We start from the raw sequence: 52,861 nt of genomic DNA on the forward strand, positions 1-52,861 counted from the left end.
AAGCCCCCCAGAACCCCCTGCACCACGAGCGCACCCACCTGAGCCGATCCCGCGCAGCCCTCCGCGCGATGCGCGAAGACGTCGAGAACCTCGACATCAAGGACGTCACCGCGAACTGGGTGAACGCCGCCGTCCTCCAGCGCCAGATCGACGACCGCATCAAGGCCCTAGCGGACCTCTCCCACACCCCCCTCTTCTTCGGCCGCCTCAATTACCTGCACGCCCCCGGCGCAGACCTGGCCGAAGGGGCCGAGGGGGAGCAGTTCTACATCGGACGCCGGCACGTCCACGACGCCGACGGCGACCCGATGGTCATCGACTGGCGCGCCCCCGTCTCGCAGCCGTTCTACCGCGCCTCGAAGAAGGACCCGATGGACATCGGGCTGCGCCGCCGCTTCGGCTACACGGGCGGCGACCTGACGGCATACGAGGACGAGCACCTCACCGACCCCACCGAGGCCGCCACCACGAGCAAGCTGCTCCAGGCGGAGATCGAGCGCCCCCGTGTCGGCCCCATGCGCGACATCGTCGCCACCATCCAGCCCGAGCAGGACGAGATCGTCAGGTCCGGCCTGGGCGGCAGCGTGTGCGTGCAGGGCGGTCCCGGCACGGGAAAGACCGCCGTCGGCCTGCACCGGGTCGCGTACCTGCTCTACGCCCACCGGGACCGCCTCGCTCGCACCGGCACCCTGGTCATCGGCCCGAACAAGTCGTTCCTGCACTACATCGAGCAAGTCCTGCCCGCACTGGGCGAGTTGGAGGTGAAGCAGGCGACGGTCGACGACCTGGTGACGACGGGCGTCGAGGTGCGCGGCACCGACCAGGCCGAGTCGGCCACCGTCAAGGGCGACGCCCGCATGGCGGAGGTGCTCCGCAAGGCCGTCTGGTCACACGTCACCATCCCCACCGAGCCCCTCGTGGTCGTGCGCGGTTCGCGCCGCTGGCGGGTCCCGGCGTACGAACTCGCCGAGATCGTAGAGGAGTTGAGAGACCGGGACATCCGCTACGGTGCCGCCCGTGAGGCCCTGCCGCAGCGGATCGCGCACACGGTTCTGGTCCGGATGGAGCAGGCGGGCGAGGCCCCCGACGACCGCGTACAGGACGCGGTGGCCCGCAACACGGCGGTGAAGGCGGCCGTGAAGGAGATCTGGCCCCCGGTCGACCCCGCGAAGCTGGTCCTGCGGCTCCTCAACGACCCCGATTTCCTGGCGGCGCACGCCGAAGGCGTCCTCACGGCCGACGAGCAGAAGACGATCACCTCCCCCAAGCCCGCGCGCAGCGTGAAGTCGGCGAAGTGGACGGCGGCGGACGCGGTCCTCATCGACGAGGCGAACGACCTGGTCGCCCGCACCCACTCGCTCGGCCACGTCGTACTCGACGAGGCGCAGGACCTCTCCCCCATGCAGTACCGCGCGGTGGGCCGCCGCTGCACGACCGGTTCGGCGACGGTGCTCGGGGACCTCGCGCAGGGCACCACACCCTGGGCGACGGCGAGTTGGGAAGAGGCGCTGCGTCACCTCGGCAAGGGCGAGGCGGTGATCGAGGAGCTGACGGCGGGCTTCCGCGTGCCGCGCGAGGTCATCGCGTACGCCTCGAAACTGCTCCCGTCGATCTCCCCCGGCCTGGCGGCGGTGGAGTCGGTACGTGAGACGCCGGGCTCGCTGGACGTACGAGAGGTGCGTGAGGCGGGGGGCCTGGACGCGGACGTGGTGGCGGCCTGCGTGGAGTCCCTGTCCCACGAGGGCTCGATCGGCCTGATCGCCGCCGATGCCCGAATTCCCGTACTTGCGACGGCACTTGAAGCGGCGGACCTCCCCTGCCTGGCCCCGGGCGAGGAGACGACGGCCGAGTCCCGCCTGACCCTGGTCCCGGCCTCACTGGCGAAGGGCCTGGAGTACGACTACGTGGTCCTGGACGAGCCGGCCGCGGTGGTGGACGGTGAGCCAGACGAGCGCACGGGCCTGCGCCGCCTGTACGTGGCCCTGACCCGAGCGGTCTCGGGCCTGACCGTCGTCCACGCGGCCCCGCTGCCGCGGCAACTGGCCGGGTGACGCGGGGCACCCGGATCAGGCGGGCGGGCCTTCCAGCACACTGGGCTGCGAGGCGAACTCGGTCTCGGGGCTGAAGCGTTCCTCCAGGCCGTCGGCGAGGGCCCGCAGCGCGGCGCCGCCGTCGCCGTGGAACGAGGAGCCGTGCATCACGGCCAGCGTCGCCGGCTCCAGGTCGGCCAGGGAGCGGAGCGTCTGCGCGGCGGCGGTGAGGCAGGAGGTCTGCCGGAAGGCGGCCTCCGCGTTCAGAGCCTGGTCGGTCAGGTCGTCGCCGGTGACGGCGGGGCCGTTGCCGACCTGGGTGAGGAGGTCGCCGCAGAACAGCGTGCGGGTGGTCTCCTCGAAGAGCACCCGCGCCTCCCAATTGTGCGGCACATGAGGTGTGTTGAGATGGCGCAGCCGTCGGCGTACCTGCTTGCCGCCGAGGTCGAGCGTCTCGCCGTGTGCCATCGGCCGGGGCGGGCGGTCGGCGAGGTCGTTGAGCGAGACGAGGCAGCCGAGCAGCCCGTGGGCGACCTGGGCGTGCGGGGCCGCCGCGAGGAATTCATTCATCGCCCCGCATTCATCCGACTCGACGTGCCCGAAAGTGATCCACCGCAGGGACTCCACGGGCACGACCCGCGCGACCGCCTCCGAAACGAGCGGAAAGAGCTGTCGCATACCCGTATGGAAGAGCAGCGGCTCCTCGGCGTCCACCAGGAACTGGTTGAACGTGAACCCGGTCGGCGGAGCCACCTCGGGAATGAACGTGGAGATCCGGTAGATGCCGTCGGCGATCTCGTCCAAACGCGTCTCCATGCCTTCAACGGTATGCGGCCCGCCACAACCCGGCGACCGGTACCGCCCACCCAGGGGCCAAGTGGCACCGGGTGCCCCACAGCGGGGGCGACCGACAGCACGGGGGGGCGACGCACAGGGGCGAGGGGAACTGCGCGACCTCCCGGCGCCCGCGCCCGCCGTCTCCCTGCGCACCCGGCTCGCGCCGCTCACCAACCGCGACGTCCTCGGCGCGACCGGCGGCGACCAATCCCGCCTCACCCTGCTCCTGTCCCTCAACTCCACCGCGCTCTACCTGGGCATAGTGGCAGCGGGCGTCACGGGCGGCGCGGCCATAGCGACGCTGGGCGACAGATGACTCCCCTTCGCCTCAACTGCCTTGACCCTGCTGTCACTTGGGGTTGCGTACGCAACGACCCGCGAGCGTCAGCCCGGCCCGCCAGCGAAGGCGACGAAGTCGCCCCAGGCTGTGGGAGAGAGGGTGAGCTGAGGGCCGGACTTGTTCTTGGAGTCGCGGATGTGGATGGCGGCGGGGCAGGTGGCCACCTCCACGCAGTCGTCGCCTTCGGCACTGCTGTAGCTGAACTTGCTCCAGCATTCGGCTACCTCGACGCAGTCGTCGCCCGAGCTGCCGCTGTACGTGGCTTTCCGCCAGGAGTGGGCGACCTCGACGCAGCTGTCGCCAGATCCGCTGCTGTACGTCGACTTCCGCCAGTCGAGGGCGACTTCGACACAGGAGTCGCCCTCAGCACTGCTGTAACTGCTCTTGAACCAGGCGAGTTCGAATGTGCTCATAAGGCTCCTCGCATTCGCTCCAACAGGCCCCGCGACTCCTCGGGCGTGAGGGCCTGCGAGCGCAGTGTCGCATACCGCTGGCTAAGCAGCGCGACCTCTTTCGGGTCAGAGATCAACCGTCCGTTCTGCTGCCCTTCGGAGTAGGCGAGGTGTCGCCCCTCGGGGGTGATCAACAACTGCAAGGCGCCATCGAGGCACGCATGACTTGTGCAGCGAAGCGGCATGATCTGAAGATCGACGTTGCGCAGATTCGTGGCGTCCAGGATGTGGTCGAGCAGTTCCCGCGTCACCTCGGTTCCGCCGATGCGTCGCTCCAGCACGGCCTCATCAATGATGAAGCTGTACGAGGTGTTCGGGCGCTCACGCAGGAGCTTCTGGCGCTCCACCCGTGCCGCGAGGCGCTCAGCCATTTGCTCATCCGACAGGGGCGGAATCCGGTTCTCGAAGAGGGCCTGCACATACCTCTCGGTCTGGAGCAGCCCCGGCACCATCCGGCACTCGTACGTATCGAGGCTGATGGCCTCCCGCTCGAACCGGGCCCACTTGCGGAACCAAGACGCCAGGCCCGGCTCCCTGCTCAGATAGCGGGCCGCCTTCTTCAGCGCCCCCGTGTTGCCCGTGGCCGCCTCCGTGCCCTCGATGAAATCGGGGTAGGCCATGCGACGCCCCAACTCGACCGACGCGACCGTGTGTTTGGAGTAGCCGACCAGCGCCGCGAGGTCCTCGCGGCTGAGGCCGGCGTGTTCGCGCAGGGCCTGGACGACCGCGCCGAACGTCCGCAGACTGTCGGAGGAGTCGGGTTCCCCATCGTGTGCTTCGTGGTCCCATGCCATCGGCGGCCACCTCCCGGTGAACGGATCGCCCCGCGTTCGCAACTCACCCAGAGTTACGGCACAGGGCGCGTACCGTCTACAGCACGTGCGCGTACGCTCGCTGAGCGTACGCAGCGGATGCCTGGTCGCGGGAGTTCCACCCCCGCCACGGTGGTCGCATGCACCTCGAAACCGAAGCAAGAGCCCGTCAACTTCCGGCTACCGTGCGTGTGTTCAGAAGGCGGTTCGCGTCGACGCGGCGGGCGGCTGTTCTGGCGCGGAGGCTGGCGCAGGGGCAGCTGGACGCGTGGGGCGTCCCGCACGGCAGCGAGGCCTCCGACACGGCGGCACTGATCGTGGCGGAGCTGGCCGCGAACGCGGTGCTGCACGCATACGTGTCCGGACGCGGCTTCGAGCTGGGGCTGCTGCTGTGCGAGGACGGCGTACTGCGCATCGAGGTGACCGACACCCGCGCGGACAAGGCGCTGCCGGTGGTGGCCGTCGGCGCGCCCGCCGACTCCGAGTCGGGGCGCGGCCTGCTCGTCGTCCAGGGGTTCGCCGACCACTGGGGCACGACGGAAGGCCCACCCCCGCTGAAGACGGTGTGGGCCCAACTGGCAATCAGTGAAGGTGATTTCGCGCGAGCGCCTTGGTGAGGAGCGCCTCGATGTCCGGGGTGTCCGGGTGTCCGGGTGTCCGAGTGTCCGGGTGTTCGCGAGCGGGATCCTGACGCAGCCGGAGCTCGCCACGACGACGGCGACGACGGGCCCTTCGACCCCGGGCATCCGGGCCACGCCGGCACCCGCCTGGACACCGCCCCACACGAGGAACAGCCCCACCGGTGCGGGACCGGCCATCGAAAGCCGAGGACGAGCGCCTGTGAGGCGCGAACGGGGGTGCAGGGGGCGGAGCCCCCACCCGCCAGGTCAGGCTGAATCGCCGAGAGCCGCCGTGCTTCAGCCCACAGCCGCTCGAACTCCTCCGCGGAGATCTCGGCTGCCTGAGGCTGGTCCTGCCAGCCGTCCATGGAGCCTTCGGCGAGAACGCCGAACTGCCGTTCATAGCGGAACATCGCCGCGAGACCGTCATGATCACGCAAGTGCAGGACCTCTTCCAGAGAAGCCGCCGTCACTGGCCGCGAGCCCTGGCCCCGGACCTCGACCTGTCGCACTGCCCAGCCTTCGTCATCGGCCTCGAAGTACAACCACAGATCTTCGCCCTCGTAGTAGGTCCGGAACCAGGTCGTCATGCCGCAATCCTGATCCACGACCTTGACCAAAGAGATAAGGCCCCCGCAGGTGGCCTTGGGCGGAGCCCCCGAAAGGGGTGCAGGGGACGGAGTCCACGCGGGGGGTCTGGGGCGGAGCCCCAGGGCTTGGGCTCTCAACCCTGCGCAACGGGCGGGTGGGTGGGCGGACCCCCCGGGGTCTGGGGCGGAGCCCCAGGCATGCTGCAGAGCCCGGAGTGCAATCCGCCCCGCCGCTAGGGTGGCCGCATGAGCACACCGCCCCGCTTCGACCGCGGCCACACCGACGACCTGATGACCTTCCTCGCGGCGAGCCCGTCGCAGTACCACGCCGTGGCCAACGCGGCCGCACGCCTGGAGAAGGCCGGGTTCCGGCAGGTCCAGGAGACGGACGCCTGGGACGGCACGCACGGCGGGAAGTACGTGCTGCGCGGCGGCGCCATCGTGGCCTGGTACGTCCCCGAGGACGCCCAGCCCCACACCCCGTACCGGATCGTCGGCGCCCACACCGACTCCCCGAACCTGCGCGTGAAGCCGCAGCCCGACTCGGGGGCGTACGGCTGGCGGCAGGTCGCCGTCGAGATCTACGGCGGGACGCTGCTCAACACCTGGCTCGACCGCGACCTCGGCATCGCGGGCCGCCTCACCCTGCGGGACGGCAGCCACCGCCTGGTCAACGTGGACCGCCCGCTCCTGCGCGTACCGCAGCTGGCCGTGCACCTGGACCGCTCGGTGAACACCGACGGGCTCAAGCTCGACCGGCAGCGCCACCTCCAGCCGATCTGGGGCCTCGGCGACGACGTACAGGAAGGCGATCTGATCCGCTTCCTGGAGCAGGAGGCCGAGCTCGACGAGGGCGAGGTGGCCGGCTGGGACCTGATGCTGCACTCCGTCGAGGCGCCCGCCTACCTGGGCCGCGACCGGGAGCTGGTGGCCGGGCCCCGCATGGACAACCTGCTCTCCGTGCACGCCGGGGCGGCCGCCCTTGCCGCGGTGTCCGCCTCCGAGGACCTCCCCTTCATCCCGGTGCTCGCCGCCTTCGACCACGAGGAGGACGGCTCGCAGGCCGACACCGGCGCGGACGGCCCGCTGCTCGGCAACGTCATGGAGCGCTCGGTGTTCGCGCGTGGAGGTACGTACGAGGACCGCGCCCGCGCCTTCGCCGGAACGGTCTGCCTGTCCTCCGACACCGGCCACGCCGTGCACCCCAACTACGCCGAGCGGCACGACCCCACGCACCACCCGCGCGCCAACGGCGGCCCCATCCTCAAGGTCAACGTGAACGCCCGGTACGCCACCGACGGCGCGGGACGTGCCGTGTTCGCGGCGGCCTGCGAGCGCGCCGGGGTGCCGTGGCAGACCTTCGTCTCCAACAACGCGATGCCCTGCGGCACCACGATCGGCCCGATCACCGCGGCCCGGCACGGCATCCAGACCGTCGACATCGGCGTGGCCATCCTGTCGATGCACAGCGCCCGCGAACTGTGCGGCGCCGACGACCCGCACCTGCTCGCCGGCGCCCTGGCCGCGTTCCTGGCGGCCTGAACCACCGCACCGCGCAAGGGGGTTGGCCGTCCGGGACGCGGGTACCCGGACGGTCCACCACCTTCACGGAGGCGAGATCCATGGGCTTGGGCAGCTGCATCATCCTCATCGCGGTGGGGGCCATCCTCACGTTCGCGACGGACTGGCACGCCAAGGGTGTGAACCTCGACGTCGTGGGCCTGATCCTGATGTCCGTCGGCATCATCGGCGTGGCCGTCTTCACCAGCGTGCTGCGCAGGCGGCGCGTCGTGCCGGGCGCCACCCTGGTCGAGGAGGACCACGACCGCCTGACCTGACCCGCACCCCTGGCACCGGCTGTGTCGACCGCCTCACGTGACCCGCGCCACCTGTGCCCCGGGACGTGAACCCGACCCCTTCCACCCCGCGTATCCTCGACTGTCCGGGCCCTGACCAGGCCCGGAGGAATCCGGGAACGGGGAGCAAGGGGGTACCGCCACCGTGGAGTTCCGCGTCCTGGGAACGGTGGCCGTGGCCAGCGAGGACGGCGCGTTCCTCGCGCTCGGCCCCGCCAAGCGCCGCAGCCTGCTAGCCATGCTCCTGCTCCAGCCCAACACCGCCGTACCCGTGGAACGCCTCACCGAGGCCCTGTGGGACGAAGAACCGCCCCTGCACTCCCGCACCGTCCTGCAGGGCCACGTCTCACGGCTGCGCGCCCTGCTCGCCGAGCACGGCGCCGAGGCGTACGGCATCGAACTGGCCACACAGGGACCCGCGTACGTCCTCCGGCTCCCCGAGACCCTCATCGACGCGCACCGCTTCGAAGAGCTCGTCACGCTCGCCCGCGGCCAGCGCCGCCCCGGCGACGCGGTGCTCATGCTGCGCGAGGCGCTCGCCCTGTGGCAGGGCCCCGCCCTCACCGGCACCGTCACCAGCCCGCCCCTGCAAGCCGCGTCCCACACCCTCGAAGAGCTCAGGCTCGCCTCGGTGGAAGCCCTCGCCGAGGCGTACGGGGAACTCGGCGAGCACGGCCGGGCCGCCGCCGTGCTCCGCACCGAAGCCGTCGCCCACCCCCTGCGCGAGCCCCTCTCGGCCGCGCTGATGCTCGCCCTGAGCCGCTCGGGCCGCCAGTCCGACGCCCTCGAATGGTTCCACCGCACCCGCCGCCTGCTCGCCGACGAACTCGGCGTGGACCCGGGCCCCGCACTCTGTGAGGCACACGCCGAGATCCTGCGCACCGGCACCCCCGTCACCCCGCCCGCGCCGGCCGCCGCCGAACCCGAACTGACCGTCTCCATACCGGAGTTGCTGCCGCGCAGACCCCGCGGTTTCAGCGGGCGGCAGGCCGAGCTCACCGCGCTCGGCCTGGCCACCGCCGGACAGTACGGCGCCATCGCGCTGGTCACCGGCGGCGCCGGCGTCGGCAAGACCGCGCTCGCCGTGCACTGGGCGCACGAGCGCCAGAGCGACTTCCCCGACGGCCGCCTCTTCGCCGACCTGTGCGGCTACAGCGACACCCCGGCCCGCCAAGTCACCGTCGTCCTGCGGGAGTTCCTGCTCGCCCTCGGCGTGCCCGTGCAGCGCATACCCGAGACCGAGGCCGGCATGGGGGCGCTCTACCGCTCGCTCACCGCCGACCGCCGGATGCTGGTCGTGCTCGACAACGCCCGCGACTCCGAGCAGGTCCGCCCGCTGCTGCCCGGCGGCGACCACTGCGTCACCCTGGTCACCAGCCGCGACCGGCTCGGCGGCCTCGTCGCCTCCGACGCCGCCCGCCCGGTCCGCCTGGACGAGCTGCCCGCCGCCGACTGCACCGCGCTGCTCGCCGCCGTCCTCGGCGAGGACCGGGTCGCCGCCGAACCCGAAGCCGCCGCCCGTCTCGCCGCGCTCTGCGACGGCCTCCCGCTCGCCCTGCGCGTCACCGCCGCCCGCCTCGCCGCCCGCCCCCAGTGGACGCTCGGCGCCCTCGCCAGTGAACTCGCCGACGAACAGCGCCGGTTGGGCCTCCTTCGCGTCGAGGACACCGGGGTCGCCGCCGCCCTGCGCCTGACCGTGCAGCAGCTGCCCGAGCAAGCCCGCCGGATGTTCCGCGCGCTCGGCCTGCACACCGGCTCCGAACTCGACCGCTACACCGCGGCCGCGCTGGCCGGCTGCACCCCCGACCAGGCCGCCGCCGCCCTCGACCGGCTCGCCGCCGCCCACCTCGTCGTCGAATCCGGCCCGCACGGGTCCGACCCGCGCACCCGGCCGGACTCGTACACCCTCCACGACCTGGTACGCCTCTACGCCCGCGCGCTCGCCCCCGAGGCGGACCCCGACGGCCTCGCCCGCCTCCTGGACCACTATCTGCACACCGGCCTCGTCGCGACCGCCACCGCCGAGCCCGGCAGCCAGCCCTGCTTCACACCGCCGCCCGGGGCCCGGCGGCCCGCCGCGGTGCGCGAGTTCGAGGACCGCCAAGCCGCGCTCGCCTGGTACGAGGCCGAACGGGCCACCCTGCGCGGGGCGGTCGCCGCCGCCGTCGCCGCCGGGATGCACGACCGCGCCTGGCGGCTCGTACTGCTCCAGTGGCCGCTCATCCTGTGGCGGGTCCGCGACGGCTGGGTGCCACTGCTCGAACAGGCCCTGGAATCGGCCGAGTTGGAGCAGGAACTCGACGCGCAGTCCCGCACCCGCGCGCTGCTCGGCTGGGTCCTGCACGAGGAGGGCCGCTACGACGAGGCCCTCGCCCACCTGGAGAAGGCCCCCGACCTCGCCCGCCAGGCGGGCGACGTCACCAGCGAGGCCATCGCCCGCATCAACCTCGCCCTCATCCTCGTCAAGTACGGCGAGGTCGACCGGGCCGGCGACCTGCTCGGGCACGCCCTCACCCTGGCCGGACGGGCCCGCGACCGCTCCACCGAGATGCTCGCCCACCAGCACCTGGCCCGCCACTTCCTGACCGCTGGCGCCTACGACCTCGCGAGGGAGCACTCCCTGCGCGGCCTCGAACTCGGCCCCTCGCCCGAGGCGATCCCGCGCCGGGTGCTGCTGCGCACCAGCTACGGCGAGGCGCTGGCCGGCCTCGGCCGCACCGAGGAAGCCCGCCGCCAGCTCACCGACGCGGCCCGCGAGGCCGACGACCACGGCTACGAGGAGGGCGCGGCGGCGGCCCGCGCCAACTTGGCGAACCTGGAGGGACTGCCGCCCGCGTAGCCTTGGCCGGCTCGACTCGACTCGACTCGCAACGACGCGCCGCCTCGTGCCGAACGTCTTGCCTTCACGGGCGCGTTAGCCGAACGATAGGAACGCCCACGAGGCTGGTGCGGCACATGGGCTCGGCGCACATACGCACTTGATGGTGGTGCGGCACATGGGCCCAGCACACATACGCCGCACGCGGCACATGTACTTGACCGCTTGATTGCTTGATCGCTTGATTCGGAGTAGGGGACGCGATGCGCAGGGCCCGGGGCAGGGGGGCGGCCATAGTCGGCCTCGCCGTGCTGCTCGGCGCGCTCACCGCCTGCACGGACCGCGTGCCCGCCGCCGCTCCGGGCACCGGTACGACAACGGTGTCGCACAGCTCCGGCGCGCCCCGCTCCGGCGCCGCGCAGCAGACTCCGCCCGACCCGTCCGCCCCCGCGACCGGCCGAAGCACGGCCGCGCAGAGCCCGCAGCCCGGTGCCGGTCCCGCGACCCCGCCCGCCCCGTCCTCGGCCAGCCCGACGCCGTCCGTCCCCGGGACGGACACCCGCACGGGCCCGTTCGACGACGGCGGTGAGGACGCCCGTGTCTTCTGCTCGCCCAGCGCGCTGTCGCTCACGTTCCGCACCGGGGGCGACGTCCGTGGCGGGGCGGGCTCCCGTCCCGGCGCGGACGTGCGGACCGCCGGCGACGCGGTCCTGGTGGTCCGCAACACCTCCGGCCACACCTGCGTCCTGCACGGCGCCCCGACGCTGACCATCCTCGACGACAGCGGCCAAGGCTCCCCGCTCGTCTCGACCCCGGTCAAGCCGTTCGCGAAGCCCTTCGCCCTGCACCCCGGCGCGAACGGGGTCGCCAAGGTGCACTACACCCCGCTCCGCGGCTGCCCGGCCCGGGGCTCGACGGTGCGCGTGACGCTGCCCGGCTCCGACACCGTGAACACCGTGGCGGTCCTGGACACCCACGGCCGCCCGGCCGCACTGCCCCTGTGCGGCCCGGCCCCGCGCACCGGGCCGTTCAGGCCGGGCTTCGGCTAGGCCCGGCTTCGGCTAGGAGGCCCCGGCCGCGTCCATCCCGGCGAGCACCAGCGGCAGCCTGCTCGCGCCGCCCTCGGTGAGGCGTACGGGGACGCCCCAGTCCTGCTGGTGGACGTGGCAGGCCGGGTATTCGTTCGCAGGGTCGTCGTCGCACGAGGCCGCCATCGCCGACACGTGCAGCACTCCCTCGGCGACCTCCGGGTTCAGGCTGAGCTCGCGCGCGAGGTCGGTGCCGGTGCCCTCGCCCGCGAGCAGCAGCTCGGGCGGGGTCGAGGAGACGAGCAGCCGGGTGGAGGGACCGTACCGGGTGTCCAGCTTCTGCCCGGCGGGCGCCTGGAACACGACGTCCAACCGGAGCCTGCCCGGGGCGACTTCGGTCGCCGAACGCTGGGTGCGGTGCGCCACGGCCTCCACCCGTACGGCCTCCTCGGGCAGCCGCAGCCGGGTCAGCCGGTGCCGCGCCGACTCGACGACGACGATGTCGTCCCCGGCGAGCACCGCGTCGCTCGGCTCCCTCAAGTCCGTTGCCAGCGTGGTCACTTCACCGCTGGCCGGGTCGTAGCGGCGCAGCGCGTGGTTGTACGTGTCCGCGACGGCGACCGAGCCGTCCGGCAGCGCGGTGACCCCGAGCGGGTGCTGGAGCAGCGCCTGCGCGGCGTCCCCGTCCCGGTGCCCGAAGTCGAAGAGCCCGGTCCCGACGGCGGTGTGCACCACCCCGTCAGCGTCGACGTAGCGCAGCGCGGAGGTCTCCGAGTCGGCGACCCAGAGCCGGTCCTCGGTGGCCGCGAGGCCCGACGGCTGCGCGAACCAGGCCTCGGCGCCGGGCCCGTCGACCAGCCCCTCGTTGGTGGTCCCGGCCGCGACCTCGACGGTCTTCGTCTCGGGGTCGTACGTCCACAGCTGGTGCACGCCCGCCATGGCGATCCACACCTTGCCCCGCCACCAGGCGACGTCCCAGGGCGAGGACAGGTCCACTTCGAGCGCGGGCCCCGACGTCGGCTGCCCCTGCCACCACTGCTTCCCGGTCCCGGCGAGCAACTCGATCCCACCACTCACCGGGTCGAAGGAACGCAGCGCATGATGCACGGTGTCGGCGACGACAACCCTCCCGTCCGGGAGCAGCGCGAGGCCCTGGGGCTCCTTGAACTGTCCGTCCCCGCCGATCCGCCGCACGACGCTCTCCCCGTCCGGGCCGAGCTCGACCAACTGGTGGCGGGTGGTATCGGACACCAGGAAGTTCCCGCTGGGCAGCACGATCGCCTTGCCCGGGAAGCGCAGGTCGGTGGCGACCGGCTCCGGCGGCACGTACGGCCCGTCCCCGCGCCGCAGCGTCCCCTTCGCCCCGTGCTCGGCCTCCAGCTCCTCGACGAGCCGCTCGATGGCGTGAGCATGCCCCTCGCCGGCGTGCTGGGCGACGATGTACCCCTCGGGGTCGATCACGACGAGCGTGGGCCAGGCCCGCACCGCGTACTGCTTCCAGGTCGCGAGCTCGGGATCGTCGAGCACGGGGTGCTCCACCCCGTACCGCTCCACGGCGTCGACGACGGCCTGGTGCTCGGCCTCGTGCACGAACTTGGGCGAGTGCACGCCGACGATCACGACGGTGTCCCGGTGCTTCTCCTCCAGCTCGCGGAGCTCGTCGAGCACGTGGAGGCAGTTGATGCAGCAGAAGGTCCAGAAATCGAGAATCACTGTGCGCCCGCGCAGCTCGGCGAGGCTCAGTTCCTTCCCACCGGTGTTCAGCCAGCCGCCCTTGCCGATCAGCTCGGGGGCACGGACTCGGGCACGGCGGGGGGCGGGCGCGGGGGTGGGCGCCGGGGCGGCATCGTTCATGGTTCAAGCTTGCCATCCCGGTATGAACACCTTGTGTCGCCGTTCGGCGGGGCCCCCGCGCGGGCAGGGGTGTCCCCATGAAATACCTCGTGCGGGACAAGATCTTCGCCATCGGTGACGACTACTGGATCGAGACCGAGGACGGCCGCCAGGCGTTCCTCGCCGACGGCAAGGCGCTGCGGCTGCGCGACACCCTGGAGCTGAAGGACCCGTCGGGGCGGGTGCTGATCACGCTGCGGGAGAAGATGTTCAGCCTGCGGGACGCGATGACCATCGAGCGGGACGACCAGACCCTCGCGAAGGTCCGCCGCAAGCGCCTCTCGCTGCTGCGCAACCACTACCGGGTCAGCCTGGTCGAGGGCACCGAGCTCGACGTGACGGGCAGGATCCTGGACCGCGAGTTCACCGTCGAGTACGACGGTGAACTGCTGGCCCACGTGTCGCGCAAGTGGTTCCGGGTCCGCGAGACGTACGCGGTGAACGTCGTACGGGAGGACGCGGACGCGGCACTGCTGCTCGCGGTGGTGATCTGCGTGATCCGCATGGACGAGAAGGAGCGCGGTCACGAGGACTGAGCGGGCCCGTGGAGGCTCACCTCTTGGGCGTGTCCAGGCCCAGCACCCGGTCCTTCAGGGCCGGAAACGCCTCGCGGGTGTCGAAGACCTTCGCGGGGTCGAGATCCACGGTCAGGATCTCCTCGCCGGGGCCGGCCTCCGCGAGGACCTCGCCCCAGGGGTCCACCACGATGCTGTGGCCCGCCTGCTCGACCCCCGCATGCGTCCCCGCCGTGCCACAGGCCAGCACGTACGCCTGGTTCTCGACCGCTCGGGCGCGGGCGAGCAGCGTCCAGTGGGCGCGGCGGCGCTCGGGCCAGCCGGCCGGGATCACGAAGGCGTGGGCGCCCGCGTCGACGAGGCCCCGGAACAGTTCGGGGAAGCGGAGGTCGTAGCAGGTGGCCAGGCCCAGGGTGAGGTCGGGCAGCGGGACGGTGACCAGGTCCTCGCCCGCGCCCATCAGGACGGCCTCGCCCTTGTCGAAGCCGAAGCGGTGGATCTTCCGGTAGCTGTGCGCGAGTTCGCCGTCGGGCGAGAAGACGAGGGAGGTGTTGTAGAGCGCGCCGTCCTCGCCCCGCTCCGGAACGGACCCGGCGTGCAGCCAGATCCCGGCGTCCCGGGCCGCCTCGGACATCGCCTGGGCCGTGGTGCCGCGCAGCGTCTCCGCCTCGTCCGCGAAGAGTTCGTACGCGAACGCCCCGACCGTCCACAGCTCGGGGAGCACGACCAGATCGCTGCTCCTCAGCTCCCGGATCAGCGAACCCACCCGCTCGCGGCGGGAATTGACGGATTCATACGGGTTTACATCGATCTGAATGAGCGAGGCGCGCACGGTACCACCGTCCTGGCTTTCGAGCCGTCAGCACTATGGGAAACAGCCTACGATCGTCATACGAAAGCACTGCCGGGGTGCTGCCCGGCAGCGTACTGTGACTTTCCGGGGGAAACCCCCGGACCCCCCAAGCCACCAATCCTCCCACGCAGTCCCGCAGTCCAGCCCGCGTACAAAAGAACCGCCGAGGGGTCCCGTGACCGTCCATCCCAGCCTTCAGACCTACGCCGATGCCTGGACCCACTCCATCGAGGCGATATCGGAGCTGGTGCAACCGCTCGTCGAGGGCGAGTGGAACCGTGCGACGCCCTGCCCCAACTGGTCGGTGCGGGACATCGTGTCGCACGTCATCGGCATGGAGTGCGAGCAGCTGGGCGATCCGAGGCCGATCCACACCCTGCCGCGCGACATCTTCCACGTACAGACCGAGCTCGCTCGCTACATGGAGATGCAGGTCGATGTGCGCCGGCACCACACGGCGCCGGAGATGACCTCCGAGCTGGAGTACACGATCATTCGCCGGGCGCGTCAGCTGCGCAACGAGAACCGGGACCCCGAGACCAAGGTGCGCGCCCCGCTCGGCGCCGAGCAGACCCTGGAACTCGCGCTGCGGATGAGGGCGTTCGATGTGTGGGTGCACGAGCAGGATCTGCGCTGGGCCCTCAACAAGCCGGGAAACCTCGACTCTCCGGGCGCGTACGTGGCCCGTGACATCCTGCTGCACACACTGCCCCGGGTCGTCGCGAAGGACGCGGGCGCGCCGCCCAGCTCCGCCGTCGTCTTCGACATCCACGGGCCGGTGGAGTTCCTGCGCACGGTGCGGGTCGACGCGGACGGGCACGGCACGGTCGACGGCGCGCCCTCGCTGGGCCCGCTGGTCACCCTGGCCATGGACTGGGAGACCTTCGTACGCCTGGCGTGCGGCCGGGTCCGCCCGCACGCGGTCGTCGACCGGGTGAAGGCGGAGGGCGACCAGGCGCTGGCGGACGCGATCCTGCGGGCGTTCGCGGTCACCCCGTAAGCGATTACGGCGTTATGGGTCGCACCGCCGAGGCCCCGGCTACACCGGGACGTGCACGGCTTCCACTCTGCTCGCCACCAGGTGTTCCCGCTCGCGGCGCTGTGCCCGCACGCGCAGCCGCAGGATCTGGACCAGGCCAAGGGCCTCCAGGAAGAACACCGACGAGAACGCGATCCGGTAGTTGTCGCCGGTCGCATCAAGGAGCACGCCCACCGCGAGCAGCGTCGTCATGGAGGCGATGAAGCCGCCCATGTTGGTGATGCCGGACGCGGTGCCCTGGCGTTCCGGCGGGTTGGCGGGGCGCGAGAAGTCGAAGCCGATCATCGAGGCCGGCCCGCACGCGCCGAGCACCACGCACAGTGTGACGAGCAGCCACATCGGCGCGTGCGCCCCGGGATAGGCAATGGTGGCGGCCCACATGAGGGCGGTCACGCCTACGGTGCCGAGGGCCAGCGGCAGCCGGGCCGCGTGGTGGCGGGCGATGAGCTGGCCATACACCAGGCCCACGACCATGTTGGACAGCACCACAAGCGTCAGTAGTCCGCCCGCCGTGCCCCGGTCGAGGCCCTCCGACTCGACGAGGAACGGCATCCCCCACAGCAGCAGGAACACCATCGCGGGGAACTGCGTCGTGAAGTGCACCCACATCCCGAGCCGGGTGCCGGGCTCGCGCCACGACTCGGCGATCTGACGGCGCACGAACGCGGCCCCGGCGTGGTGCGCGGGCGGCGGCTCGTGGCCCTCGGGGTGGTCGCGCAGGAAGAGCAGCAGCAGGATCAGGACGGCGACCCCGGCGAGCGAGCTGCCCGCGAAGGTACCCGTCCAGCCGAAGCCGTGCAGGGCGCGTGCGATGACGAGGGTGGACACCAGGTTGCCGGCCATCCCGAACAGGGCGGCGACCTGCCCGATCATCGGCCCGTGCTTGGCGGGGAACCAGCGCGAGCCGAGCCGCAGCACGCTGATGAAGGTCATCGCGTCGCCGCAGCCGAGCAGCGCGCGGGAGCCGAGCGCGGTGGCGTACGAGGGCGACAGGGCGAAGCCGAGCTGCCCGACGGTGAACAGGACGGTCCCGAGCACCAACACCTTCTTGGTGCCGAGCCGGTCGACCATGAGGCCGACGGGTATCTGCATCCCCGCGTACACGAGCAGCTGGAGTATGGAGAAGGTGGAAAGCGCCGAGGCGTTGACGTGGAAGCGGTCGGCGGCGTCCAGGCCCGCGACCCCGAGCGAGGTGCGGAAGATGACGGCGACGAAGTAGACGCCGACGCCTATGCCCCACACGAACGCGGCCCTGCGCCCGCCCAGTGGCTGTGGCGCCGGCAGTGCTGACGAACTCATCGATCGTCCCCCCTGACCAGGACCTTGACCCAGCTGAGGTGCTGGCGCACACAGTGCGCGGCCCGCTCGCCGTCGCCGTCCCTGATGGCGTCGAGCATTTCCTCGTGCTCGGCGATGTTCTTGGCGATGCGGTCGGGCTGGGCGTGCATGACGGCCACCCCCATGCGCAGCTGGCGGTCCCGCATCTGGTCGTAGAGCCGGGCCAGGATCTCGTTCCCGGCGTTGCGCACGATCTCGGCGTGGAAGCAGCGGTCGCTGACGGCGACGGCGGCCAGGTCCCCGGCGGCGGCGTGCGCCTTCTGCTCGGCCAGGAGTTCCTGGAGGCGTACGACGAGGCGCTCCGGTGCGGGTACGGCTCTGCGCACCGCGAACTCCTCGACGAGCAGCCGGGTTTCGACCACGTCGGCGGTCTCCTGCGCGGAGACGGCGAGCACCAGGGCACCCTTCTTCGGGTAGAGCTTGAGCAGCCCTTCGACTTCGAGTTTGAGCAGGGCTTCGCGCACGGGCGTCCGCGAAACCCCGACCGCCTCGGCCAGTTCGCCCTCGGTGAGCAGCGTGCCGCCCTCGTAGCGGCGGTCGAGTACCGCCTGCTTCACGTGCATGTAGACGCGGTCGGCGGCGGGGGGCTGCTTGGTGGCGGGGGCCTGGGCGGGAGACATGCGCACAGGATAGATACAACAGGGGTGCATCAGAAAGTGGCGTCCGGATCGCGGGACGGGGCTCGGGCAAACCCGCACACCGGTGGCGATTTGCCCCATTTAGGGGCCTACTTGATGCCGGTCACCTTGCAGCCCTTGGGCAGCTTGGGGAAGTCCTGCACCTGGTACGGGGCACCGGGGCCGCCCTCGACTTTGGTCCTGAGCTGCGGGGCGGTGCCGTACGGCTTGAGGATCTCGGCGTGGATACCGGCCGAGGCGGGCAGCTCGGGGCGCTTGCGGTCGAGCGTGCCGAGGCTCGGGATCGGGTGGCCGGGGCCGTCCTTGAAGGTGACCGTCGGGCCACTGGGGCTCAGGGTCATGAGCGCGGAGGTGCCGGCACCGATGTCGGCCTCCAGGGAGGCGATGCAGGCCTTGGAAGCCGGGGCCCTGACCGGGGCGGAGGCGGCCGGAGCACGCGTCTGCGGGGTGGCGGCCGTCGAGGCCAACAGCGCTCCGGCGAGGGCGGCGGCCGTCGCGATCGCGGCGCCGAGCGGGGCACGGGCGTACATCGGCATGGACACTCCCCTCGGGAACCCCGTTCTGCGCGGCTCACAGGGCGGCACCCGGGTCACGGGGCGCCGACCGGGCCACAGCGTTGCACCCGCGGCCACGCGGCGCCACCTCGGGCCACAGCGTGACACCCGGGGCGCGGCGCCCTGACCGGGTCACGGCGCGGGCGGAGCACGCCGCCCATCCCCTCACTCTCCGCCCGGCCCACAGCCCTGTCCACCCGGGCCCGGCCCGGACGCACCTCGGCCCCCGGCGCGTACGGAGACGCGCCGGGGGCCGAGCGGGGTGGTCAGCCCCAGGTGATGAGCCGCTTCGGCTGTTCCAGGACCGCCGCCACATCGGCGAGGACCTTCGAGCCGAGCTCGCCGTCGACCAGGCGGTGGTCGAAGGAGAGCGCGAGCGTGGTGACCTGGCGCGGCTTGACCTTGCCCTTGTGGACCCACGGCTGGAGCTTGATCGCACCGACCGCGAGGATCGCGGACTCGCCCGGGTTCAGGATCGGGGTGCCGGTGTCCACGCCGAACACGCCGACGTTGGTGATGGTCACCGTGCCGCCCGACATCGCCGCGGGCGACGTCTTGCCCTCGCGCGCCGTCGACACCAACTCACCCAGCGACTCGGCCAGTTGCGGCAGGGTCTTGGCGTGGGCGTCCTTGATGTTCGGGACGATGAGACCGCGCGGGGTCGCCGCCGCGATGCCCAGGTTCACATAGTGCTTGAGGACGATCTCCTGGTTCGCCTCGTCCCAGGACGCGTTGACGTCCGGGTTGCGCTTGATCGCGACCAGGAGCGCCTTGGCGATCAGGAGCAGCGGGTTGACCCTCAAGCCCGCCATGTCCTTGTCGGACTTCAGCTGCTCGACCAGCTTCATCGTCCGCGTCACGTCGACCGTCACGAACTCCGTGACGTGCGGCGCGGTGAACGCCGAGCCGATCATGGCCTGGGCGGTCGCCTTGCGTACGCCCTTGACCGGGATTCGCGTCTCGCGGGCGTCGGAGGCCTGAACGACCGCCGCCGGAGCGGGAGTTGTTTCACGTGAAACAGGCGCGGTTTCGACGGCCGGTGCGGCCGCCGCGTGCACGTCCTCGCGGGTGACGATGCCGTCGGGGCCGGTCGGCACCACGGTGGCGAGGTCGATGCCGAGGTCCTTGGCCAGCTTGCGGACCGGGGGCTTGGCGAGCGGGCGGGCCGAGGCCGGAGCCTGGCCGTTGAGCTCGGTCTGCACGGCACGCAGGGCCTCGGCCGGGGCCTGCTCGGGAACCGAAATCCCCTTGCGCGGGCGGCGCTTGGTCGAGGCCTCGGACACCCCGTAGCCGACCAGGACGGGCTGGCGCCCCTTGGGCGCCTCCTCCTCGGCGGATTCTGCGGCCTCCGCGAGCGCGGCGGGCTCGGCGGCGGACGGCGCCTCGGCGAGCGGGGCGGGCCCGCTGCCCGGCGCCACGTCGACGGTGATGATGGCCGTGCCGACGTCGACCGTCACGCCCTCTTCGAAGTGCAGCTTCTGCACCACGCCGTCGTAGGGGATGGGGAGTTCGACGGCAGCCTTCGCGGTCTCGACCTCACACACCACCTGGCCGTCGGTGACGGTGTCGCCGGGCTGGACGTACCACTTGAGGATCTCCGCCTCGGTGAGCCCCTCGCCGACGTCCGGCATCTTGAACTCGCGGTAGCGGGCAGCGTTCTCAGTCATGGTCGTCACCTCAGTACGCCAGCGAGCGGTCGACGGCGTCGAGCACCCGGTCGAGACCCGGCAGGTACTCCTCCTCCAGGCGCGCCGGCGGGTACGGGGCGTGGTAGCCGCCGACCCGGAGCACCGGGGCCTCCAGGTGGTAGAAGCAGCGCTCGGTGATCCGAGCGGCGATCTCCGCTCCGGCGCCGTAGAAGACCGGCGCCTCGTGGACGACGACCAGGCGACGGGTCCGCTCGACCGAGGCCTGGACGGCGTCGAAGTCGATCGGGGACATCGAGCGCAGGTCCACGACCTCGATCGACTTGCCCTCTTCCTGAGCGGCGGCGGCAGCTTCGAGACAGACCTTCACCATCGGGCCGTAGGCGACCAGCGTGAGGTCCGAACCGGCACGCACCGTACGGGCCTTGTGCAGCGGAGCCGGGATGGCCTCGGTGTCGACCTCGCCCTTGTCCCAGTAGCGGCGCTTCGGCTCGAAGAAGATCACCGGGTCGTCGGACTGGATGGCCTGCTGCATCATCCAATACGCGTCCGATGCGTTCGAGGGGCTGACCACCTTCAGGCCCGCCACGTGCGCGAACAGCGCCTCGGGCGACTCGCTGTGGTGCTCGACCGCGCCGATTCCGCCGCCGTACGGGATGCGGACGACGACCGGCAGCTTGATCTTGCCGAGCGCGCGGGCGTGCATCTTCGCGAGCTGGGTGACGATCTGGTCGTACGCCGGGAAGACGAAACCGTCGAACTGGATCTCCACGACGGGCCGGTAGCCGCGCAGGGCCAGGCCGATCGCGGTGCCGACGATGCCGGACTCGGCCAGCGGGGTGTCGATCACCCGGTCCTCGCCGAAGTCCTTGAAGAGGCCATCGGTGACCCGGAAGACACCGCCGAGCTTGCCGACGTCCTCGCCCATGACCAGGACCTTGGGGTCGGTCTCCATCGCCTTGCGCAGCGATTCGTTGATCGCCTTGGCGATCGGCAACTTCTGTACGGTCATGGCTAGTTGCCCTCTCCGTCCGCGAACGATGCCTGGTAGGCGGCGAACTGGGCTCGCTCCTCGTCGACCAGCGCGTGGCCGTCGGCGTAGATGTTCTCGAAGATCGCCATGGGCTCGGGGTCGGGCATGGCACGGACCGCCTCGCGCACCCGCTTGCCCAGCGTCTCCGACTCGGTCTCCAGCTCCTCGAAGAATGCGGCGTCCGCGTGGCCCGCGCTCTCCAGGTAGGCGCGAAGGCGCAGGATCGGGTCCTTGGCCTCCCACGCCTCGCGCTCCTCGTCGGCCCGGTACTTCGTCGGGTCGTCGGAGGTGGTGTGCGCGCCCATCCGGTAGGTGAACGCCTCGACCAGGGTGGGCCCTTCGCCCCGGCGGGCCCGCTCCAGGGCGGACTTCGTCACGGCCAGGCAGGCCAGCACGTCGTTGCCGTCGACCCGCACGCCGGGGAAGCCGAAGCCCTGCGCGCGCTGGTAGAGCGGCACGCGCATCTGCTTCTCGGTGGGCTCGGAGATCGCCCACTGGTTGTTCTGGCAGAAGAACACGACCGGGGCGTTGTAGACGGCGGAGAAGGTGAAGGCCTCCGCCACGTCGCCCTGGCTGGAGGCGCCGTCACCGAAGTAGGCGACCACGGCGCTGTCCGCGCCGTCCTTGGTGATGCCCATCGCGTAACCGGTCGCGTGCAGCGTCTGCGAGCCGATGACGATCGTGTACAGGTGGAAATTGTTGCTGTTGGGGTCCCAGCCACCGTGGTTGACGCCACGGAACATGCCGAGGAGGTTCGTCGGGTCGACGCCCCGGCACCAGGCGACGCCGTGCTCGCGGTAGGTCGGGAAGACGTAGTCGTCGTCCCGCAGCGCGCGCCCGGAGCCGATCTGGGCGGCCTCCTGGCCGAGCAGCGAGGCCCACAGGCCCAGCTCGCCCTGGCGTTGCAGGGAAGTGGCCTCGGCGTCGAAACGCCGGGTCAGCACCATGTCGCGGTAGAGACCGCGCAGTTCCTCGGGACTCAGGTCGACGTCGTAATCAGGGTGCTCGACCCGCTCGCCCTCGGGCGTCAGCAGCTGTACGAGCTCGGGCTCGGCGGCCGTCTTCCTTGCGCCGGCACCGGCGGTGCGCTTGCTGCTGCGTCGCGGCTTGCGCGCGGCAGTGCTCTCCACGGTCACGTGCGTGCTCCTCCGTCTGTCCGGCTCCCGGGTTCGCCGGTGAGCCTGGGGGTCCCCCACGCTCGTCCAGAGCTTGGGGGAGGCTCGCCTGTCCGTCTCAAGTGCACGGGGTGTGTGCGCTCGGCCGGGGATCAGGCGTGACAGGTGCCCCGGCGAGCGCCCTGCCAAAGGCACGTTACCCAGTGCTGCGCATTACTGCGAAACCCCACTTGACCTGCGATTTTGCTTGGATTTCCAAGTAAATCGAGAAACTGGGGAACAGTCGCTGGTCACAGCCTTGCAGGCCGCCGGAACAACGGCACGTTATCCCGGTCACGCAGGTTCGGGAAGGGGTCACTTATGGCACTCTTCGGCGTGCTTCGGATGAATGTGTGAGACTGATTCCGTGCGCGAAACAGGCAAAATCACCGTATTCCTGCTCGATGACCACGAGGTGGTCCGTCGCGGCGTCCACGAAATGCTCTCCGTCGAGGAGGACATCGAAGTGGTCGGCGAGGCCGGCACCGCCGCTGACGCCCTCGTCAGGATTCCCGCCACCCGCCCCGATGTCGCCGTGCTCGACGTCCGGCTCCCGGACGGCAGCGGAGTCGAGGTCTGCCGCGAAATCCGTTCGCAGAACGAGGACATCAAATGCCTGATGCTCACCTCGTTCGCGGACGACGAGGCCCTCTTCGACGCGATCATGGCCGGGGCCTCCGGATACGTCCTCAAGGCGATCCGCGGCAGCGAACTCCTGACGGCCGTACGGGATGTGGCGGCCGGCAAGTCGCTGCTCGACCCGGTGGCCACCGCCCGCGTCCTGGAGCGGCTGCGCGACGGCGGCAAGAGCAAGGGCGACGACCGCCTGGCCAACCTCACCGAGCAGGAACGCAAGATCCTCGACCTGATCGGCGAGGGCCTCACCAACCGCGTGATCGGCGAGCGCCTGCACCTCGCGGAGAAGACGATCAAGAACTACGTCTCCTCGCTGCTTTCCAAGCTCGGCATGGAGCGCCGCTCCCAGGCCGCCGCGTACGTCGCCCGCATCCAGGCCGAGAAGAACCACTGAGCACCTCTCACCGACGGGGCCCGGGCCGGTCATTCGGGACCTAGGGCCCTGATGCGCGGGGCCGCGGGCTCTTTCACCGGCCGCCGCGGGCCGCAAAGGTGGGGGCATGTCCTTCGAGGAAGCCCGCGCCATCGAGCTGCTCGGCCGCGTTCCGTACGGCCGCGTCGCGACCAGCATGCGAGCCCTGCCGTTCGTGGCCCCGGCCCGCCACATCGTGGTCGACGGCTGCGTCCTGCTGCGCCTGCACGCGGGCCTCGGCTACCACCACGCCTGCCTGGGCAGCGTGGTCGCCTACGGCGCGGACAACCTCAGCTCGGGCGAGCTCGACGTGTGGTCGGTGCAGTTCACCGGGACCGCGGACCCCTTCGAGCCGACCGCCGAGGAGCTGAAGCTGTTCGGCGACGAACCCCGCGAGGTCGACGGAAAGCCCTTCGACGCCGTGTACATGCGCATCGCACCCCAGTTCGTGACCGTCCATTCGCTGGACTACTCCAAAGAGCGACAACTCAAGTACGCGGCGTGATCTAACATCTGAAGAGTGCCGCGCTCATCTGCAACTCCACCTGTGGGCGACCTCCTTCGCCGCTACGAGTCCCCCGGTGAGCCGCTCTCCTGCGAACGGGTCGCCCAGGGCCTGCTGAACCGCGGCTACCGGCTCGCCACCACTCGCGGCGACTACTTCCTCAAGCACCACCTGGACGGCGACCACGAAGCCATCGCCCGCCAGCACCGCGCCACCGAACGCCTCCAGGCCCTCGGCGTGCCCGTCGCCCCGCCCGTACCGGACGCCGACGGCGACACCGTCGCGGTGATCGGCGGCCACTGCTACGCCCTGCACCCCTGGGTCCACGGCCGCCACCGCGACGGAGCCCAGCTCTGCGCCGTGGAGTCCCGCCGGCTCGGGGCCCTGCTCGGGCTCGTGCACACCTGCCTGGCCCAGGTCATGGAGCCCGACGTGCCACAGGCCGAGCATCTCAGCGCCGACCCCGCGGACACCCTCGCGCTCATCGACGACCTGGTGGCGCGGGCCCGCAGGCACCGGCCCCGGGACGCCTTCGACGAACTCGCCGAACACCGGCTCCTGGAGCGGCGGGTGCTGCTCGGCCAGCACGCCCACCGCCGCCCCCCGGCCCCCGCCACCGGCGCCTGGGTGCACGGCGACTTCCACCCGCTGAACCTGCTGTACCGGGGCGAGGGCCGCTCGGCCGAGCCCGCCGCGATCGTCGACTGGGACCGGCTCGGTGTCCAGCCGCGCGCCGAGGAGGCGGTCCGGGCCGCCGCGATCTTCTTCGTACGCCCCTCGGGCGAGCTGGAACTGGCGAAGGTACGGGCGTACGCGCGAGCCTACCGGCGGGCCGCCGGGGCGGATGCCGAGGAACTGGCGGCCGCCGTGCACCGGGTGTGGTGGGAGCGGCTCAACGACTTCTGGATCCTGCGCTGGCGCTACCAGCTCCACGACCGAAGGGCCGACCCGCAGTTTCCTGCGGCGTCGGCCCTGGCGGTCTGGTGGACCCGCGAGTACGAGGCGGTGTGCGAGGCCTTCGCGGGGTGAGCTCGGCTCCGGTCAGGGGGTCGGCTTGGTGCCACCGGGGCCGCTGGAGGTGCCCGTGTTCCCGGAGCTGGTGCCGTGGGTGGTCCCCGTGTTCCCGGACGACGTCCCCGTGTTGCCACTGGACGTGCCGGTGTTCCCGGAGCTGGTGCCGTCGGTGGTCCCCGTGTTCCCGGACGACGTCCCCGTGTTGCCACTGGACGTGCCCGTGTTCCCGGAGCTGGTGCCCTCGTTCCCGGAACTGGTGCCCTGGTCGGTGCCCTGGCTCGTGCCGGACGAGGTGCCCTGGTCCGTGCCCGGCGAGGGGGAGGAGTGCGACTTGCTCGGCGTCGGCGAGGAGGAGCGCGAACGGTGCGTGGAGGGCGACTCCCCGTTGCCGTTCGAGCTGCTGCTGTACGACTGGCCCTGGCTGGTGCCCGGGGTGTCCGCCGTCGACGGGGTGTCCGACTGGGAGACCGACGGCGAGGTCTTCGGCGTCTCCGAGGTCGTGCCCCCGCCGCCGCCACCGCCGCCCGAACTGTTCGTGGCGTTCAGCGCGAAGGCGACGCCCGCCGCGATCGCGATGATCGCGAGCACCACGAACAGCACCATCTTGCCGCCGCGGCCGCCACCCTGCTTGTGGCCGCCGTGTCCGTAGCCGTCGTAACCGCCGTCGTCCGGGTTCATCGGCGGCAGGATCGGCCCGCCGAACTGCGAGGTGTCCCCGTGCACGGGGTGGCCCATGGCCGCCGTCGCGCCGGGGCTGCCCATCGCCGGGGTGTGGGCGCCCTCGTGCATCAGCTCGACCGGGCCGGTGTTCCAGGTGCCGGTGTGGCCGCCCTGCGCCTGGAGCATCTGCAGGCCGTACTGGACCAGGCCGCGCATCTCCTCGGCGGACTGGAAACGGTCGTCCGGGTCCTTGGCGAGAGAACGCATGACGAGGCCGTCGAGTTCCGGCGGCGCGACATGCGCCACCTGCGACGGCGGCACCGGCATGTCCTGGACGTGCTGGTAGACCACGCTCAGCGGCGTCTCGCCGACGAACGGGGGCCGCAGCGCGAGGAGTTCGTACAGCAGGCAGCCGGTCGCGTACAGGTCGGAGCGGTGGTCGACGGCCTTGCCGAGCGCCTGCTCGGGCGAGAGGTACTGCGGGGTGCCCATGACCATGCCGGTCTGGGTCATCGTCGACTGGGCGCCGTGCAGCGCCCGCGCGATGCCGAAGTCCATGACCTTGACCGCACCGGTGTCCGTGATGATCACGTTGGCGGGCTTGATGTCACGGTGCACGATGCCGTGCTGGTGCGAGTACGCGAGCGCTTCCAGGACCCCGGAGACGATGATCAGCGCCTGCTCCGGAGGCGGCGCGTCCGCGTCCACCAGGAGGTCACGGATGGTGCGGCCCTCGACCAGCTCCATCACGATGTACGGGACGGTCTGGCCGCCCACGAAGTCCTCACCGGAGTCGTACACCGCCACCACCGCGTGGTGGTTGAGTCCGGCCACCGACTGTGCCTCACGCGTGAAGCGCGCCTTGGACACCGGGTCCTCGGCGAGATCGGCGCGGAGCAGCTTCACGGCGACGGTGCGGCCCAGGCGCACGTCCTCGGCGGCGAACACCTCCGCCATGCCGCCGCGCCCCAGCCGGTGGGTGAGGCGATAGCGGCCGTCGCCGACGAGTCCGCCGACCCACGACTCGTGGTCCTGCGCATCGGCCATCCCGGCGCCGTTTCCGTCGGGTTCGGGTGCCATCAGTCCTCGCCGTCGTATCTGGCCGCGTCCGCGGTCTTCCTTACGGTCTTCCGTCGTGCTCTTCCGCTGGTTGTGCAGTAGTGCACGCTACAGCGTCAACACGGGGCGCCGGTCCGGGATGGACCGGCCATCCAAACGGTTCCGTGTGTACCCATGCAAATCCCGTACGTTTTCGATGCCGGTCCTGTAACGCTTGCGAGACTCTTCCAGTGCGTACGGTCACGGAACGGGCACCCGGCTTGACGTGGGTGCCCCCTCGGGCAGACTTGGCCTGAAAAATCGAGGATCAGCACTGGCCACCGCGCCAAGGGGGATGCACAGTCATGAGCCAGGACGGCGCACACGGCCGCTATGCGGGCGGATCCATCGCGGGCGGGCGCTACCAGCTGCGCGACCTCCTCGGCGAGGGCGGCATGGCCTCGGTGTACCTCGCGTACGACTCGGCGCTGGACCGCCAGGTCGCCATCAAGACGCTGCACACCGAACTCGGCCGGGAACAGTCGTTCCGCGAGCGGTTCCGCCGTGAGGCCCAGGCCGTCGCCAAGCTGCAGCACACCAACATCGTCTCCGTCTTCGACACCGGCGAGGACACGCTGACATTCAGCGGCTCCGCCGCGGGCGGCGACGGCGTGATGCCGTACATCGTCATGGAGTACGTGGAGGGCGAGCCGCTCGGCTCGACTCTGCACCGCGACATCCAGCAGTACGGCGCGATGCCCGCCGACAAGGCACTCAAGGTGACCGCCGACGTGCTGGCCGCCCTTGAGGTCAGCCACGAGATGGGCCTGGTCCACCGGGACATCAAGCCGGGCAACGTCATGATGACCAAGCGCGGCGTCGTCAAGGTCATGGACTTCGGCATCGCCCGCGCCATGCAGTCCGGCGTCACGTCCATGACCCAGACCGGCATGGTCGTCGGCACCCCCCAGTACCTGTCGCCCGAGCAGGCCCTTGGCCGGGGCGTGGACGCCCGCTCCGACCTGTACTCGGTCGGCATCATGCTCTTCCAGCTGCTGACCGGGCGCATCCCCTTCGACGCGGACTCGCCGCTGGCGATCGCGTACGCACACGTCCAGGAGGAGCCGGTCGCGCCCTCCTCGGTCAACCGGTCGATCACCCCGGCCGTGGACGCGCTGGTCGCCCGCGCACTGAAGAAAAACCCGAACGAGCGCTTCCCGAGCGCCCAGGCCATGCACGACGAGATCCTGCGGATCGCCAACGCCGGCCAGATGGGCGCGGCCCCGGTCATCACCAGCGGCGCCCCGCCCGTCAGCGGCGCGGGCGTCGGCGCGACGGTCTTCCCGCCGCTCGACTCCCAGGCCGCACCCGGCCTCCAGGGCAACGTGCAGACGCCGTACCAGCCGGGCCCCTACGGTCCGCCCACCCCGGCGCCGACCCCGCAGCCCGCGTACGGCTACCCGCAGCAGGCCCCGCAGTCCGCCCCGATGGCGGCCCAGACACCGCCGCCGTACGCGATCTCCCCGCAGGCCACTCCGGCCGCCTCCGGCGGTTCGAAGCGGAACACCCCGGTGATCGTGGGCGCGATCGCGGTGGCGCTGCTCGCGATCGGCGGCCTGGTCACCGCGGTGATGATGAACAACAACAACGACTCGGGCGGCGGCGACGCCAAGGCCAGCAGCTCGTCGTCGGCCGCCGGGCACAAGGGCCCGGAGCGCGACCGCACGATGGACGCCGAGAAGTGCACCTCGCCGCAGACCTCCACGGTGGACCCGGGCAAGGTCCAGTCGCCGGACTTCACGTACAAGGACATCCTGTCGGTGAAGTCCTGTATCCAGGCCGCGGGCTGGAAGGTCAACACCGAGACCGTCGACAACGGCCAGTGGGGCCAGGACGTGGTGATCAGCCAGTTCCCCGCCGCCGGTGTGGACGTCGACAAGAAGAACGCGCAGTTCACGCTGCAGATCTCGTCGGGCAACGCGCCCGCGCAGTAGGCACGCACCGCTTGTGCGGACAAGGCCCGGCACCAGGGGTGCCGGGCCTTGTCGCATGCGGAGGAGGTGTCGGACGGCGCTGCCCCGTCCCATTCGGCGCACGCCCGTCCGCTCCCGGGATGCCGCACAACTCGCCCCGTGTGACGCTGATTCGGTCAGCCCAGGCGATCCTGCACGTCCGTACGGGAAGGGGCCCTCCCATGGCTCCAGGGATCCGGTCGTTCGCCGCGGCCGCATCGCTGACGGGGGCGCTGCTCCTGACGCCCCTGCCGGACACCCTCGCCGCCACCCCCTCACCCGGCCTGCCCCCGACGACGGTTGCCTCCGGCACGACGCGGGCCTCGCCCCGTACGGAGCCCTCGCCGGCCTCGCCCCGTGCCACCCCCTCGCCGACCCTCTCCGAGGAGCGGCGTCTTGCGGGCAGCCGGGCGGGCGAGGGCCGGATCCGGCCGGGCAGGGTGGAGCCGCCGCACGACCTCCTGCCGGACACCCTCGACGCGGCGGATCCGGACGAAGTGGCACCGGCTCAGGTCGGGGCGGCCCCGCAGACCCCACCGCAAGTTCCGCCCCCGGAGTCCCCGCAGGCCACGCCAAGACCCACCCTCACGGTCGGCGGCGTGCTTCCGCCGGCCCGGCGCCATCAGGCGCCGCAGGCCGTGTCCACCGGATCCGACCTGCGCGTCCACGTCCTCTCGCTGGGAGCGGGCCTGGCGCTGACCGGTCTGGGGATCGGATTCCTGGCACTGCGGCTCCGGCGACCGTGAAAGGGGTGGTGGGGAGCACGGCGCCGTTTCACGTGAAACCACGCTCATCCGGAGGGAATCGTCGCCCGGCGGGCGGTGGATCACCCCTTCCCGGGGGCACAACGTGATGTGAGGCACGTGTGCGAGAGAATGGGCGGCATGGAGATGCCGAGGAACGATAAGTCGCCGGACAGCCCCCACATCCTGGTCGTAGGCCAGGACGGTATGGCCATCGGCGGTGGAGACGACGAGTCCCGCGAGGTCCCGGTGACGGAGATGGTCGAACAGCCGGCAAAGGTCATGCGTATCGGCAGCATGATCAAGCAACTCCTTGAGGAAGTCCGCGCGGCTCCTCTCGACGAGGCGAGCCGAGTACGCCTGAAGGACATCCACGCCTCGTCCGTGAAGGAACTGGAAGACGGTCTGGCGCCGGAACTGGTCGAGGAACTGGAGCGGCTCTCCCTGCCGTTCACCGACGAGGCGATCCCCTCGGAGGCCGAACTCCGCATCGCGCAGGCCCAGTTGGTCGGCTGGCTCGAAGGTCTCTTCCACGGGATCCAGACGGCCCTGTTCGCCCAGCAAATGGCGGCCCGCGCCCAACTGGAGCAGATGCGCCGCGCGCTGCCGCCCGGTGTCTCGCACGACGACGATGACGACGACGGCCCGCACACGGGCGCCCGCTCGGGCCCCTACCTGTAACCGGGCCCATACCGGGCAAGCTGGCCCGTCGTACCGAGCAGTGAGAGGGGGCCCCTTCCCGGCGCCCCCTCTCCGCGTTCACCCCGGCCGTCAGGCCGTCAGCAGCACCTTGCCCACATGGGTGGAGGCTTCGATCACCCGATGCCCCTCGGCAGCGTCCGACAGCGGCAGCGTCCGGTCCACCACGGGCCGCACCCGGCCACCGGCGATCAGCGGCCACACGTGCTCCCGCACAGCCGCCACGATCGCCGCCTTCTCGGCGGCCGGCCGACCTCGCAGGGAGGTCGCGGTGACCGCGGCCCGCTTGGTGAGCAGCGCGCCCAGGTTCAGCTCGCCCTTGGCGCCGCCCTGGAGGCCGATTACCGCGAGCCGCCCGTTGACGGCGAGCGCCCGTACGTTCCGCTCCAGGTACTTGGCGCCCATGATGTCGAGGATGACGTCCGCGCCGACGCCGTCCGTGGCCTTCAACACCTCGTCCACGAAGTCCTGTTCGCGGTAGTCGATGAGGATGTCCGCGCCCAGCTCGGCGCAGCGCGCCAGCTTGTCGGGACCGCCCGCCGTGACCGCGACCTTGGCACCGATCGCCTTGCCGAGCTGGATCGCCATCGTGCCGATGCCGCTCGCCCCGCCGTGCACCAGGAGCGTCTCGCCGGGGCGCAGGTGGGAAACCATGAACACGTTGGACCAGACGGTGCAGACGACCTCGGGCAGCGCGGCCGCCGCGGCCAAGTCCACGCCGTCGGGCACGGGCAGCAGCTGCCCGATGGGCACGGCCACCTTCTCGGCGTAGCCGCCGCCGCTCAGCAGCGCGCACACCTCGTCGCCGACGCTCCACCCGGACACCCCGGGCCCGAGCGCGGCGATCCGCCCGGAGCACTCCAGGCCGGGGTACGGGGACGCCCCGGGCGGCGGGTTGTAGAAACCCTGGCGCTGGAGCACATCGGCACGGTTGACGGCGGCGGCGGCCACCTCGACGAGGACCTCGCCCTCGCTCGGCACGGGATCGGGGACCTCGGCCCAGACCAGCGCCTCGGGACCGCCCGGCTCAGGAATCGTGATCGCATACATGCGGCCGACGCTACTCCGGCTGACCCTCAACCTGCGCGCCACCGGCTCGTACGATCGTGATGAGCCGGTCGGTGAGCTGGAGCGGGCTCGCCTTCGCGTCGTCGTACGCAAGGAGCCGGTGGCCGCGCAGCACGCTCACCACCAGGTCCTCGGTCTCCCGCACCCCGCGGCCGACCTCGCTCTTCTTCACGGGCCGCTCCACCATGTCGAGCCCGCTGCCCTGCTGGATCAGGTCCTCCATCACGGCGCCCGCGCTGGGGCTGAGCACGGAGAGACCGAGCAGCCGCCCGGCCGCGCTGGCGCTGGTGATGACGGCGTCCGCGCCGGACTGGCGCAGCAGCGGCGCGTTCTCCTCCTCCCGTACCGCGGCGACGATCTTCGCGCCCCGGTTGAGCTGGCGGGCCGTCAGCGTGACCAGGACCGCGGTGTCGTCGCGCTGGGTGGCGATGACGACCTGGCGGGCCTTTTGCAGTTCGGCACGCAGCAGCACGTCACTGCGGGTGGCATCCCCGATGACGCCGACGAAGCCCTCCGCGTTGGCGGTCTCGATGACCTTCGCGCTCGGGTCGACGATCACGACCTGGTCCTTCTTCAGGCCCGTCGCGCACAAGGTCTGGATCGCCGACCGGCCCTTCGTCCCGAAGCCGATGACGACGGTGTGCTCTCGCAATTGAGCCTTCCAGCGGTTGAGCCGCCACTCTTCGCGGGTCCGTTCGGTGAGGACTTCGAGAGTGGTTCCGACGAGGATGATCAGGAACAGCACGCGCAGCGGCGTGACCAGCAGGATGTTGGTGAGCCGGGCGCTGTCGCTGTAGGGGACGATGTCGCCGTAGCCCGTCGTGGAGAGCGTGACGGTGGCGTAGTAGACGGCGTCGAGGAAGTCGACCCTGCCGTTGGCGTTGTCGTGATAGCCCTCGCGGTCGATCCAGACGATGAGGGTCGTCAGTATCAGCACGGCGAGCGCCATGAGGATCCGCTTGGCGACCTGGCGCATCGGCCGGTCGACGACCCGGCGGGGCAGCATGACCCGCCGGGTGATCAGGTGCTCGCCCGCCTGGCGTGCCATCGCGTCATGGCCCGGCAGTTTCACGTGAAACACCCTTCATCCAGGCGGGAGTTGTGGGCGTGGGCGCACCGTTTCACGTGAAACGCCCTTCAGGCGAGCAGGAGTTGACGTGGGAAGTAGCGCGGGAACCGAAGCCGCGGGACGCCATGAGGTGTCTCACGTGAAACACCCTTCTGCGGACCCCGCTTGAGCCCATGGCAGATCGAGGATCGCGACCTCCTGTCCCGCCCGCGCCCCGCCGGGCGGCACCACCGCGAGCCCGTCGGCGGCCGCGATCCCGCGGAGCATCGCCGGCCCGTTGTAGTGCAGCGGCACGACCCGTTCCGCGCGGTGCACCACGGGGACGAGCCTGGTGTCGTGCGGATGCCCCTGCACCTCGTTGCGCAAGGGTGCGGTGTACGTCACCGCCCTTGCCCGGTGCGCGAGTTCACGCAGCAGCGGCTCGGCCAGGGTGAGCAGTCCGGAGACCGCGGCGAGCGGATTGCCGGGCAGCCCGACCAGGTGCTTTCCCGCCCCGATCTGCGCCAGCAGCATGGGATGGCCGGGCCGCACGGCGACCCCGTCGACCAGGAGCTCGGCACCGGCCTTGTGCAGCACGGGATGGACGTGGTCGACGGGTCCGGAGGCTGTGCCGCCCGTCGTGATCACCAGATCGGCCGAAGAACCGGTGACGGCGGCGAGCAGTGCCCCCGCGTCGTCCTTCAGCCGCCGGGTCCCGATGACTTCGGCGCCGAGCGCGCGCAGCCAGAACCCGAGCATCGGGCCGAGCGCGTCCCGGATCAGCCCGTCGTGGGGGAGACCCTGGGTGAGCAGTTCGTCGCCGAGCACCAGGATCTCGACGCGGGGCCGGGGCACGGTGGTGAGCTCGTCGTATCCGGCGGCGGCGGCGAGGCCCAGCACGGCCGGGGTGACCAGCGCAGTGGCGGGCAGCAGCACGTCGCCCGAGCGGCATTCCTGCCCGCGCGGGCGGATGTCCTGGCCGTGCAGCACCACGCGGTCGGCCTGGAGCTGGGTGCGGGCCTCGTCGGTGCGGGCGTGCTCGCTGCGGATCACCGCGGTGGCACCGGCGGGGATGCGGGCCCCGGTGGCGATGCGTACGGCTTCGCCGTCAGCGAGGGCGCCGGGCGCGGCGTGTCCGGCGAGGACGCCGCCGTCCTGCACCGCCCACGGCCCGGGCCCGGCGACGACCCAGCCGTCCATGGCGGAGGTGTCGAAGGACGGCAGGTCGGTGAGCGCGGTGAGCGGCTCGGTGAGGATCTCCCCGAGGGCCTGCTCCAGCGGCACCCGGTGGGAGCGGGCCGGTGCGGCCCGGCCCGCCCGGGCTGCCACGTTTCGGGCATCGGCCCAGGCGGAGGCCCGGTGGCGCGGGGCCGGGCGGTCGCCGGACGCCTCCGCGCGGGCCTGGCCCGTCGGCCGGGCCTCTGCGGCCGGGCCCGGCGTCGGCCTGGCGTCGCGCAGCAGGGCGAGGGCCTCGTCGGATCCGTCGTCCGCCGCCGCGCTCCGGGCGGTCATCCGGCGTCGTTCTTCGGGCCGTCTCCGGCCTCGGTCTCGGCCGCCCAGCGGTTGGCGAGCGCGGCCGCCTTGCGGGCCGCCTCCACCACGTCCTTGCCCTCGCCCCCCGCCTTCGCGGCGGCGTAGCCGACCAGGAAGGTGGTGAGCGGGGCGGCGGGCCGGGCGACGCCGTGGGCGGCGTCCCTGGCGAGGTCCAGCAGGACGCCGGTGTCGACGTCCAGCTCGATGCCGAGTTCGTCCTTGACTGCGGTGATCCATTCGTCCAGCACGCCTCCATCGTCCCTGATCCGGGCCCGGGCGGCGGCGAGGTCCTCCCAGGTGTCGCAGTCGAAGGAGGCGAGCGGGTCCGCGGTGATGCGCGCGAGGTCGAGTTCGCGGGTGAGGAGCCGCAGCGGCAGCCCGGCGAGCGAGCCGTGCTCGGTGGCGAGCAGCGCGAGCCGGCGGCGCAGCGGCTCGGCGCGGTAGGCGGCGACCAGCGGCTGGTCGCGGCCGCCGGCGTCGGTGCAGAGCGCTCCTTCGCGGCCGGTGCGCCGCAGCTCGTCGAGGAGGGCGTCGACGGTCGGCGCGGCCAGGAACGGCAGATCGGCCGAGAGCACGAGCACGCTCTCGGCCGACGTGCGGCGCACCCCGGCGTCCAGAGCGGCCAGCGGTCCGCCGCCGGCCGGTTCCTCCCGGGTCCACAGCACGGGCCGCACGGTGGGCCGCCGCCCGCCCACCACCACGGTGGTCGCGGCACCCGCGCAGGCGGTGAGGACCCGGTCGAGCAGGGCCCGGCCGCCCACGCTGAGCCCGGGTTTGTCGGCGCCGCCCAGCCGCTTGGCGGCGCCTCCGGCGAGTACTACGGCGTCAAATCGTGCGGATGCTGCGGCGTCATACGCGGTCATCCCCTGAGTATGGGCCGCCGGACGATCACCGCTACCCCGGCGAACGTCCCGAGTTCGCGGGGCCGTTCGTCACAGCGTGCGCAGCAGCACCGCCGGGTGCTCCACGCAGTCCGCGACGTAGCGCAGGAAGCCGCCCGCGGTGCCGCCGTCGCACACCCGGTGGTCGAAGGTGAGGGACAGCTGGACCACTTGGCGCACCGCGAGCTCGCCCTCGTACACCCACGGCTTGGGGATGATGCGGCCCACGCCCAGCATCGCCGCCTCGGGGTGGTTGATGATCGGCGTGGAGCCGTCGACGCCGAACACCCCGTAGTTGTTGAGGGTGAAGGTGCCTCCGGTCAGCTGGGCCGGGGTCAGCGTGCCCGTGCGGGCCGCCTCGGTGAGGCGGGCGAGTTCGGCGCCCAGCGAGTCGACGTTGCGGGTGTGGGCGTCGCGGACGACCGGGACGACCAGGCCTCGCTCGGTCTGGGCCGCGAAGCCCAGGTGCACCTCGGGCAGCCGCACGATCTCGCGGGCCGCCAGGTCGACGGTCGAGTTGAGCTCGGGGAATCGGGCGAGGGCCGCCGTGCAGATGCGGGCGAGCAGCGCGAGGACGGACACCTTGGGGCCGCCCGCGGCGTTCATGGCGGCGCGGGCCGCCATCAGCTCCGTGGCGTCGGCGTCGACCCAGCAGGTGGCGTCGGGGATTTCGGTACGGCTGCGGCTGAGCTTGTCGGCGACCGCGCCCCGGATGCCCTTCAGCGCGATGCGCTCACCGGCCGGGGCGGAGGCCGGGGTCGCGGGCACGACGGGCGCGGGGGCCGGCGCCGACGTCTGCATCGCCGACTCCACATCGGCACGCAGGATCAGACCCTCGGGCCCGCTTCCCCGCAACTCCCGCAGATCGAGGCCGTGTTCACGGGCCAGCCTGCGCACCAGCGGCGAGATGACCGGCACGGGCCCGGCCGCCCTGACCGGGGCGGGGGGCGCGGCCGGCACGGCGGCCGGGGTCGTGGGCCGCACACGGGAGCGGCGTCGGGTGGTGGCCGCGGCCGTCCCGTAGCCGACCAGGACGTTGCCCGAGTACTCGGAGGACTCGGCCTCCTCAGTGGCGTCCTCCTCGTGCACGGGGCCGACCGCGACGGTCAACAGGGGCGCGCCGACCGGCAGTTCGGTGCCCTCCTCGCCGAAGCGGGCGGTGACCACACCTCCGTACGGACACGGCACCTCGACCATCGCCTTGGCCGTCTCCACCTCGACGACCGGCTGGTCCACGGCCACCACGTCGCCGACCGCGACGAGCCAGCGCACGATCTCCGCCTCGGTGAGCCCCTCACCGAGGTCGGGCAGCTTGAACTCAAGGACCTTCGGCATCAGTGCTCCGCCTCCCACTGCAGCCGCGCGACCGCGTCCAGGACCCGGTCCACACCCGGCAGATGGTGCTTCTCCAGCATCGGCGGCGGGTAGGGGATGTCGAAGCCGGCGACCCGCAGCACGGGCGCCTCCAGGTGATGGAAACAGCGCTCGGTGACGCGCGCGGCAATCTCGCCGCCGGGGCCGCCGAATCCGGCCGACTCGTGGACGACCACGGCCCGCCCGGTGCGGCGCACCGACGCGCACACCGTCTCGTCGTCGAACGGCACCAGGGAGCGCAGGTCGACGACTTCGAGGTCCCAGCCCTCCTCGCGGGCCGCCTCGGCCGCCTCCAGGCACACCGGCACGGACGGCCCGTACGTGATGAGCGTCGCGCTGCTCCCGGTCCGCCGCACGACGGCCTTGCCGATGGGTGCCACGGCCGCGGGGGCTTCGGGCGACCAGTCGGACTTCGACCAGTACAGCCGCTTGGGCTCCAGGAAGACGACCGGGTCGTCGGACGCGATGGCGGCCCTCAGCAGCCCGTACGCGTCCTCCACGGTGGCCGGGGTGACGACCTGGAGGCCGGGCGTCGCCATGTAGTAGGCCTCGCTGGAATCGCTGTGGTGCTCGACGCCGCCGATGCCGCCGCCGTAGGGCACGCGCACCACGATGGGCATCGCCATGGCGCCGCGGGTGCGGTTGCGCATCTTGGCGACATGGCTGATGAGCTGCTCGAACGCCGGGTAGGCGAAGGCGTCGAACTGCATCTCGACGACGGGGCGCAGCCCGTACATCGCCATGCCGACGGCCGTGCCGAGGATGCCGGCCTCGGCGAGCGGGGTATCGGTGCAGCGGTCCTCGCCGAACTCCTTGGCGAGCCCGTCGGTGACCCGGAACACGCCGCCCAGGGTGCCGACGTCCTCGCCGAGGACGTGGACGGTCGGGTCCTCGGCCATGGCGTCGCGCATCGCGCGCTGCAGGGCCTGCGCCATGGTGGCGGGCTTCTTGTCGGTGGCGGTCGCCATCAGCGGGCCTCGGCTTCCAGCTCGGCGCGCAACTGGGCCGCCTGCTCGCGCAGTTGGCCGTTCCGCTCGGCGTAGACCTCGGCGAACAGGTCCATGGGGTCCAGGGCCGGGTCGGCGTTCATCTGGTCGCGCAGCGCCGCGGCCATGGTCTCGGCGGCCTCGGCGGCGGCGCGTATGCCGTCCTCGTCGAGGAGGCCGCGGGCGGTCAGCTCGCCCTCCAGGAGCCGGATCGGATCGTGGTCGCGCCAGGCGTCGACCTCGGCGGAGCCCCGGTAGCGCGTCGCGTCGTCGGCGTTGGTGTGCGCCTCCATGCGGTACGTGACGGCCTCGATCAGGGTGGGTCCGCCGCCGCGCCGGGCCCTGGCGACGGCCTCGGACAGCACCTGGTGCACGGCGGGCGCGTCGTTGCCGTCGACCAGGCGGCCCGGCATTCCGTACCCGACGGCCTTGTGGGCGAGGGAGGGCGCGGCGGTCTGCTTCGCGAGCGGCACGGAGATCGCGAAGCCGTTGTTCTGGACGAGGAAGACCACCGGGGCCTGCCATACGGCCGCGAAGTTCAGCGCCTCGTGGAAGTCGCCCTCGCTGGTGCCGCCGTCGCCGACCAGGGCGAGCGCCACCACGTCGTCGCCCTTGAGACGGGCCGCGTGGGCGAGGCCCACCGCGTGCGGCAGCTGGGTGGCGAGGGGGGTGCACAGCGGCGCGATGCGGTGCTCGCGCGGGTCGTAGCCGGTGTGCCAGTCGCCGCGGAGCAGCGTAAGCGCCTGCACGGGGTCCAGGCCCCGGGCGACGGCGGCGAGGGTGTCGCGGTAGCTCGGGAACAGCCAGTCGCGCTCCTCCAGGGCGAGGGCGGCGGCGACCTCGCAGGCCTCCTGGCCGGTCGAGGAGGGGTACACGGCGAGGCGGCCCTGTTTGGTGAGGGCGGTGGCCTGCGCATTGAAGCGGCGGCCGCGCACCAGCTCGGCGTACAGCTTCAGCATCAGCGCGCGGTCGAGCTCGGCGCCGGTCCCCAGGACCCGGTGGGGCTCGGGGTCCGGGAGGAGCGGCGCGGGGTCGGTGCGCGGCCTCCAGGCGGGCGGAGGGGTCGGCCGATATGCGGCGGCACCGGGGAGCTCTTGGACCGTCATGCCAATGCACCTCCTTGTGGGGAGCGGACATCCGTGGGAAGGGCGTGAGTGTGACGCCCCTCACCTACCGATTGTTCGGTCGTGGACGCATTTTGGCTACAGCCACCTTCAGCCTGTGGACAAACGGTTCTCCACAGCCTGGGATGGGAACAGGTCGTCCACAACAGGAAGGCGGGGGGACATGGCAGCTGAACAAATGGCCACCGGCGAGATCCGGCCGGTGCCGCCGCGCCCGCTGGACGAGATCGACCACGACATCCTGCGGATCCTGCAGACGGACGGCCGGGCCTCGATACGCTCCGTGGCCGAGCGGGTGCACGTCTCGCGGGCCAACGCCTATGCGCGGATCAACCGACTCGTCGAGGACAGCGTGATCCAGGGCTTCACCGCGCGCGTGGACCACGAGAGGGCGGGCCAGGGCGCGGCCGCGTACATCACGCTCAAGATCGTGCAGAACTCGTGGCGCACGGTCCGCGCCCAGCTCAAGGAACTGCCCGGAGCCGCCCATATCGCCCTGGTCAGCGGGGACTTCGACGTCCTGCTCCTGGTGCACACGCCCGACAACAGGGCACTGCGCGAGCTGGTCCTGACCCGGATCCAGTCCATCCCGGAGGTCCTGTCGACACGCACCCTGCTGGTGTTCGAGGAGACGGACCTGGACCCCGCGTAGGGGCCTGGCCTGCGCGCAGTACTCACCGCTCAGGTGCAGTACTTCTTCAGGAAGGCGAGGACCGTCTCCCAGTTGTCGGGGGCGGCGAGCAGGGCCACTCCGTGCGAGGCCGATCCCTTGACGGGGACGAGCCGGTTCTCCGGGGCCTTGGTGCTCGCCGCGCTCAGCTCCCGCGCGGCCGTGGCGAACGTGCCGTCCTGGTCGCCGGCCATGTAGAGCACCGGCACGGTGAGGGTCTTGGCGGCGACCAGCGCGTCCATCGGGCCGTACGTCTCGGGGGCGGACAGCGCGACCACCGCGTCCGGCTTCAGCGGCATGTGGGCGGCCGCCTCCAGGGTCGCGGTGCCGCCCTTGGACGCGCCCATGAGGAGCAGCTTCCAGGCGCCCTCGCCGCGCAGCACGGCGGCCGCTCCCTCGATCTCGTCGGACGCGTCACCGGTCGTGTTGTTGACCGCGAGCACGCGGAAGCCCGCCTTGCCGAGCTCGACGGCCCTGTCCTTCCACTGGCAGACGTTCCCGTCCGACTGGTGGGCGAGAACGATCCCGGTATTGCCACTACCGGTCAGAAAGCCGCCAGTGGGCGATCCCGTCACGCTCTTGAAGACGATGGAGCCGGCCTTGGCCTGCTCGGGCGTCAGGCAGCCGAAGTCGTCCCCCTTGACGGGCGGCGCCGGTGCGGCGGGCTCGGCCTCCGCCTTCTTGACCGCGGCTCTCGCGTCCGGCGACTTGGCCGCCGCATCGTTTTTGCCGCCCTCACCGCTGCACCCGGCCAGCGTCAGGCCCACGAGCAGCACCGTGGCGCAGACGGACACAAAGGGCGCAGGAGTTCGCAAGGCAGCCATGACCGTGGATGTTGATCCGCTCCGGTGCCTCAGTCAACGGCCCCGGAGTTCAATGGCCGGTCCGCAACCCCTCGAAGGCCATCCTGACCACGGTGTCCGCCACCTGGTCGCCGTCCGCCTCTCCCTCGCGCTGCGGCCGGTACCACTCGACCAGCGAGTTGACCATGCCGAAGAGCAGCCGGGTCGCGAGGCGAATGTCCAGGTCGGCGCGGAGATCGCCGTCCGCGACGGCGGCCTTGAGGAGATCGGACACGCGCTGGTCGAACTCCCTGCGGCGCTCCATCGCCCAGCGTTCCGTCTTGGTGTTGCCGCGGACACGCAACAGCAGGGTGACGTAGGGAAGTTCGGCCATGAGGACTTCGACGGTACGTCGTGTGACGTACTCGACCCGCTCAATCGAGCGGCCGCGCAGCGCGCCCGGCTCGTCCAGGACGCCGAAGAGGCCGTCTATGGCGCGGCTCACCGCCCGGCGCAGGAGCTCCTCCTTGCCGGCGACGTGGTGGTAGATCGACGACTTGGAGATCCCGGCCGCCTTGGACAGGTGCTCCATCGAAGTGCCGTCGTAGCCACGCTCGTTGAAGACCCGCACCGCGACCGTGAGCAGCGTCTCGGGCGTGTAGGTGTCCCGCTTGGGGGTCGTCATGAGCCCGTCTCCTCGTCGCCCGCGTACGCCTGCCGGTAGAGCGCGAGCGAAGGGGCGTAGCGGCCGGTGGGGCAGCGCTCGTGCAGCGCCGAGAGCAGGTCGTACGCCCAGTCCTGGCCCAGGCGCCGGTTCCATTCGACGGGCCCCAGCGGGTAGTTGACGCCGAGCCGCATCGCGGTGTCGATGTCCTCGGGCGAAGCGACGCCCTTGGCGACGGCGTCGGCGGCGAAGTCGACGAGCATCGCGACGGTACGGGCGACGATCATGCCCGGCACGTCGCCGATGACGCTGACCTCCTTGCCGAGCTTCTGGAACAGGCCGACGGCCTCGGTGACGGCGCGCTCGGAGGTGTCCTCGCTCGCGGAGAGCGCGATGCGGGTGGCACCCCGGTAGTCGAGGGCGAGATCGAAGTAGACGACGTCCGCGAACTCGACGGACGTCTTGCCGTCGGCCAGGACGAGCTGTCCATCCCCCGGAAGCTCGATGTAGGGACCGCCCTCGTTGACGGTCTTCACGTCGATGCCGGCTTCCGTCATCATCGCGACGAGTTCGCGGGCCGGGCCCAGGTCACCGACCACGGTGACGGCCGCCGGGGCGTTCGCCGGGGGCGCCGTGTGCGGCTCGGGACGCCCGGCCTCCTTTGAAGGCGTGCCGGAGTCCTCGTACCCGAACCAGCCGCGTCCGCTCTTGCGGCCGTGCAGGCCGGACTCGACCAGGCGCCGCTGGGCCAGGGACGGCGTGAACTTGGGGCTCTGGAAGAAGGACTCCCAGACCGACCGCGTCACCGCCTCGTTCACGTCCTGCCCGATGAGGTCGGTCAGCTCGAAGGGGCCCATCCGGAACCCGCCGCACTCGCGCAGCACCGCGTCGATGGTGGCCGCGTCCGCGCCACGCTCTTCGTAGACGGCGAAGGCCTCGGCGTAGAAGGGGCGCGCGATGCGGTTGACGATGAAGCCGGGGGTGTCCGTGCAGCGCACCGGCGTCTTGCCCCAGGCCTTCGCCGTCTCGTACGCCCTGGCCGCGGCCGCCTCGTCGGTGGCGAAGCCGCTGACGACCTCGACCAGCGGGAGCAGCGGCGCCGGGTTGAAGAAGTGCAGGCCGACGAAGCGGCCGGGGTGGCGCAGCGCCCCCGCGATCGCGGTGACGGACAGCGAGGAGGTGTTGGTGGCGAGCAGGCAGTCCTCGCCGACCACGCCCTCCAGGGCGCCGAACAGTTCCTGTTTGACGGGGAGTTGTTCCAGGACGGCCTCGACGACGAGCGCGGCGTCGGCGAGCTCGTCGAGCCGCTCGGCCGGGTGCAGGCGGGCCAGCGCCCCGTCGCGCCCGGCGGCATCCAGGCGGCCCTTCTCGACCAGCCGGTCCAGTCGTCCGGCCAGGGCGTCGGCGGCCTCGCGCGCGCGGCCCGGTACGGCGTCGTAGAGCCGTACGCGGTGTCCGGCGACGAGGGCCACCTGGGCGATGCCCCGGCCCATGGTTCCGGTGCCGACGACGGCGACGGTACGGCTCGGCGCGATCGCTGAGGCGCTGGCGGTTTCGGTCATGAACGCGATCCTCCCCTACGGCTTGCCCACGGGCCCGGCGGGCCCCCTCCCGGGGGTGTCCGGCAGGGGGCCGTGGCGGGCGTGGCCGGTAGTTGTCCACAGGTTTCCCCGGACCCTCTTGTCCCGACCGATCGTTCGGTTACTCTAACGGTGTCCGGCTCTCCCTGCCCAGCTCGAAGACTCGACGAGGAGTTGCTCGCCATGCAGCTGACCGAGAAGCACAGGCCCACCTTGGACGGGGCCCTGGAGGCGATCCGCACGCGTGCGTACTGGTCGCCGCATCCGGAGCACCCCAAGGCCTACGGGGAGACGGGCGCCGAGGACGGCAAAGCCGCCTTCGACGCGCTCCTGAACCGTCGCTTCGACCTCGACCAGCCGGGCACCGACGACTGGACGGGCGCCGAAGTCTCGCCCTACGGCATCGAGTTGGGCGTCCAGTACCCCCACCCCGACCTCGATGTGCTGCTGCCCGCGATGCGGGCCGGGATGGCCGACTGGCGGGCCGCCGGGCCCGAGACGCGGGCTCTGGTCTGCATCGAGATCCTGGCCCGGATCGGCGCGCGTACCCACGAGTTCGCGCACGCGGTCATGCACACCAGCGGCCAGGCCTTCATGATGGCGTTCCAGGCGGGCGGGCCGCACGCCCAGGACCGCGGCCTGGAAGCCGTCGCGTACGCCTACCAGGAGCAGACCCGCACGCCGTCGGGCAGCGCCGCCTGGTCCAAGCCGCAGGGCAAGCGCGAGCCCCTGGAGCTCACCAAGACGTTCACCCCGGCCGGGCGCGGCATCGCCCTGCTGATCGGCTGCAACACCTTCCCGACGTGGAACGGCTACCCGGGCCTGTTCGCCTCGCTGGCCACCGGAAACCCGGTCCTGGTCAAGCCGCACCCGCGCGCGGTCCTGCCGCTGGCGATGACGGTGAAGATGGCGCGCGAGGTGCTCGCCGAGGCGGGCTTCGACCCCAACCTGGTGGCGCTCGCCGCCGAGCGGCCGGGCGAGGGCATCGCCAAGACCCTCGCGGTCCGCCCCGAAATCAAGATCATCGACTACACGGGCTCCTCCGCGTTCGGCGACTGGCTGGAGGCCAACGCCCGCCAGGCGCAGGTCTACACCGAGAAGGCCGGCGTCAACACGGTGGTCATCGACTCCACCGACAACTACAAGGGCATGCTCGCCAACCTGTCCTTCTCGCTGTCCCTGTACAGCGGCCAGATGTGCACCACCCCGCAGAACCTGCTGATCCCCCGCGACGGCATCAACACGGACGCGGGCAAGAAGTCGTACGACGAGGTCGTCGGCGACCTCGCGGGCGCGGTCGGCGGCCTGCTCGGCGACGACGCCCGGGCCAACGCGCTGCTCGGCGCCCTCGTCAACCCCGACGTGAAGACCCGTCTGGACGCGGCCCCCGGCCTCGGCGAAGTCGCCCTGCCCTCAAGGGAGGTGGCCAACCCCGAGTTCCCGGACGCGGTGGTCCGCACCCCGGTGATCGTCAAGCTGGACGGCGCGAAGCCGGACGCGGAGGCCGTCTACCTCTCGGAGTGCTTCGGCCCGGTCTCCTTCGCCGTCGCTGTCGACTCCACGGCGGACGCGGTCGAGCTGCTGCGCCGCACGGTCCGCGACAAGGGCGCGATGACGGTCGGCGCGTACACCACCTCGCCGGAGGTGGAGCGCTCGATCGAGGACGTCTGCCTGGACGAGTCGGCCCAGCTGTCGCTGAACCTGACGGGCGGGGTGTACGTCAACCAGACGGCCGCCTTCTCCGACTTCCACGGTTCGGGCGGCAACCCGGCGGCCAACGCGGCCCTGTGCGACGGGGCGTTCGTGGCCAACCGGTTCCGCGTGGTGGAGGTCCGCAGGCAGGCCTGAGCACAGGCCTCGCGGGAGCGGAGGTGCGTCAGTCGGGAATGGTGGCGTGCCTCTGCACCCAGGAGTGCATCGCGATGGCCGCCGCGGCTCCCGCGTTGATGGAGCGCGTGGAGCCGAACTGCGCGATGGAGCACACCATATGGGCGTGCTTACGGGCCTCTTCGGTAAGCCCTGGGCCCTCCTGGCCGAAGAGCAGCACACACCGGCGCGGCAGCTCGGTCCGCTCCAGCGGAACCGCGCCGGGCAGGTTGTCGATGCCGATGATCGGCACGCCCTCCGCGAGGGCCCACGCGGTCAGCGACTCGGTGTCCGGGTGGTGGCGGACGTGCTGGTAGCGGTCGGTGACCATCGCCCCGCGGCGGTTCCAGCGGCGCCGCCCGACGATGTGGATCTCCTTGGCCAGGAACGCGTTCGCGGTCCGCACCACGGATCCGATGTTGAAGTCGTGGCCCCAGTTCTCGACGGCCACGTGGAAGTCGTGCCGCCGGGTGTCGAGGTCGGCGACGATCGCCTCGCGTGTCCAGTACCGGTAGGCGTCGACGACATTGCGCCGGTCGCCGTGCGCGAGCAGCTCCGGGTCGTACCGCTCGCCCTCGGGCCAGGGCTGAGGGTGCGGGCCCACCCCGACCTCGGCCGGGCCGAAGCCTTCGTCGTACTGGATGGGGTCGCCGGCCGGGGCGTCCTCGGCCGGGGCCGGCTGTTCGGTGCTGCTCACCCCACGAGCGTACGTGGCCGCTCGGCCTGCTCCGCCCGCTCCCGGCGCTGCTCGGGAAGGCGCGCGCCCGGCCGCAGCCGGCCCGCGTACGCGCCCACCTTGCGCAGGAACGACGTCGGCAGGAACACGGAGTCCGCGGCGATCATCGCCAGCGAGAAGAACGGCAGCCCGAGCAGGACCGCGATCCCGGCGTGCTCCAGCATCATCGCCACGAGCAGCACGTTCTTGACCCGTCGATTGAACAGCGTGAACGGGAACGCCACTTGGACCATGACCGTTCCATAAGTGAGCAGCATCACGATCACCCCGCTCGTGCCCAGCAGGGAGGAGAGTTCGGGCCACGGCGAGAAGTAGTCCAGCTTCAGCGGGTAGAACAGCGCGGTCCCGTCCTGCCAGCGGCTGCCCTGGATCTTGTACCAGCCGGCGGTCGCGTAGACCAGACAGACCTCCGCCATGATCACGACCATGGCCGCGTTGTGGACCAGGTTGCCGAGGACGTCGAGCAGCGCCCGCGCGTCGGCGTCGGCGAACCTGCCCACCGCCCACCACAGCCCCTGCACGGCCCACATGCCCCAGAACACGACCCACAGCCACCACTCGCCGCCGCCGAAGACACCGGACCCGGACGTACGCCAGGTGCCGACGAGCAGCCCGAGGCCGCACACCGCCCACAGCACCGGGCCGACCCGGTCCTGGCGCACCCCGCGCGCGAGGCGCCGCGCATCCAGCGACCAGACCTGCGCGCACCGCGTGAAGACCAGATAGATCGCCATCAGGTGGATGACGTTGTCACCACCGTCCCCCATGAAGACGGAGCGATTCTGCAGAGAGAGCACACCGATCATGAAGACGACGGACATGGTGCGCGTGCGCCAGCCCAGCATCAGGAGCGCGCTGGACACGATGGCCAGCGCGTACACGATCTCGAACCAGACCGTGCTGTCGGTCCAGAGCAGCGCGGTGAACGCGTGGTTGCCGGACACCAGACGGTTGCCGAGGTCCCAGCTCCAGGGGCCGTCGGGGCCGTACAGCTCGCGGCGGTTGGGCAGTTCGCGCAGCAGGAAGAAGAGCCAGGTCGCGGAGAACCCGATCCGGACGACCGCGCTCTGGTACGGGCCGAGGGCCGCGGCCGAGACGAGGCGTACGGCGCGCGCGGCCCGGGTCTCGGCGGCGGCCTCGGCCGCGCCGGGGGCTTCGGGGGCCCTGGGGGCTTCGAGCCGGGCACCGGTCGAGGCCCCGGGGTGCCGGGCTTCCGCAGGGTCGGCGGTGGGGCTTTCCGCCGGGCGGGCGGTGGGGCCGTCGTGGTCGTACGTGCTCACCGCTTCGCCTCCGTGCGTGCGTCACCGGTGCCCTTGGGCAGGTCGGCCGGGGTCACCGTCCACCACGGCACCTCCCGGTAGGACGGCCGGGTGTCGGTCTTCTCGTCGCTCCACGAGGGGCCCTTGACCGATGTGGTCATGGACCTGACCTGGATCCGGTCGACCGTGCCGCCGTCGCGGTGCGCGCCGAGCCGGAGCATCACGATGCGGCGCAGGTACTGCTCGGAGAGCTCGCCGCGCAGGCCGTTCGGCTTGTTGTCGTCGGTGTGCGAACCGACGAAGAAGTCCCAGCCGCGGCGCAGTTCGTTCTGCTCGGTGTGGCTGGGCAGCGGGTTGTGCCGGATCGCGTCGCCGTCCTGGGCCGAGAAGTCGATCCAGTCGGTGGTCTTGATCGTGCCGCCCGGCATCTTGATCTCGGCGCGCGCCTGGACGTCGATGTTCTGCTGCAGCGGATTGGGCGCGAAGAGCTTCCAGTTCTGCTCGAACTCGGGATAGATCCAGTCGTCGACGGCCTTGCCGTACTCCTTGCTGACCGTGTTGGAGGGTGCGACATGCAGGAACACCATCCCGATCTGCACGCAGGCGATCACGCCGATGACCGCGAGCGCGAGGACGGCCACGACCTGGAACCGGAAGGGCAGCCCGGCGATCCCGCGGGAGGACGCGCCCGCACCGCCGGAGCCCATGGGGCCGGGGGCGTCGGCGCGGCCGGGTGCCTCAGCGGGGCCAGGGTCAGCGCGGCCAGGTGCCTCAGGGGGGCCGGAAACGGGGTCCGGGACGGTTACGAGATCCGGCTGGCTGGCGGAATTCCGGTCCGGATCGGCCGCCGCCCGCGTGGCGGAATCCCGGTCCGGATCCGCCGAAGAATCGAAAACGGCGTCATCACCCGGGCCGGAAGCAGCGCCGGTTTCCGGGGCCGTACCCCGTTCGGCCGAAGCTCCGGGACGGCTCGCGGCAGGGTCGCCGGACCCGGCCGAAGCGGCTCTGACCTGCCCAGATCCCGCTCCGTCGGCCTTGCCCCCGGCTCCGGTCTCGTCCTTGTACGAATCCATCCCGCCCCGATCGGCACCCACTGAGTTATCCACAGGGTTGACACCCTACGGGCCGTCGACTCACCATTGTAGTCATCGAACCGAACGATCGGTCGGTTGGTGGACAGCCGCACAGCAGCTCGGCAGGGGGCCGGAATGACCGGAGTGACCGCGACAGCCACGGCAGCCGCAGGGACGGACGCGTCGTACCTGGCGGTGTTCGACGCGGCCGTCGCCGCGGACGATCGAATCGAGCCACGCGACTGGATGCCCGAGGCGTACCGCTCCTCGCTGGTCCGCCAAATGGCCCAGCACGCCCATTCCGAGATCATCGGCATGCAGCCGGAGGCGAACTGGATCACCCGCGCCCCGTCCCTGCGCCGCAAGGCCATCCTGATGGCCAAGGTCCAGGACGAGGCCGGGCACGGCCTCTACCTCTACAGCGCGGCCGAAACGCTCGGCACCGGCCGCGACGAGCTCCTCGACAAGCTGCACTCGGGGCGCCAGAAGTACTCCTCGATCTTCAACTACCCCACCCTGACCTGGGCCGACGTCGGCGCGATCGGCTGGCTGGTGGACGGCGCGGCGATCACCAACCAGGTCCCCCTGTGCCGCTGCTCCTACGGCCCGTACGCCCGGGCGATGGTCCGCATCTGCAAGGAGGAGTCCTTCCACCAGCGGCAGGGCTACGAGCTGCTGCTCACCCTGTCGAAGGGGACGCCCGAGCAGCACGCGATGGCGCAGGACGCGGTGAACCGCTGGTGGTGGCCATCCCTGATGATGTTCGGCCCGCCCGACGACGAGTCGGCGCACTCCGCGCAGTCGATGACCTGGAAGATCAAGCGCCACTCCAACGACGAGCTGCGCCAGCGCTTCGTGGACATAGCGGTCGGCCAGGCCGAAGGCCTCGGCCTCACCCTGCCCGACCCCGAGCTGCGCTGGAACGAGGATCGCGGCCACCACGACTTCGGCGAGATCGACTGGACGGAGTTCTGGGAGGTCCTCAAGGGCAACGGCCCCTGCAACGAGCAGCGGATCACCCAGCGACGCCGGGCCCACGAAGAAGGCGCCTGGGTGCGGGACGCGGCCGCCGCCTACGCCACGAAGCAGCAGACGCAGCGCGCCCATGAGACCCAGCAGGAGACAACCGTCGCCGCGGCGCAGCACCCGAACGGAGAGGCAACGGCATGAGCACGCACGACTGGCCGCTCTGGGAGGTGTTCGTGCGCTCGCGCCGCGGACTGTCCCACACCCACGCGGGAAGCCTGCACGCGCCGGACGCCGAGATGGCGCTGCGCAACGCCCGCGACTTGTATACCCGCAGGTCGGAGGGCATCTCGATCTGGGTGGTGCCGTCCGCGGCGATCAGCGCCTCCTCGCCCGACGAGAAGGACTCCTTCTTCGACCCGGCCGCCGACAAGCCCTACCGCCACCCGACGTTCTACGAGATCCCGGAAGGGGTGAAGCACCTGTGACGGCCATCGTTTTGACGGACGCCGCCCTCGCCCTCGGCGACGACGCCCTGGTGCTTTCGCACCGGCTGGGGGAGTGGGCGGGCCACGCCCCCGTCCTCGAAGAGGAGGTCGCCCTGGCGAACATCGCTCTCGACCTGCTCGGCCAGGCCCGGGTGCTGCTCTCGCAGGTGGGCGACGAGGACGAGCTGGCCTACCTCCGCGAGGAGCGGGCCTTCCGCAACCTCCAGCTCGTCGAACAGCCCAATGGCGACTTCGCCCACACCATCGCCCGCCAGCTGTACTTCTCGACGTACCAGCACCTGCTGTACGGCGAACTGGCAGCAGGAGAAGGCGAGTTCACAGCCCTCGCAGCGAAGGCGGTCAAGGAGGTCGAGTACCACCGCGACCACGCCGAGCAGTGGACCCTGCGGCTCGGCGACGGCACCGAGGAGAGCCACCGGCGGATGCAGCGGGCCTGCGAGGCGCTGTGGCGCTTCACCGGCGAGATGTTCCAGCCGGCGCCGGGCCTCGACCTCGACTGGGCCGACCTCGAAACGCGTTGGACGGCCTCGGTGACCTCGGTCCTCGGCCGGGCCACCCTGACCGTCCCCGAAGGCCCCCGCACCGGCGCCTGGGCGGCGGGCGCGGGCCGGCAAGGACTGCACACCGAATCCTTCGGGCGGATGCTCGCCGAAATGCAGCACCTGCACCGCAGCCACCCGGGGGCGTCATGGTGACCGGCACCGCACCCACGCCCCTGGAGACCGAGCTGCGCCGCCTCGCCGGCTCCGTCCCCGACCCCGAGCTGCCCGTCCTCACCCTCGAAGAGCTCGGCGTGCTGCGCGATGTGCACGTCGAAGCGCCGGGCCGGGTACGCGTCGAGCTCACCCCCACCTACACCGGCTGCCCCGCCGTGGAAGCCATGTCCTCGGACATCGAGCGCGTCCTCCACGACCACGGAATACCGCACGTCTCGGTCGTACGGGTGCTGTCCCCCGCCTGGTCGACCGACGACATCAGCGCGGAAGGCCGCCGCAAACTCGCCGAGTTCGGCATAGCTCCGCCGCGCCCGCACACCGCCGAGGGGCCGGTCGCGCTCACCCTGTCGGTGCGCTGCCCGCACTGCGGATCCACCGACACCGAGCTGCTCAGCCGCTTCTCCTCCACCGCGTGCAAGGCGCTGCGCCGCTGCGTGTCGTGCCGTGAACCGTTCGACCACTTCAAGGAGCTGTAGATGTTCCATCCGCTCCGGGTCAGCGAGGTCGAGCAGCTCACGGACGATTCGGTGACCGTCACCTTCGCCGTGCCGCCCGAGCTCCGCGAGGCCTACCGGCACCTGCCCGGCCAGCACCTCGCCCTGCGCCGCAGCGTGCGGGGCGAGGAGATCCGCCGTACGTACTCGATCTGCGCGCCCGCCGTCGAGGCACCGGACGAGCCGGTCCTGCGCGTCGGCATCCGCCTGGTGGAAGGCGGCGCCTTCTCCACGTACGCCTTCAAGGAACTCGCCGTCGGCGACACCGTCGACGTCATGGAGCCGATGGGCCGCTTCGTCCTGGAACCGCGCCCCGGGCACTTCGCGGCGATCGTCGGAGGCAGCGGCATCACGCCGGTCCTGTCGATCGCGGCGACCCTGCTCGCCCGCGAGCCCGAGGCGCGGTTCTGCCTGATACGCAGCGACCGCAGCGCCGCCTCCACGATGTTCCTCGAAGAGACGGCCGACCTGAAGGACCGTTACCCCGAACGGTTCCAGCTGGTCACCGTGCTGTCCCGGGAGGAACAGCAGTCCGGGCTGCCCTCGGGCCGGCTCGACCGCGAACGGCTGGCCGGGCTGCTGCCCGCGCTGCTCCCGGTGGCGGACATCGACGGCTGGTTCCTGTGCGGCCCCTTCGGTCTCGTCCAGGGTGCCGAGCAGGCCCTGCGCGGGCTCGGCGTCGACCGCAACCGCATCCACCAGGAGATCTTCCACGTCGACGCGGCACCGGCCCCGATGGCCAACGCCGCCGCCCCGGCACACGCCACGCTCACCGCGACCCTGGACGGCCGCTCGGGCAACTGGCCGGTGCAGGAGGGCGAGTCCCTCCTGGAAACGGTGCTGCGCGCCCGCGCGGACGCCCCGTACGCCTGCAAGGGCGGGGTGTGCGGGACGTGCCGGGCGTTCCTGGTCAAGGGCGAGGTACGGATGGAGCGCAACTTCGCGCTGGAGCCGGAAGAGACGGAGGCGGGCTACGTACTGGCCTGCCAGTCGCACCCCGCGACGGGAGAGGTGGAGCTGGACTTCGACCGGTGAGCGGGTGGGAGACGGTCAGGGGTTGAGGTGCGCGCCGGGCCATGGGCACTCGGTGCGTCGCCCATTCCCCTCCTGTCGGCTGCCCTGCCCATTCCCATCCCATAGAACCTGTTCTATCTTGACGAACCGTCAGATCGGGTCGGGCGGCGCGCACTTCATCTCGCGACGCCCCGGCCCGGACAGAACCGGTGCGTGCGGGAGGACAAGGCCGTGGACTTCACCTTCACCGAGGAGCAGCAGGCAGCCGTCGAGGCGGCCAAGGCGGTCTTCTTCGGCGTCGCGCCCGACGCGGTACCGAGCCCCGCCCTCACTCCGGGCGCCGTCGCCGACGACTTCGACCGCCCACTGTGGGCCAAGCTCGCCGCGTCGGACCTGCTGAGCCTGGTTCTCGACGCCGAGTACGGCGGCGCGGGCCTCGACCCGATCGCCCTGTGCCTGGTCCTGCGCGAATCGGCCAAGGTCCTCGCCCGGCTGCCGCTCCTGGAGACCAGCGCGGTCGCCCTGGCCGTACAGCGGTACGGCCAGGCCGAGTCGAGCCGGCGGCTGCTGCCCGCGATCGGCCGGGGCGAGCTCGTCCTGACCGTCGCCGCCAACGGCCGCACCGGCCACGACGACGCCGAACTCGCCGTCACCGCCCGCCGGGACGGCGAGGACTGGGTACTCGACGGTGCCCAGACCGGCGTGCCCTGGGCCCAGGCCAGCGACCGCATCGCCGTACCCGCCCACACCACCGACGGCCGCACCGTACTGGCCCTGGTCCCCCGCACCCAGCAGGGCGTCACCCTCGCCGACCAGATCTCCACCACCGGCGAACGCTTCGCCGAACTCCACCTGGAAGCCGTGCGCATCGACACAGCCGCGGTCATCGACGCGGACGGCGCCTGGGAATGGCTGCGCAACCTGCTCGCCACCGGAACCTGCGCCCTGGCCCTGGGCCTTGGGGAAGCCGTCCTCAACATGACCAGCCAATACACCGGAAAACGCGAGCAGTTCGGGCACCCGGTCGCCACGTTCCAGGCCGTCGCCGTCCAGGCGGCCGACCGCTACATCGACCTGCGCGCCATGGAAGCGACCCTCTGGCAGGCGGCCTGGCGCATCAGCACCGGCGCCCAGAGCGCGCTGCCCGTCGCCGGAGACGTCTCGGTCGCCAAGATCTGGGCCTCCGAAGGCGTACGCCGCGTCGTCCAGACCGCCCAGCACCTGCACGGCGGCTTCGGCGCCGACACCGACTACGTGCTGCACCGCTACCACGCCTGGGCCAAGCAACTGGAACTCTCGCTCGGCCCGGCCGCCGCCCACGAGGAAGCCCTCGGCGACCTCCTCGCCGCGCACCCGCTCAGCCAGAGCGCGTAAAGACTGCGTTCCGGGGGGGCCGGGAGGGCTAGATGACCGTGCCCGGCGCACCCTGGTCGTCGACGACCTTGCGGCCGGCCGCCTCCCACACCTGCATGCCGCCGTCGACGTTCACCGCGTCGATCCCCTGCTGCACCAGATACTGCGTGACCTGCGCCGACCGACCACCGACCCGGCACATCACATACGCCCGGCGCCCGTCCGCGACCGCCTCGGTCACCTCACCGAAGCGGGCCACGAAGTCGCTCATCGGCACATGCAGCGCGCCCTCGGCATGCCCCGCCGCCCACTCGTCGTCCTCCCGGACATCGAGCACCAGGGCGTCGGCCGGCACCTCAGCGACATCCACCGAGGGCAGCTGGGCGAAATTCATGGGTCATGCCTTCTCTCGTACGAACCCGGCAGGTCCCCCGAACGCTACTGCACCAGCTTCGCGAGCTCAGCCTCGCGACCGGCCACCTCGGCCAGCAGCTGCTCGGCGATCTCCTCAAGGAGCCGGTCCGGATCGTCCGGCGCCATCCGCAGCATCGAACCGATCGCGCTGTCCTCCAGCTCCCGGGCCAGCAACGCGAGCAACTCCTTGCGCCGACTCAGCCACTCAAGCCGCGCGTACAGCTCCTCGCTCTCGCTGGGCCGCACCTCGGCCGGCACCGGACCCGCCGCCCACTCCTCGGCCAGCTCCCGCAGCAGCGCCTCGTCACCGCGCCCGTACGCGGCATTGACCCGGGCGATGAACTCGTCACGCCGCGCCCGCTCCGCCTCGTCCTGCGCCAGATCCGGGTGCGCCTTGCGGGCCAGCTCGCGATACAGCCTGCGCACCTCCTCACTCGGCCGGACCCGCTTGGGCGGCTGCACCGGCTGGCCGGTGAGCATCGAGGCAGCCTCGGGGGAGAGGCCGTCGGAATCCATCCAGTCGTGGAACAGTTCGTCGACCCCCGGCATGGGCATGACCGCCGCCCGCGCCTCCCGCGCCCTGCGCAGATCCTCGGCATCACCGCTCTGCGCGGCCCTGGCCTCGGCGATCTGCGCGTCCAGCTCATCGAGCCGGGCATACATCGGGCCGAGCTTCTGATGGTGCAGCCGGGAGAAGTTCTCCACCTCGACCCGGAAGGTCTCCACCGCGATCTCGAACTCGATCAGCGCCTGCTCGGCCGCCCGCACCGCCCGCTCAAGCCGAGCCTCGGGGCGCTCGCCCCCAGCCCCGCCCGGCGGACTCCCCTGCGCCATGCCGTCCCCGGCGCCCTCGCCCAACGGCATGCCGGGCTCGCCCCCCGAAGGCGGGGTGGTCTGCGGGTCCTCGTTCCGGGCAGTCGTACCGCCGGCAGCTTCGTCCGTCACCGGTCCAGCGTACGGGCGGGGGGATGGGTGGGTCTGCAGGG

Annotated in this window: 50 protein-coding genes; 23 read left to right on the forward strand and 27 right to left on the reverse strand. The window is 71.6% G+C overall.

Annotated features, from left to right (window positions below; translation table 11 throughout):
* Positions 1–17 precede the first annotated feature (17 nt).
* Entirely contained in the window at positions 18–2,051 is a 2,034-nt protein-coding gene (locus ADK54_RS31550; RefSeq protein WP_107090669.1) for a HelD family protein, read from the forward strand.
* 15 nt (positions 2,052–2,066) lie between these two features.
* Here ADK54_RS31550 and ADK54_RS31555 read toward each other — a convergent pair whose 3' ends face one another.
* A complete protein-coding gene (locus ADK54_RS31555) occupies positions 2,067–2,846 on the reverse strand; it encodes a hypothetical protein (RefSeq protein WP_053729186.1) in 780 nt (259 codons plus the stop codon).
* Between the two features lie 61 nt (positions 2,847–2,907).
* Here ADK54_RS31555 and ADK54_RS31560 point away from each other — a divergent pair, with 61 nt between their 5' ends.
* The gene (locus ADK54_RS31560; protein ID WP_053729187.1) at positions 2,908–3,183 is read left to right on the forward strand and encodes a hypothetical protein; all 276 of its coding nucleotides are present in this window, start codon (positions 2,908–2,910) and stop codon (positions 3,181–3,183) included.
* 68 nt (positions 3,184–3,251) lie between these two features.
* On the opposite strand, the gene ADK54_RS31565 is transcribed toward ADK54_RS31560, so the two are convergent.
* Complete coding sequence (locus ADK54_RS31565) at positions 3,252–3,620, reverse strand: DUF397 domain-containing protein (protein ID WP_053729188.1); 369 nt, start codon at positions 3,618–3,620, stop codon at positions 3,252–3,254.
* Positions 3,617–4,453, reverse strand: coding sequence for a helix-turn-helix domain-containing protein (locus ADK54_RS31570; RefSeq protein ID WP_053729189.1), 837 nt, complete (start codon positions 4,451–4,453; stop codon positions 3,617–3,619). Before ADK54_RS31570 ends, ADK54_RS31565 begins: the two co-directional genes overlap by 4 nt.
* 203 nt (positions 4,454–4,656) lie before the next feature.
* Between ADK54_RS31570 and ADK54_RS31575 the strand changes: the two genes are divergently transcribed.
* From ADK54_RS31575 to ADK54_RS31595, 5 genes are all read left to right on the forward strand, one after another.
* Positions 4,657–5,088, forward strand: a complete 432-nt coding sequence (locus ADK54_RS31575) for an ATP-binding protein (RefSeq protein WP_324610208.1) — start codon at positions 4,657–4,659, stop codon at positions 5,086–5,088.
* 839 nt (positions 5,089–5,927) lie between these two features.
* Complete coding sequence (locus ADK54_RS31580) at positions 5,928–7,223, forward strand: M18 family aminopeptidase (protein ID WP_053729191.1); 1,296 nt, start codon at positions 5,928–5,930, stop codon at positions 7,221–7,223.
* An 80-nt stretch (positions 7,224–7,303) separates the two neighbouring features.
* The gene (locus ADK54_RS31585; protein WP_053729192.1) at positions 7,304–7,519 is read left to right on the forward strand and encodes a DUF6458 family protein; all 216 of its coding nucleotides are present in this window, start codon (positions 7,304–7,306) and stop codon (positions 7,517–7,519) included.
* Between the two features lie 163 nt (positions 7,520–7,682).
* The gene (locus tag ADK54_RS31590) at positions 7,683–10,376 is read left to right on the forward strand and encodes an AfsR/SARP family transcriptional regulator (protein WP_053729193.1); all 2,694 of its coding nucleotides are present in this window, start codon (positions 7,683–7,685) and stop codon (positions 10,374–10,376) included.
* A gap of 242 nt (positions 10,377–10,618) precedes the next feature.
* Positions 10,619–11,404: a DUF4232 domain-containing protein gene (locus ADK54_RS31595; protein ID WP_078966783.1), complete on the forward strand. Its 786-nt coding sequence runs from the start codon at positions 10,619–10,621 to the stop codon at positions 11,402–11,404.
* Positions 11,405–11,416: 12 nt separating this feature from the next.
* Here ADK54_RS31595 and ADK54_RS31600 read toward each other — a convergent pair whose 3' ends face one another.
* The gene (locus ADK54_RS31600; protein ID WP_053729195.1) at positions 11,417–13,237 is read right to left on the reverse strand and encodes an NHL domain-containing thioredoxin family protein; all 1,821 of its coding nucleotides are present in this window, start codon (positions 13,235–13,237) and stop codon (positions 11,417–11,419) included.
* Positions 13,238–13,314: 77 nt separating this feature from the next.
* On the opposite strand from ADK54_RS31600, the gene ADK54_RS31605 reads away from it, so the two are divergent.
* Positions 13,315–13,812, forward strand: coding sequence for an LURP-one-related/scramblase family protein (locus tag ADK54_RS31605; RefSeq protein ID WP_053729196.1), 498 nt, complete (start codon positions 13,315–13,317; stop codon positions 13,810–13,812).
* A 16-nt stretch (positions 13,813–13,828) separates the two neighbouring features.
* Here the strand turns inward: ADK54_RS31605 and ADK54_RS31610 are convergent, their stop codons facing one another.
* Positions 13,829–14,623 carry a carbon-nitrogen family hydrolase gene (locus ADK54_RS31610; RefSeq protein WP_053729197.1) on the reverse strand — a complete coding sequence of 265 codons (795 nt, stop codon included), beginning with the start codon at positions 14,621–14,623 and terminating at the stop codon, positions 13,829–13,831.
* Between the two features lie 196 nt (positions 14,624–14,819).
* Here ADK54_RS31610 and ADK54_RS31615 point away from each other — a divergent pair, with 196 nt between their 5' ends.
* Positions 14,820–15,644 (forward strand): maleylpyruvate isomerase family mycothiol-dependent enzyme, encoded by an 825-nt coding sequence (locus tag ADK54_RS31615; protein ID WP_053729198.1) that lies wholly within the window; start codon positions 14,820–14,822, stop codon positions 15,642–15,644.
* A gap of 39 nt (positions 15,645–15,683) precedes the next feature.
* Here ADK54_RS31615 and ADK54_RS31620 read toward each other — a convergent pair whose 3' ends face one another.
* The 6 genes from ADK54_RS31620 to pdhA (ADK54_RS31645) all read right to left on the reverse strand — a co-directional run bounded on the left by ADK54_RS31620 (position 15,684) and on the right by pdhA (ADK54_RS31645) (position 22,028).
* Positions 15,684–16,982 carry an MFS transporter gene (locus tag ADK54_RS31620; protein WP_053729199.1) on the reverse strand — a complete coding sequence of 433 codons (1,299 nt, stop codon included), beginning with the start codon at positions 16,980–16,982 and terminating at the stop codon, positions 15,684–15,686.
* Entirely contained in the window at positions 16,979–17,641 is a 663-nt protein-coding gene (locus ADK54_RS31625; protein ID WP_053729200.1) for a GntR family transcriptional regulator, read from the reverse strand. Before ADK54_RS31625 ends, ADK54_RS31620 begins: the two co-directional genes overlap by 4 nt.
* Before the next feature lie 107 nt (positions 17,642–17,748).
* Positions 17,749–18,195, reverse strand: a complete 447-nt coding sequence (locus tag ADK54_RS31630; protein WP_053729201.1) for a hypothetical protein — start codon at positions 18,193–18,195, stop codon at positions 17,749–17,751.
* Between the two features lie 284 nt (positions 18,196–18,479).
* Positions 18,480–19,889, reverse strand: coding sequence for a dihydrolipoamide acetyltransferase family protein (locus ADK54_RS31635; protein ID WP_053729202.1), 1,410 nt, complete (start codon positions 19,887–19,889; stop codon positions 18,480–18,482).
* 1 nt (position 19,890) lies between these two features.
* Positions 19,891–20,871, reverse strand: coding sequence for an alpha-ketoacid dehydrogenase subunit beta (locus ADK54_RS31640; RefSeq protein WP_053729203.1), 981 nt, complete (start codon positions 20,869–20,871; stop codon positions 19,891–19,893).
* A gap of 2 nt (positions 20,872–20,873) precedes the next feature.
* The gene (gene pdhA / locus ADK54_RS31645; RefSeq protein ID WP_053729204.1) at positions 20,874–22,028 is read right to left on the reverse strand and encodes a pyruvate dehydrogenase (acetyl-transferring) E1 component subunit alpha; all 1,155 of its coding nucleotides are present in this window, start codon (positions 22,026–22,028) and stop codon (positions 20,874–20,876) included.
* Positions 22,029–22,413: 385 nt separating this feature from the next.
* On the opposite strand from pdhA (ADK54_RS31645), the gene ADK54_RS31650 reads away from it, so the two are divergent.
* From ADK54_RS31650 to ADK54_RS31660, 3 genes are all read left to right on the forward strand, one after another.
* Positions 22,414–23,076, forward strand: coding sequence for a response regulator (locus tag ADK54_RS31650; RefSeq protein WP_053729205.1), 663 nt, complete (start codon positions 22,414–22,416; stop codon positions 23,074–23,076).
* Positions 23,077–23,182: 106 nt separating this feature from the next.
* Positions 23,183–23,599 (forward strand): pyridoxamine 5'-phosphate oxidase family protein, encoded by a 417-nt coding sequence (locus ADK54_RS31655; protein WP_053729206.1) that lies wholly within the window; start codon positions 23,183–23,185, stop codon positions 23,597–23,599.
* 15 nt (positions 23,600–23,614) lie between these two features.
* Positions 23,615–24,628 carry a phosphotransferase gene (locus ADK54_RS31660; protein WP_053729207.1) on the forward strand — a complete coding sequence of 338 codons (1,014 nt, stop codon included), beginning with the start codon at positions 23,615–23,617 and terminating at the stop codon, positions 24,626–24,628.
* A gap of 12 nt (positions 24,629–24,640) precedes the next feature.
* On the opposite strand, the gene ADK54_RS31665 is transcribed toward ADK54_RS31660, so the two are convergent.
* The gene (locus ADK54_RS31665; protein WP_053729208.1) at positions 24,641–26,353 is read right to left on the reverse strand and encodes a protein kinase domain-containing protein; all 1,713 of its coding nucleotides are present in this window, start codon (positions 26,351–26,353) and stop codon (positions 24,641–24,643) included.
* Positions 26,354–26,676: 323 nt separating this feature from the next.
* Between ADK54_RS31665 and ADK54_RS31670 the strand changes: the two genes are divergently transcribed.
* The 3 genes from ADK54_RS31670 (at position 26,677) to ADK54_RS31680 (ending at position 29,747) form a co-directional block, all read left to right on the forward strand.
* Positions 26,677–28,305 (forward strand): protein kinase domain-containing protein, encoded by a 1,629-nt coding sequence (locus tag ADK54_RS31670; protein WP_053729209.1) that lies wholly within the window; start codon positions 26,677–26,679, stop codon positions 28,303–28,305.
* A gap of 200 nt (positions 28,306–28,505) precedes the next feature.
* A complete protein-coding gene (locus tag ADK54_RS31675) occupies positions 28,506–29,069 on the forward strand; it encodes a hypothetical protein (RefSeq protein WP_053729210.1) in 564 nt (187 codons plus the stop codon).
* A 138-nt stretch (positions 29,070–29,207) separates the two neighbouring features.
* Positions 29,208–29,747 carry a bacterial proteasome activator family protein gene (locus ADK54_RS31680; RefSeq protein ID WP_053729211.1) on the forward strand — a complete coding sequence of 180 codons (540 nt, stop codon included), beginning with the start codon at positions 29,208–29,210 and terminating at the stop codon, positions 29,745–29,747.
* A 90-nt stretch (positions 29,748–29,837) separates the two neighbouring features.
* On the opposite strand, the gene ADK54_RS31685 is transcribed toward ADK54_RS31680, so the two are convergent.
* From ADK54_RS31685 to pdhA (ADK54_RS31715), 7 genes are all read right to left on the reverse strand, one after another.
* On the reverse strand, positions 29,838–30,815 hold the full coding sequence (locus ADK54_RS31685; protein ID WP_053729212.1) for an NAD(P)H-quinone oxidoreductase: 978 nt from the start codon (positions 30,813–30,815) through the stop codon (positions 29,838–29,840).
* Between the two features lie 10 nt (positions 30,816–30,825).
* Positions 30,826–31,905: a potassium channel family protein gene (locus tag ADK54_RS31690; protein ID WP_053729213.1), complete on the reverse strand. Its 1,080-nt coding sequence runs from the start codon at positions 31,903–31,905 to the stop codon at positions 30,826–30,828.
* Positions 31,906–32,037: 132 nt separating this feature from the next.
* Positions 32,038–33,393 carry a molybdopterin molybdotransferase MoeA gene (locus ADK54_RS31695; RefSeq protein ID WP_053729214.1) on the reverse strand — a complete coding sequence of 452 codons (1,356 nt, stop codon included), beginning with the start codon at positions 33,391–33,393 and terminating at the stop codon, positions 32,038–32,040.
* A complete protein-coding gene (locus ADK54_RS31700) occupies positions 33,390–34,277 on the reverse strand; it encodes an NTP transferase domain-containing protein (RefSeq protein WP_053729215.1) in 888 nt (295 codons plus the stop codon). The genes ADK54_RS31695 and ADK54_RS31700 overlap by 4 nt, the downstream gene beginning before the upstream one ends.
* Before the next feature lie 69 nt (positions 34,278–34,346).
* Complete coding sequence (locus tag ADK54_RS31705; RefSeq protein ID WP_053729216.1) at positions 34,347–35,630, reverse strand: dihydrolipoamide acetyltransferase family protein; 1,284 nt, start codon at positions 35,628–35,630, stop codon at positions 34,347–34,349.
* Positions 35,630–36,637: an alpha-ketoacid dehydrogenase subunit beta gene (locus tag ADK54_RS31710; RefSeq protein WP_053729217.1), complete on the reverse strand. Its 1,008-nt coding sequence runs from the start codon at positions 36,635–36,637 to the stop codon at positions 35,630–35,632. Before ADK54_RS31710 ends, ADK54_RS31705 begins: the two co-directional genes overlap by 1 nt.
* Positions 36,637–37,761: a pyruvate dehydrogenase (acetyl-transferring) E1 component subunit alpha gene (gene pdhA, locus ADK54_RS31715; protein WP_053729218.1), complete on the reverse strand. Its 1,125-nt coding sequence runs from the start codon at positions 37,759–37,761 to the stop codon at positions 36,637–36,639. Before pdhA (ADK54_RS31715) ends, ADK54_RS31710 begins: the two co-directional genes overlap by 1 nt.
* 181 nt (positions 37,762–37,942) lie before the next feature.
* On the opposite strand from pdhA (ADK54_RS31715), the gene ADK54_RS31720 reads away from it, so the two are divergent.
* Positions 37,943–38,431 carry an Lrp/AsnC family transcriptional regulator gene (locus ADK54_RS31720; RefSeq protein WP_078966784.1) on the forward strand — a complete coding sequence of 163 codons (489 nt, stop codon included), beginning with the start codon at positions 37,943–37,945 and terminating at the stop codon, positions 38,429–38,431.
* Between the two features lie 29 nt (positions 38,432–38,460).
* On the opposite strand, the gene ADK54_RS31725 is transcribed toward ADK54_RS31720, so the two are convergent.
* Genes ADK54_RS31725 through ADK54_RS31735 form a run of 3 tightly spaced genes read right to left on the reverse strand, consistent with a single transcriptional unit; the run spans position 38,461 to position 41,457 of the window.
* Positions 38,461–39,273 carry an alpha/beta hydrolase family protein gene (locus ADK54_RS31725; RefSeq protein WP_159047959.1) on the reverse strand — a complete coding sequence of 271 codons (813 nt, stop codon included), beginning with the start codon at positions 39,271–39,273 and terminating at the stop codon, positions 38,461–38,463.
* Positions 39,274–39,322: 49 nt separating this feature from the next.
* The gene (locus tag ADK54_RS31730; RefSeq protein ID WP_053729221.1) at positions 39,323–39,916 is read right to left on the reverse strand and encodes a TetR/AcrR family transcriptional regulator; all 594 of its coding nucleotides are present in this window, start codon (positions 39,914–39,916) and stop codon (positions 39,323–39,325) included.
* Positions 39,913–41,457 (reverse strand): 3-hydroxyacyl-CoA dehydrogenase, encoded by a 1,545-nt coding sequence (locus tag ADK54_RS31735; RefSeq protein WP_053729222.1) that lies wholly within the window; start codon positions 41,455–41,457, stop codon positions 39,913–39,915. Before ADK54_RS31735 ends, ADK54_RS31730 begins: the two co-directional genes overlap by 4 nt.
* Positions 41,458–41,658: 201 nt before the next feature.
* On the opposite strand from ADK54_RS31735, the gene paaN reads away from it, so the two are divergent.
* Positions 41,659–43,323: a phenylacetic acid degradation protein PaaN gene (gene paaN, locus ADK54_RS31740; protein WP_053729223.1), complete on the forward strand. Its 1,665-nt coding sequence runs from the start codon at positions 41,659–41,661 to the stop codon at positions 43,321–43,323.
* A 28-nt stretch (positions 43,324–43,351) separates the two neighbouring features.
* On the opposite strand, the gene ADK54_RS31745 is transcribed toward paaN, so the two are convergent.
* Genes ADK54_RS31745 through ADK54_RS31755 form a run of 3 tightly spaced genes read right to left on the reverse strand, consistent with a single transcriptional unit; the run spans position 43,352 to position 46,043 of the window.
* Positions 43,352–44,038, reverse strand: a complete 687-nt coding sequence (locus tag ADK54_RS31745) for a TrmH family RNA methyltransferase (RefSeq protein ID WP_053729224.1) — start codon at positions 44,036–44,038, stop codon at positions 43,352–43,354.
* A complete protein-coding gene (locus ADK54_RS31750; protein ID WP_078966785.1) occupies positions 44,035–45,357 on the reverse strand; it encodes an HTTM domain-containing protein in 1,323 nt (440 codons plus the stop codon). The genes ADK54_RS31745 and ADK54_RS31750 overlap by 4 nt, the downstream gene beginning before the upstream one ends.
* Positions 45,354–46,043: a DUF5819 family protein gene (locus tag ADK54_RS31755; protein WP_053729225.1), complete on the reverse strand. Its 690-nt coding sequence runs from the start codon at positions 46,041–46,043 to the stop codon at positions 45,354–45,356. Before ADK54_RS31755 ends, ADK54_RS31750 begins: the two co-directional genes overlap by 4 nt.
* Positions 46,044–46,544: 501 nt before the next feature.
* On the opposite strand from ADK54_RS31755, the gene paaA reads away from it, so the two are divergent.
* From paaA to ADK54_RS31785, 6 genes are all read left to right on the forward strand, one after another.
* Positions 46,545–47,579 carry a 1,2-phenylacetyl-CoA epoxidase subunit PaaA gene (gene paaA, locus ADK54_RS31760; RefSeq protein ID WP_053729226.1) on the forward strand — a complete coding sequence of 345 codons (1,035 nt, stop codon included), beginning with the start codon at positions 46,545–46,547 and terminating at the stop codon, positions 47,577–47,579.
* On the forward strand, positions 47,576–47,863 hold the full coding sequence (gene paaB / locus ADK54_RS31765) for a 1,2-phenylacetyl-CoA epoxidase subunit PaaB (RefSeq protein WP_053729227.1): 288 nt from the start codon (positions 47,576–47,578) through the stop codon (positions 47,861–47,863). Before paaA ends, paaB begins: the two co-directional genes overlap by 4 nt.
* A complete protein-coding gene (gene paaC, locus ADK54_RS31770) occupies positions 47,860–48,579 on the forward strand; it encodes a 1,2-phenylacetyl-CoA epoxidase subunit PaaC (RefSeq protein ID WP_053729228.1) in 720 nt (239 codons plus the stop codon). The genes paaB and paaC overlap by 4 nt, the downstream gene beginning before the upstream one ends.
* The gene (gene paaD / locus ADK54_RS31775) at positions 48,573–49,076 is read left to right on the forward strand and encodes a 1,2-phenylacetyl-CoA epoxidase subunit PaaD (protein ID WP_053729229.1); all 504 of its coding nucleotides are present in this window, start codon (positions 48,573–48,575) and stop codon (positions 49,074–49,076) included. Before paaC ends, paaD begins: the two co-directional genes overlap by 7 nt.
* Positions 49,077–50,129, forward strand: a complete 1,053-nt coding sequence (locus ADK54_RS31780; protein ID WP_053729230.1) for a 2Fe-2S iron-sulfur cluster-binding protein — start codon at positions 49,077–49,079, stop codon at positions 50,127–50,129.
* A 210-nt stretch (positions 50,130–50,339) separates the two neighbouring features.
* Positions 50,340–51,482, forward strand: coding sequence for an acyl-CoA dehydrogenase family protein (locus tag ADK54_RS31785; protein WP_053729232.1), 1,143 nt, complete (start codon positions 50,340–50,342; stop codon positions 51,480–51,482).
* A gap of 28 nt (positions 51,483–51,510) precedes the next feature.
* On the opposite strand, the gene ADK54_RS31790 is transcribed toward ADK54_RS31785, so the two are convergent.
* Positions 51,511–51,855 carry a rhodanese-like domain-containing protein gene (locus ADK54_RS31790; protein WP_053729231.1) on the reverse strand — a complete coding sequence of 115 codons (345 nt, stop codon included), beginning with the start codon at positions 51,853–51,855 and terminating at the stop codon, positions 51,511–51,513.
* Positions 51,856–51,899: 44 nt separating this feature from the next.
* On the reverse strand, positions 51,900–52,820 hold the full coding sequence (locus tag ADK54_RS31795; RefSeq protein ID WP_078966787.1) for a J domain-containing protein: 921 nt from the start codon (positions 52,818–52,820) through the stop codon (positions 51,900–51,902).
* Positions 52,821–52,861 lie beyond the last annotated feature (41 nt).

The organism is Streptomyces sp. WM6378 (assembly GCF_001279695.1).
In the GTDB taxonomy this organism is placed as follows: Bacteria; Actinomycetota; Actinomycetes; order Streptomycetales; family Streptomycetaceae; genus Streptomyces.

Coding starts and splice junctions, on each gene's coding strand:
- ADK54_RS31555 (WP_053729186.1), bottom strand. CDS start 2,846: ATGGAGACGCGTTTGGACGAGATCGCCGACGGCATCTACCGGATCTCC.
- ADK54_RS31565 (WP_053729188.1), bottom strand. CDS start 3,620: ATGAGCACATTCGAACTCGCCTGGTTCAAGAGCAGTTACAGCAGTGCT.
- ADK54_RS31570 (WP_053729189.1), bottom strand. CDS start 4,453: ATGGCATGGGACCACGAAGCACACGATGGGGAACCCGACTCCTCCGAC.
- ADK54_RS31580 (WP_053729191.1), top strand. CDS start 5,928: ATGAGCACACCGCCCCGCTTCGACCGCGGCCACACCGACGACCTGATG.
- ADK54_RS31585 (WP_053729192.1), top strand. CDS start 7,304: ATGGGCTTGGGCAGCTGCATCATCCTCATCGCGGTGGGGGCCATCCTC.
- ADK54_RS31595 (WP_078966783.1), top strand. CDS start 10,619: ATGCGCAGGGCCCGGGGCAGGGGGGCGGCCATAGTCGGCCTCGCCGTG.
- ADK54_RS31600 (WP_053729195.1), bottom strand. CDS start 13,237: ATGAACGATGCCGCCCCGGCGCCCACCCCCGCGCCCGCCCCCCGCCGT.
- ADK54_RS31605 (WP_053729196.1), top strand. CDS start 13,315: ATGAAATACCTCGTGCGGGACAAGATCTTCGCCATCGGTGACGACTAC.
- ADK54_RS31620 (WP_053729199.1), bottom strand. CDS start 16,982: ATGAGTTCGTCAGCACTGCCGGCGCCACAGCCACTGGGCGGGCGCAGG.
- ADK54_RS31625 (WP_053729200.1), bottom strand. CDS start 17,641: ATGTCTCCCGCCCAGGCCCCCGCCACCAAGCAGCCCCCCGCCGCCGAC.
- ADK54_RS31630 (WP_053729201.1), bottom strand. CDS start 18,195: ATGCCGATGTACGCCCGTGCCCCGCTCGGCGCCGCGATCGCGACGGCC.
- ADK54_RS31640 (WP_053729203.1), bottom strand. CDS start 20,871: ATGACCGTACAGAAGTTGCCGATCGCCAAGGCGATCAACGAATCGCTG.
- ADK54_RS31655 (WP_053729206.1), top strand. CDS start 23,183: ATGTCCTTCGAGGAAGCCCGCGCCATCGAGCTGCTCGGCCGCGTTCCG.
- ADK54_RS31665 (WP_053729208.1), bottom strand. CDS start 26,353: ATGGCACCCGAACCCGACGGAAACGGCGCCGGGATGGCCGATGCGCAG.
- ADK54_RS31670 (WP_053729209.1), top strand. CDS start 26,677: ATGAGCCAGGACGGCGCACACGGCCGCTATGCGGGCGGATCCATCGCG.
- ADK54_RS31675 (WP_053729210.1), top strand. CDS start 28,506: ATGGCTCCAGGGATCCGGTCGTTCGCCGCGGCCGCATCGCTGACGGGG.
- ADK54_RS31680 (WP_053729211.1), top strand. CDS start 29,208: ATGGAGATGCCGAGGAACGATAAGTCGCCGGACAGCCCCCACATCCTG.
- ADK54_RS31685 (WP_053729212.1), bottom strand. CDS start 30,815: ATGTATGCGATCACGATTCCTGAGCCGGGCGGTCCCGAGGCGCTGGTC.
- ADK54_RS31695 (WP_053729214.1), bottom strand. CDS start 33,393: ATGACCGCCCGGAGCGCGGCGGCGGACGACGGATCCGACGAGGCCCTC.
- ADK54_RS31700 (WP_053729215.1), bottom strand. CDS start 34,277: ATGACCGCGTATGACGCCGCAGCATCCGCACGATTTGACGCCGTAGTA.
- ADK54_RS31705 (WP_053729216.1), bottom strand. CDS start 35,630: ATGCCGAAGGTCCTTGAGTTCAAGCTGCCCGACCTCGGTGAGGGGCTC.
- ADK54_RS31710 (WP_053729217.1), bottom strand. CDS start 36,637: ATGGCGACCGCCACCGACAAGAAGCCCGCCACCATGGCGCAGGCCCTG.
- pdhA (WP_053729218.1), bottom strand. CDS start 37,761: ATGACGGTCCAAGAGCTCCCCGGTGCCGCCGCATATCGGCCGACCCCT.
- ADK54_RS31720 (WP_078966784.1), top strand. CDS start 37,943: ATGGCAGCTGAACAAATGGCCACCGGCGAGATCCGGCCGGTGCCGCCG.
- ADK54_RS31725 (WP_159047959.1), bottom strand. CDS start 39,273: ATGGCTGCCTTGCGAACTCCTGCGCCCTTTGTGTCCGTCTGCGCCACG.
- ADK54_RS31730 (WP_053729221.1), bottom strand. CDS start 39,916: ATGACGACCCCCAAGCGGGACACCTACACGCCCGAGACGCTGCTCACG.
- ADK54_RS31735 (WP_053729222.1), bottom strand. CDS start 41,457: ATGACCGAAACCGCCAGCGCCTCAGCGATCGCGCCGAGCCGTACCGTC.
- paaN (WP_053729223.1), top strand. CDS start 41,659: ATGCAGCTGACCGAGAAGCACAGGCCCACCTTGGACGGGGCCCTGGAG.
- ADK54_RS31755 (WP_053729225.1), bottom strand. CDS start 46,043: ATGGGCTCCGGCGGTGCGGGCGCGTCCTCCCGCGGGATCGCCGGGCTG.
- paaA (WP_053729226.1), top strand. CDS start 46,545: ATGACCGGAGTGACCGCGACAGCCACGGCAGCCGCAGGGACGGACGCG.
- paaB (WP_053729227.1), top strand. CDS start 47,576: ATGAGCACGCACGACTGGCCGCTCTGGGAGGTGTTCGTGCGCTCGCGC.
- paaD (WP_053729229.1), top strand. CDS start 48,573: ATGGTGACCGGCACCGCACCCACGCCCCTGGAGACCGAGCTGCGCCGC.
- ADK54_RS31780 (WP_053729230.1), top strand. CDS start 49,077: ATGTTCCATCCGCTCCGGGTCAGCGAGGTCGAGCAGCTCACGGACGAT.
- ADK54_RS31790 (WP_053729231.1), bottom strand. CDS start 51,855: ATGAATTTCGCCCAGCTGCCCTCGGTGGATGTCGCTGAGGTGCCGGCC.